Source organism: Endozoicomonas ascidiicola (assembly GCF_001646945.1).
Taxonomy (GTDB): domain Bacteria; phylum Pseudomonadota; class Gammaproteobacteria; order Pseudomonadales; family Endozoicomonadaceae; genus Endozoicomonas; species Endozoicomonas ascidiicola.
This window is the reverse complement of the sequence record NZ_LUTV01000004.1, coordinates 445,848-503,518: the sequence shown is the minus strand read 5'-3', so window position 1 is coordinate 503,518 and position 57,671 is coordinate 445,848. Positions and strand designations below refer to the sequence as shown.

General features: G+C 47.4%; 50 protein-coding genes and 2 tRNA genes (1 of these 52 only partly in view). 31 read left to right on the top strand and 21 right to left on the bottom strand.

All coding sequences use genetic code 11. The features are described from left to right. From AKL11_RS12880 to AKL11_RS12870, 3 genes are all read right to left on the bottom strand, one after another. Window positions 1-499, bottom strand: partial view of a cytidine/deoxycytidylate deaminase family protein gene (locus AKL11_RS12880; protein ID WP_157673549.1) — the 5' portion only. Its footprint begins 71 nt before the window's first position; the window shows 499 of its 570 coding nt (coding positions 1-499); it begins with the start codon at window positions 497-499; the stop codon falls past the left edge of the window. An 84-nt stretch (window positions 500-583) separates the two neighbouring features. Further along, entirely contained in the window at window positions 584-1,336 is a 753-nt protein-coding gene (phnP, locus tag AKL11_RS12875; RefSeq protein WP_067518016.1) for a phosphonate metabolism protein PhnP, read from the bottom strand. Between the two features lie 19 nt (window positions 1,337-1,355). After that, on the bottom strand, window positions 1,356-1,637 hold the full coding sequence (locus tag AKL11_RS12870) for an Lrp/AsnC ligand binding domain-containing protein (RefSeq protein ID WP_067518014.1): 282 nt from the start codon (window positions 1,635-1,637) through the stop codon (window positions 1,356-1,358). Between the two features lie 58 nt (window positions 1,638-1,695). On the opposite strand from AKL11_RS12870, the gene AKL11_RS12865 reads away from it, so the two are divergent. Then, window positions 1,696-2,925 (top strand): integrase catalytic domain-containing protein, encoded by a 1,230-nt coding sequence (locus tag AKL11_RS12865; protein WP_216636803.1) that lies wholly within the window; start codon window positions 1,696-1,698, stop codon window positions 2,923-2,925. A gap of 27 nt (window positions 2,926-2,952) precedes the next feature. Here AKL11_RS12865 and AKL11_RS12860 read toward each other — a convergent pair whose 3' ends face one another. Next, window positions 2,953-3,222, bottom strand: coding sequence for an Lrp/AsnC family transcriptional regulator (locus AKL11_RS12860; RefSeq protein ID WP_067518009.1), 270 nt, complete (start codon window positions 3,220-3,222; stop codon window positions 2,953-2,955). Between the two features lie 255 nt (window positions 3,223-3,477). Here AKL11_RS12860 and hppD point away from each other — a divergent pair, with 255 nt between their 5' ends. The 13 genes from hppD to AKL11_RS12795 all read left to right on the top strand — a co-directional run bounded on the left by hppD (window position 3,478) and on the right by AKL11_RS12795 (window position 14,394). Further along, window positions 3,478-4,554, top strand: a complete 1,077-nt coding sequence (gene hppD, locus AKL11_RS12855; protein WP_067518479.1) for a 4-hydroxyphenylpyruvate dioxygenase — start codon at window positions 3,478-3,480, stop codon at window positions 4,552-4,554. A 22-nt stretch (window positions 4,555-4,576) separates the two neighbouring features. Then, window positions 4,577-5,362 (top strand): phenylalanine 4-monooxygenase, encoded by a 786-nt coding sequence (gene phhA, locus AKL11_RS12850; protein ID WP_067518007.1) that lies wholly within the window; start codon window positions 4,577-4,579, stop codon window positions 5,360-5,362. Between the two features lie 146 nt (window positions 5,363-5,508). Then, window positions 5,509-6,366, top strand: a complete 858-nt coding sequence (locus AKL11_RS12845) for an alpha/beta hydrolase (protein ID WP_067518006.1) — start codon at window positions 5,509-5,511, stop codon at window positions 6,364-6,366. A 25-nt stretch (window positions 6,367-6,391) separates the two neighbouring features. After that, window positions 6,392-7,294, top strand: a complete 903-nt coding sequence (locus tag AKL11_RS12840; protein WP_216636802.1) for a DUF4892 domain-containing protein — start codon at window positions 6,392-6,394, stop codon at window positions 7,292-7,294. A 125-nt stretch (window positions 7,295-7,419) separates the two neighbouring features. Further along, on the top strand, window positions 7,420-8,085 hold the full coding sequence (locus tag AKL11_RS12835) for a Bax inhibitor-1/YccA family protein (protein ID WP_067518004.1): 666 nt from the start codon (window positions 7,420-7,422) through the stop codon (window positions 8,083-8,085). A 93-nt stretch (window positions 8,086-8,178) separates the two neighbouring features. Continuing rightward, a complete protein-coding gene (tusD, locus tag AKL11_RS12830) occupies window positions 8,179-8,571 on the top strand; it encodes a sulfurtransferase complex subunit TusD (RefSeq protein WP_067518002.1) in 393 nt (130 codons plus the stop codon). 1 nt (window position 8,572) lies between these two features. After that, on the top strand, window positions 8,573-8,932 hold the full coding sequence (gene tusC / locus AKL11_RS12825) for a sulfurtransferase complex subunit TusC (RefSeq protein ID WP_067518000.1): 360 nt from the start codon (window positions 8,573-8,575) through the stop codon (window positions 8,930-8,932). After that, window positions 8,932-9,213, top strand: a complete 282-nt coding sequence (gene tusB / locus AKL11_RS12820) for a sulfurtransferase complex subunit TusB (protein WP_067517998.1) — start codon at window positions 8,932-8,934, stop codon at window positions 9,211-9,213. Before tusC ends, tusB begins: the two co-directional genes overlap by 1 nt. Before the next feature lie 82 nt (window positions 9,214-9,295). Then, on the top strand, window positions 9,296-11,374 hold the full coding sequence (locus AKL11_RS12815; RefSeq protein WP_157673548.1) for a S9 family peptidase: 2,079 nt from the start codon (window positions 9,296-9,298) through the stop codon (window positions 11,372-11,374). Between the two features lie 90 nt (window positions 11,375-11,464). Then, window positions 11,465-12,385, top strand: coding sequence for an SPFH domain-containing protein (locus AKL11_RS12810; protein WP_067517996.1), 921 nt, complete (start codon window positions 11,465-11,467; stop codon window positions 12,383-12,385). Next, on the top strand, window positions 12,385-12,834 hold the full coding sequence (locus tag AKL11_RS12805; protein WP_067517993.1) for an NfeD family protein: 450 nt from the start codon (window positions 12,385-12,387) through the stop codon (window positions 12,832-12,834). Before AKL11_RS12810 ends, AKL11_RS12805 begins: the two co-directional genes overlap by 1 nt. Before the next feature lie 131 nt (window positions 12,835-12,965). Next, window positions 12,966-14,114 carry a Na/Pi symporter gene (locus tag AKL11_RS12800; RefSeq protein WP_067517991.1) on the top strand — a complete coding sequence of 383 codons (1,149 nt, stop codon included), beginning with the start codon at window positions 12,966-12,968 and terminating at the stop codon, window positions 14,112-14,114. A gap of 10 nt (window positions 14,115-14,124) precedes the next feature. After that, window positions 14,125-14,394 carry a hypothetical protein gene (locus tag AKL11_RS12795; RefSeq protein WP_067517988.1) on the top strand — a complete coding sequence of 90 codons (270 nt, stop codon included), beginning with the start codon at window positions 14,125-14,127 and terminating at the stop codon, window positions 14,392-14,394. Window positions 14,395-14,435: 41 nt separating this feature from the next. On the opposite strand, the gene AKL11_RS12790 is transcribed toward AKL11_RS12795, so the two are convergent. The 3 genes from AKL11_RS12790 to AKL11_RS12780 are packed head-to-tail and all read right to left on the bottom strand — an operon-like array spanning window position 14,436 to window position 16,901. Next, complete coding sequence (locus AKL11_RS12790) at window positions 14,436-14,744, bottom strand: AzlD domain-containing protein (protein WP_067517986.1); 309 nt, start codon at window positions 14,742-14,744, stop codon at window positions 14,436-14,438. Further along, window positions 14,741-15,466 carry an AzlC family ABC transporter permease gene (locus tag AKL11_RS12785; RefSeq protein WP_067517984.1) on the bottom strand — a complete coding sequence of 242 codons (726 nt, stop codon included), beginning with the start codon at window positions 15,464-15,466 and terminating at the stop codon, window positions 14,741-14,743. Before AKL11_RS12785 ends, AKL11_RS12790 begins: the two co-directional genes overlap by 4 nt. A gap of 55 nt (window positions 15,467-15,521) precedes the next feature. Next, complete coding sequence (locus AKL11_RS12780; RefSeq protein WP_067517982.1) at window positions 15,522-16,901, bottom strand: sodium:solute symporter family protein; 1,380 nt, start codon at window positions 16,899-16,901, stop codon at window positions 15,522-15,524. 430 nt (window positions 16,902-17,331) lie between these two features. On the opposite strand from AKL11_RS12780, the gene AKL11_RS12775 reads away from it, so the two are divergent. Next, window positions 17,332-17,715, top strand: coding sequence for a hypothetical protein (locus tag AKL11_RS12775; RefSeq protein WP_067517980.1), 384 nt, complete (start codon window positions 17,332-17,334; stop codon window positions 17,713-17,715). Window position 17,716: 1 nt separating this feature from the next. Here the strand turns inward: AKL11_RS12775 and AKL11_RS12770 are convergent, their stop codons facing one another. The 5 genes from AKL11_RS12770 to AKL11_RS12750 form a co-directional block, all read right to left on the bottom strand. Continuing rightward, on the bottom strand, window positions 17,717-19,042 hold the full coding sequence (locus AKL11_RS12770; protein ID WP_157673547.1) for an MATE family efflux transporter: 1,326 nt from the start codon (window positions 19,040-19,042) through the stop codon (window positions 17,717-17,719). Window positions 19,043-19,171: 129 nt separating this feature from the next. Further along, window positions 19,172-22,879 (bottom strand): methionine synthase, encoded by a 3,708-nt coding sequence (metH, locus tag AKL11_RS12765; protein ID WP_067517975.1) that lies wholly within the window; start codon window positions 22,877-22,879, stop codon window positions 19,172-19,174. 192 nt (window positions 22,880-23,071) lie between these two features. Next, complete coding sequence (locus tag AKL11_RS12760) at window positions 23,072-24,940, bottom strand: hypothetical protein (RefSeq protein WP_067517973.1); 1,869 nt, start codon at window positions 24,938-24,940, stop codon at window positions 23,072-23,074. A gap of 315 nt (window positions 24,941-25,255) precedes the next feature. Continuing rightward, the gene (locus AKL11_RS12755) at window positions 25,256-25,705 is read right to left on the bottom strand and encodes a deaminase (RefSeq protein ID WP_067517971.1); all 450 of its coding nucleotides are present in this window, start codon (window positions 25,703-25,705) and stop codon (window positions 25,256-25,258) included. 82 nt (window positions 25,706-25,787) lie between these two features. Continuing rightward, window positions 25,788-26,999, bottom strand: a complete 1,212-nt coding sequence (locus tag AKL11_RS12750; RefSeq protein ID WP_067517969.1) for a multidrug effflux MFS transporter — start codon at window positions 26,997-26,999, stop codon at window positions 25,788-25,790. A 206-nt stretch (window positions 27,000-27,205) separates the two neighbouring features. On the opposite strand from AKL11_RS12750, the gene AKL11_RS12745 reads away from it, so the two are divergent. From AKL11_RS12745 to torA, 4 genes are all read left to right on the top strand, one after another. Further along, window positions 27,206-28,246, top strand: a complete 1,041-nt coding sequence (locus tag AKL11_RS12745) for an ion channel (protein WP_157673546.1) — start codon at window positions 27,206-27,208, stop codon at window positions 28,244-28,246. 101 nt (window positions 28,247-28,347) lie between these two features. After that, the gene (locus AKL11_RS12740) at window positions 28,348-28,551 is read left to right on the top strand and encodes a periplasmic nitrate reductase, NapE protein (protein WP_366556856.1); all 204 of its coding nucleotides are present in this window, start codon (window positions 28,348-28,350) and stop codon (window positions 28,549-28,551) included. A 33-nt stretch (window positions 28,552-28,584) separates the two neighbouring features. Further along, window positions 28,585-29,874 (top strand): pentaheme c-type cytochrome TorC, encoded by a 1,290-nt coding sequence (gene torC / locus AKL11_RS12735; protein ID WP_216636557.1) that lies wholly within the window; start codon window positions 28,585-28,587, stop codon window positions 29,872-29,874. 20 nt (window positions 29,875-29,894) lie between these two features. After that, window positions 29,895-32,372, top strand: coding sequence for a trimethylamine-N-oxide reductase TorA (gene torA, locus AKL11_RS12730; protein ID WP_067517963.1), 2,478 nt, complete (start codon window positions 29,895-29,897; stop codon window positions 32,370-32,372). 2 nt (window positions 32,373-32,374) lie between these two features. Here torA and AKL11_RS12725 read toward each other — a convergent pair whose 3' ends face one another. From AKL11_RS12725 to ubiG, 4 genes are all read right to left on the bottom strand, one after another. Continuing rightward, window positions 32,375-34,042 (bottom strand): HAD family acid phosphatase, encoded by a 1,668-nt coding sequence (locus tag AKL11_RS12725; protein WP_067517961.1) that lies wholly within the window; start codon window positions 34,040-34,042, stop codon window positions 32,375-32,377. Window positions 34,043-34,205: 163 nt separating this feature from the next. Continuing rightward, the gene (locus AKL11_RS12720; RefSeq protein ID WP_067517959.1) at window positions 34,206-34,952 is read right to left on the bottom strand and encodes a YciK family oxidoreductase; all 747 of its coding nucleotides are present in this window, start codon (window positions 34,950-34,952) and stop codon (window positions 34,206-34,208) included. Between the two features lie 10 nt (window positions 34,953-34,962). Continuing rightward, window positions 34,963-35,655: an HAD family hydrolase gene (locus AKL11_RS12715; protein ID WP_067517957.1), complete on the bottom strand. Its 693-nt coding sequence runs from the start codon at window positions 35,653-35,655 to the stop codon at window positions 34,963-34,965. A 2-nt stretch (window positions 35,656-35,657) separates the two neighbouring features. Then, complete coding sequence (gene ubiG, locus AKL11_RS12710) at window positions 35,658-36,428, bottom strand: bifunctional 2-polyprenyl-6-hydroxyphenol methylase/3-demethylubiquinol 3-O-methyltransferase UbiG (RefSeq protein ID WP_067518473.1); 771 nt, start codon at window positions 36,426-36,428, stop codon at window positions 35,658-35,660. 392 nt (window positions 36,429-36,820) lie between these two features. Between ubiG and gyrA the strand changes: the two genes are divergently transcribed. From gyrA to lapB, 10 genes are all read left to right on the top strand, one after another. Further along, a complete protein-coding gene (gene gyrA, locus AKL11_RS12705; RefSeq protein ID WP_067518471.1) occupies window positions 36,821-39,466 on the top strand; it encodes a DNA gyrase subunit A in 2,646 nt (881 codons plus the stop codon). A 121-nt stretch (window positions 39,467-39,587) separates the two neighbouring features. Next, a complete protein-coding gene (gene serC / locus AKL11_RS12700) occupies window positions 39,588-40,706 on the top strand; it encodes a 3-phosphoserine/phosphohydroxythreonine transaminase (RefSeq protein WP_095210357.1) in 1,119 nt (372 codons plus the stop codon). Continuing rightward, window positions 40,706-41,800 (top strand): prephenate dehydratase, encoded by a 1,095-nt coding sequence (gene pheA, locus AKL11_RS12695; RefSeq protein ID WP_067517955.1) that lies wholly within the window; start codon window positions 40,706-40,708, stop codon window positions 41,798-41,800. Before serC ends, pheA begins: the two co-directional genes overlap by 1 nt. A gap of 277 nt (window positions 41,801-42,077) precedes the next feature. Next, window positions 42,078-43,190 carry a histidinol-phosphate transaminase gene (gene hisC / locus AKL11_RS12690; RefSeq protein WP_067518467.1) on the top strand — a complete coding sequence of 371 codons (1,113 nt, stop codon included), beginning with the start codon at window positions 42,078-42,080 and terminating at the stop codon, window positions 43,188-43,190. 8 nt (window positions 43,191-43,198) lie between these two features. After that, the gene (locus tag AKL11_RS12685; RefSeq protein WP_067517953.1) at window positions 43,199-45,607 is read left to right on the top strand and encodes a bifunctional prephenate dehydrogenase/3-phosphoshikimate 1-carboxyvinyltransferase; all 2,409 of its coding nucleotides are present in this window, start codon (window positions 43,199-43,201) and stop codon (window positions 45,605-45,607) included. A gap of 81 nt (window positions 45,608-45,688) precedes the next feature. Continuing rightward, window positions 45,689-46,381: a (d)CMP kinase gene (gene cmk, locus AKL11_RS12680; protein ID WP_067517951.1), complete on the top strand. Its 693-nt coding sequence runs from the start codon at window positions 45,689-45,691 to the stop codon at window positions 46,379-46,381. A gap of 270 nt (window positions 46,382-46,651) precedes the next feature. Then, a complete protein-coding gene (gene rpsA / locus AKL11_RS12675; RefSeq protein ID WP_067517948.1) occupies window positions 46,652-48,331 on the top strand; it encodes a 30S ribosomal protein S1 in 1,680 nt (559 codons plus the stop codon). Between the two features lie 262 nt (window positions 48,332-48,593). After that, window positions 48,594-48,899, top strand: coding sequence for an integration host factor subunit beta (gene ihfB / locus AKL11_RS12670; RefSeq protein WP_067517946.1), 306 nt, complete (start codon window positions 48,594-48,596; stop codon window positions 48,897-48,899). 103 nt (window positions 48,900-49,002) lie between these two features. Beyond that, window positions 49,003-49,350 carry a lipopolysaccharide assembly protein LapA domain-containing protein gene (locus AKL11_RS12665; protein WP_067517941.1) on the top strand — a complete coding sequence of 116 codons (348 nt, stop codon included), beginning with the start codon at window positions 49,003-49,005 and terminating at the stop codon, window positions 49,348-49,350. Next, window positions 49,343-50,515 (top strand): lipopolysaccharide assembly protein LapB, encoded by a 1,173-nt coding sequence (gene lapB, locus AKL11_RS12660; protein ID WP_067517939.1) that lies wholly within the window; start codon window positions 49,343-49,345, stop codon window positions 50,513-50,515. The genes AKL11_RS12665 and lapB overlap by 8 nt, the downstream gene beginning before the upstream one ends. A 163-nt stretch (window positions 50,516-50,678) precedes the next feature. On the opposite strand, the gene AKL11_RS12655 is transcribed toward lapB, so the two are convergent. Further along, window positions 50,679-50,754, bottom strand: a tRNA-Asn gene (locus tag AKL11_RS12655). A 93-nt stretch (window positions 50,755-50,847) separates the two neighbouring features. Then, complete coding sequence (locus tag AKL11_RS12650) at window positions 50,848-51,996, bottom strand: pyridoxal phosphate-dependent aminotransferase (RefSeq protein WP_067517936.1); 1,149 nt, start codon at window positions 51,994-51,996, stop codon at window positions 50,848-50,850. 285 nt (window positions 51,997-52,281) lie between these two features. On the opposite strand from AKL11_RS12650, the gene uvrB reads away from it, so the two are divergent. Together uvrB and AKL11_RS12640 are read left to right on the top strand one after the other, a co-directional pair. Beyond that, complete coding sequence (gene uvrB / locus AKL11_RS12645) at window positions 52,282-54,294, top strand: excinuclease ABC subunit UvrB (protein ID WP_067517934.1); 2,013 nt, start codon at window positions 52,282-52,284, stop codon at window positions 54,292-54,294. 89 nt (window positions 54,295-54,383) lie between these two features. After that, a tRNA-Val gene (locus AKL11_RS12640) sits at window positions 54,384-54,459 on the top strand. A gap of 94 nt (window positions 54,460-54,553) precedes the next feature. Here the strand turns inward: AKL11_RS12640 and AKL11_RS12635 are convergent. The 3 genes from AKL11_RS12635 to AKL11_RS12620 form a co-directional block, all read right to left on the bottom strand. Beyond that, window positions 54,554-55,690 (bottom strand): tyrosine-type recombinase/integrase, encoded by a 1,137-nt coding sequence (locus AKL11_RS12635; protein WP_067518463.1) that lies wholly within the window; start codon window positions 55,688-55,690, stop codon window positions 54,554-54,556. Between the two features lie 13 nt (window positions 55,691-55,703). Beyond that, window positions 55,704-55,952, bottom strand: a complete 249-nt coding sequence (locus AKL11_RS12630; RefSeq protein ID WP_067517931.1) for a hypothetical protein — start codon at window positions 55,950-55,952, stop codon at window positions 55,704-55,706. 1,334 nt (window positions 55,953-57,286) lie between these two features. After that, window positions 57,287-57,565, bottom strand: coding sequence for a hypothetical protein (locus AKL11_RS12620; protein ID WP_095210355.1), 279 nt, complete (start codon window positions 57,563-57,565; stop codon window positions 57,287-57,289). Between the last annotated feature and the right edge of the window lie 106 nt (window positions 57,566-57,671).

Here is a 57,671-nt window from a genome sequence, read left to right as displayed (position 1 = left end):
TTTTTAGTGGTGCCTCACCTTTATCGGTTAGCATTTTTCCTTCTTCGAACGCATCGAAACACTCATCAGCCAGCTCGCCGCCTTCAATAGACATTGAGCTTCTAAAGCTTTCAGGAAACCGTTTCAAACCTTCCTCAAGACTCTGGCTAGGGTCATCTGGCCACAGCGTTTTCAGTTTTGCACGAGGCACGGCGTAGACGATTTGATTAATGTTGATGCCCTGACGTCTGGCACGATATATGGCCATCAAACTTAAAACATCTGGCTCTGCTGTCGTCAGCAAGGTCAGAGGTTGTTGGTCTCGACAATCAAACTCACTGGCCAGAGAGTGAAGGGCAAGCCCTTCTGCACTATAAAGCGGACTGATGTGGCTGGCGTTACAAGCGGTGACCAGAATTTGGCCGGAGGCATCCAATATGCAAGCGGTAAAAGGCAGCGCCGGATTGGCGCTGGCACCCAGCTCCAGAAGTTCACCCATGAGTTCTGTGTATTCGGACATCTAACGATTACTCTCAATGATTAACAATAGGATTAAGGAATCATCATAGTCGGAGATTGGATGGTTTGCTCTGAAGCGGGTTTTTTAAACCATAATCACCATACCGTCATGGCCGGGCTCAATATTTTCCGGGAGTGTGTTGGTGTTCATCCAGTGATCCATCTCATGGCCTATGTGGGTCAGAATGGTTTTTGTTGGATGAATAGCTTCGTGGAGATGAATGACATCGGTGAGATTGTTATGGGCACCGGGGTAATTTTCCAGATTAGGCGGATAACTGCAATCAATGATCATCACATCGATAGAGTCGCGGGCTAAATAAGTCAATGTATCATCAGGCAACCCAAGGGTGTCTGTTAGGTAGATGACGTTTTTTCTATTTCGTCGAAATTGGTATCCATAGGTTGGACGGGAATGTTTCAGAGGCAACGGTGTGATCTCAATGCCAGCGGACAGAAAGCGGGAAAAAGGTGTTATTGACTGTGTGAAATCCAGAATGCCGGTGTGTTTGATTAACTCAACAGGGGCATCATCACAGTCTGGTCCATAGACCGGAATGTTAAGGGCACTGCCCCATCTCAGGCTGAACAACCCGGCAATATGATCCATATGATAGTGAGTGAGCAGAATCTGTCGTAAAGTACCCGCGGGAAAGCGGTCTTCAAGATCGGTCAGACCGGCGTCAATGAGAATCAACTCGCCTTCGGACTCAAGGGTCGCAGAGGCCGGTCGCCGGGTCAGAAAAGGATTCATCAGCGTATTGATACAGGCAGGGCAGTCACAACCATACACGGGACACCCTTTAACGCTGCCTGTGCCGAGCAGGGTGAACTTCATTGGAAACTCCATAATCTATCTAGATTCCCAGTGGCAACTCTGTTGTTGATTTTATCACTGAAAGCGTCATTGCGGTTTTAAGCTGGCTAACACCGGGTATTTTCATCAGCTCTTCCATCAGGAAGTGCGATAGAGCCTGCTGATTTTTTGCCACGACTTTGAGCAGGTAATCGCCGTCACTGCCGGTGATGGCATGACACTCCAATACCGGCGCGAAATTGATAATAGCCTGTTTAAAATAATTTGCAGTATCGAGTCTCTTCCAATATGAAATGAGCCTGAACGGAGCCCTTGTTTCCAAAATGAAATGAGCCTGTGATTTCTGATCTTTCGTCCAAAATTACTGGATGAAAATCATAATGGACACACGGCTCATCAAATCGCTCCAGCAGGTGGAGGAGCTGCTTCAGGCTACACCGCAGATACAGCCTGGTTGGAAGTCAAAAGACGAGTGTTATCAATGGATTGCAGACACTCTCAATCACTTTCGATACCGCACTCTGAGCAAGCCTGAGAAAGGGTTGATCAAACGCTATCTGATCGTCGCTTCAGGCTATTCCAGGGCGCAAATAACCCGGCTAATTAAAGAATACCTGAATCTGGGGCTTCTCAAGCGCAAACAACGGACAACGAAGGGGTTTGAGACAAAGTATTCCAAGGCTGACATTCGCCTTCTTGCCGAGACTGACCGACTTCATAATGGCCTGAATGGGCCTGCAATAAAGAAGATCTGTGAGCGAGCATATCAACGTGGAGATGGTCGCTATAAGCGACTGGCTGGCATCTCTGTTTCGCACCTCTACAACCTGCGGCAGTCAAAGACTTATCAGACAGTTCGCCTGCATAAAAACGTCACCCGACCTGTAAATCGTGCTATTGGTACTCGACGCAAACCGCGACCCAATGGTCAACCCGGTTATATCAGAATTGATACAGTACATCAGGGTGATAAGGATAAGGTCAAAGGGCTTTACCATATTAATGCGGTGGATGAAGTTACTCAGTTTCAAGTGATCTGCACCGTTGAGCGGATCAACGAGCACTTTCTAATACCGGTACTCGAAGAGCTTTTGGCGACTTTTCCCTTTAAAATACAGGGTTTTCACTCCGATAACGGCTCTGAGTACATCAACTATCCGGTGGCAAGTTTATTGGATAGCCGCTACATAAAATTCACAAAATCCAGATCACGAAAAACAAACGACAATGCACTTGTTGAATCAAAAAACGGAGCCATCATCAGAAAAATGTTGGGCTATGCTCATATACCGCAACATCATGCTGCAGAAGTGAATGCGTTTAACAAAAATTACCTGACACCTTACATCAATTTTCACCGGCCTTGCTTTTTCCCGGAGACGATAACAGATGAAAAAGGCAAAGAGAGAAAACGTTACCTTTACGAAAACATGATGACACCTTATGAAAAACTGAAATCTTTGCCTGACTGGACGCAATATTTGAAGAAAGGAACTCCGCCGCATGCATTGGAGTCAAAGGCTGAATCAATGAGTGATAACGAGGCTGCCCAGCAACTGCAGTCTGCCAGAGAATCACTGTTTCAAGGCATCTTTAAGCGAAAGGCCTGAAATCATGGGTTTATACTCTTTTCAGGCTCATTTTGGGATTGGAAAATACTTATCGGATGAATGATTATTCAGGCGAACGGTAATAAATGCCTCTACATTGAGTCCGACGGCGACCGGATTCAACACCGTCACCTGTTTTTGGATGTAACCATTTTCTTTCAATCGGGCGATCCGTCTTGAGCACTGAGAGGATGATAAATTGATGCGCTCTGCCAGCAGATGGAGCGATAACGAGTGATCCTGTTGAAGTTCAGATAATAGCTTCAGGTCGAAGGCATCCAAAGGGTTTTTGTTCATGTTGCACTCCTTATCCGCCGCTTATGTTTTAAACCACAACAGGGTGGAGTTGTTATTTTAAGTATTGAATGGCCGATCATTAAGGAGAGAATCAGGAGGCTGTTTCTATAATATCCGGGTTAGCGCACATTAAAGTCATTGGCCATCTTCCTGATACAAAACCTTTGTATCATCATGCAAAAGTGGCCTGCAGGACGCAAGGCTTTTGCATTGGGTCAGTCGTATACTTTTTATATAAGAAGGTGAGGGATGGCCATGAATAAGCGAAGAATAATCAGCGATATAAACCCAATGGGCACCGATGGCTTTGAATTTGTGGAGTATTCGGCACCGGATTCAACGGTGCTGGATGAGCTGTTTCAACAGTTAGGTTTTGTCCGTGTTGCAGAACATCGTTCCAAAAAAGTCACTCTTTACCGGCAGGGTGATGTGAATTTTATTGTGAACCGTGAATCGGGTTCTTTTGCAGAGCAGTTTGCTCAGTTGCACGGACCTTGTGCCTGTGCTTTCAGTATTCGGGTGGAAGATGCTGAGTATGCCTATCAGCGAGCATTAAGGTTGGGGTGCAAACCAGGCCCGGCTCACCAGATTGGTGCTGGTGAACTGACTATTCCTTCTATTTTGGGGATAGGTGGCAGTCTAATTTATTTTGTGGACCGCTATGGGGACAAAGGCTCTATTTACGACAATGATTTTGAATTTAATGAGGGTGTTGATCCTGAACCAGAAGGCCTTGGGCTTAGTTATATCGATCATCTGACCCATAATGCCCATCAGGGTAATATGAACAAATGGGCTTCGTTTTACGAAGACCTATTTAATTTTAAAGAAATTCGATATTTCGATATTGAGGGAAAGCTAACGGGCCTGAAATCCAGAGCCATGACCAGCCCTTGCGGCAAGCTGCGGATTCCAATCAATGAGTCATCCGATGATAAAAGCCAGATTGAAGAATACCTGAAGCAATATCATGGGGAAGGTATTCAGCACATTGCTCTCTATTCCAATGATATCTACAAAACAGTGCCGGATATGCGACACAGTGGCACAGATTTTATGCCGGGTCCGCCAGAGACTTACTATGACATGCTGGCTGAACGCCTGCCCTGGCATCATGAAAATGTAGATACACTGAAATCCAATAATATCCTGTTAGATGGTGCGCCTACGGAAGACGGTGGTCTGCTATTGCAGATTTTTACTAAAACGGTCATCGGTCCAATCTTTTTTGAGATTATCCAACGAAAAGGTGATGAGGGTTTTGGTGAAGGGAACTTTAAGGCGCTGTTTGAAAGTATTGAGCGAGATCAAATAGAGCGCGGCGTTTTATAATGCCTGAAAGAGGTGGTCTGCCATGGAAGGAACACAATATAAAGCTCGAATGCCGGATAATTCGGGTTTTATTCATTATTCCGATGAAGAAAATGAAACTTGGAGCTTGCTCTATCAGCGCCAGATAGAGCAGCTGGAAGCACGTGCCTGCGATCAGTATTTCGAAGGCATTGAGGTGTTGTCCATGGCACCGGATCGAATTCCCCAGCTTGATGAAATTAATGGCGTATTGAAAAAACGAACCGGGTGGGGTGTCGCTCGAGTGCCGGCTCTGATTTCTTTTGATCGGTTTTTTAAGTTGCTGGCTAATCGAGAATTTCCGGTCGCTACGTTTATCCGGGTTCGGGAGGAACTGGATTACCTTCAAGAGCCGGATATTTTTCATGAAATATTTGGCCATTGCCCATTATTAACCAACCAGGCGTTTGCGGATTTTACCGAAACCTATGGCCGTTTGGCGCTTTCTGCAACTAAAGAGGAAAGAGCGTATTTAGCCAGGCTGTATTGGATGACCGTTGAGTTTGGTCTTCTCAATACATCAAAAGGCCTGCGAATATACGGCGGTGGTATACTTTCGAGCTTTGGTGAAACTGCTTATGCGTTGGAGAGCTCGATACCGGTTCGTGCGCCTTTTGATATTTTAACGGCTCTGAGAACCCCTTATCGCATTGATATCCTGCAGCCCGTTTACTATGTACTGGAGGACTTAAAGGAAATGACACGCCTTTGTGAATTGGATTTAATGGCGTTGGTTCATCAGGCCATGTCGATGCCTATGCTTGAGCCACTGTTTGAGTCTGATAAATAACGCTTGCGGTCGGAGGCGCCTCTTCTTGGATAGCCCCTGCGTAGATAGCCTCTTCGTGGATAATCCTCTTTATTGTATCTTTCCAGCCTTACTCTTATTATCTTCTTTTCTTTGTTTTTATTGTTTTCGATCATAAGGAATTCTTGATGCAGCCTGAGGCGATCACCATCAGTACACCGCATTTAACCTTTTCAGCGGTACAGTGGGGTGATCCTGAGGGGCATCCGGTGATTGCACTGCATGGCTGGTTGGATAACCTCGCCAGTTTTACACCTATGGCACCTCACCTTCAGGGAATTCGGCTGATTGCTGTGGATCAGGCGGGTCACGGTCATTCTCAACATCGGCCTGCTGGTTTCAGCTACGATGTCTGGCACTATGTTGAAGATCTGTTGTATATCGCAGAAGCCTTGAAGCTGGATAAATTCGGATTGGTTGGTCATTCTCTGGGCGCTGTCGTATGTACCATGGCGGCAGGCTCGGTTTTAAAAGATCGTTTGACCGGGCTGGTGGCCATTGATGGTCTTTTCCCCCGACCTCGCAAGCCTGAAGAGTCTCCTGGTGCATTAACCCGATATATTTTGCAGCGTCAGACACCGACGGAGCAATTACCGAAAACCGTCTACCGTTCAAAACAACAGGCCATTCGAGCCAGAACCCTGAGTGAGTTCAAAGTGTCTTCCGCATCTGCTGAGCTTTTGGTGGATAGATCCATGCGGGAAGTGGATGACGGTTGGGTGTGGACTCACGATGCAAGGCTGAAGCTGGGGTCGCCCACACGATTCACTCTGGAACAAACCCTGGCTTTCCCGAATGACGTGATTTGTCCGGCACATGTTGTGTATGCCAGTAAAGGGATATCAGGGCAAATAGTGAATGAATTTGCCCATCAACTGCCACATTTTGTGTTTCATGCCATGGAAGGTCATCACCATCTGCATATGGACGATCAGGTAGAATCGGTTGCTGCAGTAGTTAACTCTGTGTTCAGCTCTGGGGTATGATGTGATAAGTGACCAAGGGGATGGCATGGTGAATATCGTTTTGCAACCAGCACCAGTTAGACAGAGCGCAGGTTTTCGTTCCCTTGGGGTGAGGCGTTTTATTGCCTGCCTGCTTATCGGGCTACTTCCGTCTATTGGTTACAGCGCCCGTGAGCCTTTGCCTTCTTACCCTAACGGCAAGGTCGAAATATCCATCAAGGAAGCCCGACAAAATCATCCGGTGATCACCAGCCGGATGAAACGGGTCAATGGCGTGGTTACTTCAGACAATGCCCGCTGGCAAAGTGGCATGCTGCATCGAACGTTGTATCAGCTGCCATCAGGGCATGGCAGTGAGCAGGGTTATGACTTCTTTGTTACCAGATTGAAAGAGCTGGGCGTGAAGCCGCTTTTTGAATGTCAGAGCTTTTCCTGTGGTGCCAGTAACTTTTGGGCCAACGACATCTTTAAAATTCCCAGATTGTACGGTCAGGACAAAGCCCAGTCTTACTTTGTTGGTGAACAGGCTGGCGCTGTCTATTTTGTGTATTCCGTCAAACGGGGTAATGGCCGAGTTTACACACTGGTAGATATTTTTGAGCCGGAAGGTGGTATTCAGGCCAGTTCTGATTCTGGCTTTGCAATGATTCTTTCTAATAAGGTGGCGTTGGAAAAGCGGCTCAGCCAATTCACCAGCCAATTGAAAAACGATGAAGGTTCTCAGGCGCTCTTTATCATTCGTGGGGAGCTGCCCGACGGAATCTCCAAGTATGATCAAAGAATCAGCGGAATGAACGAGTGGGCTGCAGAGCTGGAAAACACCCTTAATCAACAGGATTTATCGAAAGAACGGTACAGAATTCACACTTCACTCTGCAAAGGTTGTGGTGGGGCGTCGATAAAGGGTAATAATCAGGACTTGGTTCTGGAAGGCATTTTATGGAATTGATGTTACGCTGTGTGCCACGTAGGATCACGCTAAGGTAATGGTTTGTCAGGAATTGTTAAAACTATAGCCCTAGCAGAACGGTCTGATATAATCAAAATAGACATCCAGATAGAGGAATAACCAAGATGGATCGCAAACCTGCAATGACAGCTTCGGCCAGCATCGGTGCTGGTATCGAGATCAACAAAGTTCTCCGCAACACCTATATGCTGCTGGGCATGACTCTGCTGTTCAGTGCTTTCACTGCTGGCGTTGCCATGGCTCTGCAAATCAGCCAGATGACGGCTCTGGTTCTTTCTCTGGTAGGCTTTGGTCTGCTGTTTGTCGTGAACAAAACGGCGGATTCTGCCAAAGGCATCGTCGCTGTATTTGCCTTTACCGGTGTTCTGGGTGCTGCCCTCGGACCAATGCTGAACCACTATCTGGGAATGGCTAACGGCCCATCTCTAATCATGCAGGCTCTGGGCGGAACCGCTATTGTGTTTTTCTCTCTGTCTGCTTATGTGCTGACTACCCGTAAAGATTTCTCTTTCATGGGTGGCTTCCTGATGGTGGGTCTGATTGTTGCCGTGGTTGCCAGTATCGCTTTGATGTTCTTCAATGTGCCCGCTGCCAGCATGGCACTGTCTGCACTGATTGTGCTGCTGATGTCCGGCTTTATCCTGTTTGATACCAGCCGTATCATTCACGGTGGTGAGACCAACTACATCCGCGCTACCGTTTCTCTGTATCTGGATATCTACAATCTGTTTACTGCACTGCTTCACTTGCTGGGTGCCAGTGACGACTGATTGCTATCTGTTTAAAGAAAAAGCCTCACCGTTTGGTGGGGCTTTTTTGTTTTCTGTTAAGATCATTCGATAGTCATTATAAAGGTTCATTCCATGAAGTTTGCACTGGCCATCTACGGAGCTCCGGCCAACAGTCAGGCACCCTACAGTGCGTTGCAATTTGCCCGGGCAGTGGTGTCTCAGGGGCATGAGATTGTTCGGCTGTTTTTCTATCAAGATGGTGTGAATGTGGCCACTGGTTTGGCTCAGCCGCCTCAGGATGAAATGAATCTTCCTGATGAGTGGCAAACGTTTGTGCAAAAAAACAAACTGGATGCTGTAGTCTGCATTGCAGCCGCTCTGAGAAGAGGAGTGATTGATGGTCGTGAGGCTGAGCGATACAGCCTGCCGGCTCATAATCTGCGTGAAGGTTATGAGTTATCGGGTCTTGGGCAACTCTTGGATGGTGTTGTTTCTTCCGATCGTTTTGTGACCTTTGGAGGCTGATATGAGTCATTCCATCTGTGTGATCTCAACCCGCGCTCCCTATCACGGTCAGTTTGCCCGTGAAGCTCTGGATGTTGCGCTGGTTTCAGCCTCTTATGATCTGGAAACCCATTTGCTGATGATGGGCGACGGTGTTTATCAGTTAGTCAAAGGGCAGGATAGCAACAGCATTGACCGTAAAAACCTGTCTTCCATGTTGCAGGCATTACCACTTTACGGTGTTGATGAAATCCATGTTGATCAAACGTCGTTGGATGAACGTGGCCTGAGCCTTGATGATCTTCAAGAAAGCGTTACGGTACTTTCTGCCGATGAATTGCCACTATTTATTCAGCAGCATTGCAGGGTTGTGAATTTCTGATGAAAACACTGCACACCATCAATAAAACGGGCCAGCCTTTTGAGAACTGCCTGCGAAGTGTCGCTGAGGGCGATACCATCTTACTGATTGAAGACGGAGTATATGGGCTGCTGGTTGGCAAACGACAATTAGAAACTATACGTTCCACCTGCAAGCTAATAGCCATGAATCAGGATCTTAAAGCCCGAGGTATTCATGCCCCTGACGATTGTCTCGCCATAAACTATGAGCAGTTTGTGGAGCAAAGCTTGGAGCATGATAAAGTAATTTCTTGGTTTTAGTTTATATTATCCAATCATATTGGTGGTTGTTTTTATTCTGCAACAACCACCTGCAAAGTTAATCAGTGTTGAGGAATCGCCTTTGAACGCCCCTGTTGCTGCAAAAATACCGGTCACCATCGAACAACACGGACAGACACGTATCGATGAATACCAATGGCTCCGTGATGAAAACTGGCAAAAAATCGTGGCAGGGGATCTGGATTTTAAAAATACGGATATTCTGAAATATCTTGAAGCAGAAGCCACCTATAAAGATGAGCAGATGGCAGATTACCAGCCGGTCCGTGAGTCACTGTACGATGAAATTCTTTCCCGAATTAAAGAAGACTACCAATCCTGGCCAGTGAAGAAAGGTGATTATTTTTACTACTATCGTGAAGAAAAAGGTAAGAACTATCCTATTCTCTGCCGTCGGCACACATCCATGGAAGCTCCCGAAACGGTGTATATGGACGTTAACCAGGAAGCCGAAGGCAAAGAGCTATTTATGTTTGGTCCGTCGGTCACTAATCGGATTAATAGCTTTCTGGCTTATGGCTTTAACTTGACGGGCTCTATGGATCGCACGATTAAAGTGCGCAACCTTGAAACCGGCGAAGATCTGAACTGGTTCTTCCCAAACAGCACCGGTTCTATTCTCTGGGCAGACGATGAACACCTATTAATTGTTGAGCGCGATGAACAGGCCAGAGGACGCGATATCTATCGGGTCAATATTCATAAAGGACCAGACGCGAAAGAGTTGGTTTACTCAAAGCCCGATGAATTCGACAGTATGTTTTTATCCCTGGGAGAAACGACAGATCGAGACTATCTGATGGTTTACCTGAACAGCGGCTCCAGCCAAGTCGTATATGTCTCTCCTCGAAAGGCGTTAGATTTCCAACTGTTTGCCCATGGTAAGGATGATGTAGTCTTTGATATTGATCACTATCGGGGGGATTTCTATATTCTCACGAATCTTCATGAAGCCCATAATTTTCAGCTGTTCAAAACCAGTGTGCAGCAGTGGGGTCAGACAGCGTGGCAGCTAATCCGAAAGGAGAGTGAAACCACCAGTCTTGATGAAATCCATTTTTACAGTCATTACCTGATCATCGAACAGAAAAACAATGAACGGGGGTTGAATGAGCTGATCGTAGTGGATATGGAATCGGGTAAAGAACACTTGGTTTCCATGCCAGATGAAGCTTATGAACTGGATTTTTCCGGCGATTGGGATCATAACGCCACCAAAGTCAGGCTGGATTACTCTTCTCCTATTCGCCCGGCAACGGTGCTTGAACTCGATTTAACAACGGCCTCCACAACGCATTTATACACCCGGGAAACCCCAAATTTTGATCCGGAAAACTATGAAGTTCGTCGTGAATATGTGAAGGCGCGAGATGGCGAGCAGGTTCCTGTGACGATCATTCATCAGAAAGGTCTGACTCTCGATGGTGCCAATCCGTTAATGGTATACGGCTATGGTTCCTATGGTTTTGGTATGACGGCGGGTTTCTCATCCAAACTGTTCAGTCTGGTGAATCGTGGTTTTGTTTACGCTACTGCACATATTCGGGGCGGAGATGAGAAAGGGTATAGCTGGTACCTTGATGGAAAAATGCGACATAAACTGAATACCTTTTACGATTTTATTGATGTGACGGAACACTTGATTGATCAGGGTTATGGTCAAAAAGGGCAGGTTGCCATTAATGGCGGCAGTGCCGGTGGTTTGTTGATGGGGGCTGTGACCAATCTCCGGCCAGATTTGTTTGGTGCTGTGGTTGCTGATGTGCCGTTTGTTGATGTGATTAACACCATCAGTGATGCTTCTCTGCCATTAACGCCACCGGAGTGGGAAGAGTGGGGCAACCCTGTCGAGAACTCCGGTGACTTTGACTATATTATGCAGTACTCGCCTTACGACAATGTTGAGGCAAAAGCGTATCCGCCCATGTTGTTTAACTCGGGTATTTCTGATGAGCAGGTAACCTATTGGGAACCCGCAAAAATGGTTGCCCGACTTCGTGATCGAAAAACAGACGACAACCTGTTGCTACTCAATATTAATATGCATGCTGGTCATGCCGGCGCCAGCAAACGTTATGAGTGGATTGATGAAGAGGCGTTCAATTACGCTTTTATTCTGAAGTGCTTTCGTATGAAGTGATTGCTGTCGTACACTGACTGAACGTTTAAACCGAATAATAATGTGGGAGGTTTTACTCTCCCGCCTCACTCTATAGCGGGAGCTCTCATCATGGGTATGGAAATAACCGCCATTGTCTTCGTCGTACTGATTGGCGTGCTGATCACTACCGGTGTCAGAATCGTATCTCAGGGATACAATTACACTGTCGAACGCTTTGGAAAGTATACGCGCACTCTTACCCCCGGGCTGCATGTCATTGTGCCGGTGGTTGATGCTATCGGTAAGAAAATAAACATGATGGAGCAGGTGCTGGATATTCCGCCCCAGGAAGTGATCAGTTCCGACAACGCCCAGGTCACTACCGATGCCGTGTGTTTTTATCTGGTTCAGGATCCAGTAAGGGCCTCTTACGAGGTCAATGATTTGGATCGCGCCATGAAGAATTTGGTGATGACTAATATTCGTGCGGTACTCGGTTCTATGGAGCTGGATGAAATGCTCTCCAACCGAGACCGGATTAATGAGCGACTACTGACCAAGGTTGATGAAGCCACTGACCCGTGGGGTGTGAAAGTGACGCGTATAGAGTTGCGTGACATCGCACCACCGGCCGATCTGGTTGAATCCATGGGACGCCAGATGAAGGCGGAGCGGGAAAAGCGCGCACAGATTCTCGAAGCAGAAGGCTCACGGGAAGCGGCCATCAAAGTGGCCGAAGGTGCAAAGCAGGCGCAGATTCTTAAGGCAGAAGGTGCATTAGAAGCGGCCAAACGTGAAGCGGAAGCCAGGGAACGTCTGGCAGAAGCCGAAGCAGTGGCCACCAGTCGTGTATCCAAGGCCATTGCAGAAGGTGATCACCGGGCCATTAATTACTTTGTTGCTCAGAAATACGTTGAGGCGCTTAAAGATGTGGCTTCTGCAGACAACAGCAAAATTGTCATGATGCCTTTAGAGGCCGGCAGTTTGATCGGTTCTATTGCCGGTATCAAGGAGCTGGTTGGAGACGTTTCACAACGGAAGGATGGCTGATGGATATAGCAATGTCTTTTGAACCCTGGCACTGGCTTATTCTGTTCTTTGTTTTTCTGGGAGCAGAAGCTTTGGGCGCTGGTGGCTTTTTATTAGGCAGCGCTGTCGCTTCGGCATTAGTCGCGCTGATTCTCTGGATTTCCCCCGATGTGAGTTGGCCTGCTCAGCTGATGTGGTTTGGTATTGGCAGTCTGCTTTTTACGGTGGCTTATTGGAAATTTTTCCGCAAAGTAAACAATAAGAGTGATAGCCCTGAACTGAATAACCGTGCGCTGCAGCTGGTTGGCAGAACGGTTTTGCTGGATCACGACCTTCCGGCAGGTATCACTAAACTCCAGATCGGCGATACGTTCTGGAAGGTTCAATCGGATCGATCAGTTGCACGGGGCCACAATGTGATCGTGACTGGCTGTCAGGGGATGGTACTTTTAGTGATCGAGCAGGGTTGAGACTGAACCCGTGTTTCTTTATCCTATGCGCTCTTCAAAGGCTGTTTGTTTGATATACAGCCAACCTTCTCTCCGGCAGTGTTGATCATGGCTGTCGGGAAGTCCGATTGATCATTTCGCAGGATGTTTAAATGCAACCCAGTTCTGCAGCCATGCCGGCTGACTCTAAAAGTCATGTCGTCCAGTGGCTATTTGTTGTTTTGATGATCTACCTGCTGCTCGCCGCGGTAGGTATGATCGGATCGGGATTCAAGTGGGCGTCTGGTGGAGCAGACGGCGCACGTCAACTGTTTGCTTTTGCGACCAATCCAATCATGGGGTTGGTGACCGGTGCCCTTGCGACTGCCGTCGTGCAATCATCCAGTACAGTAACGTCCGTTATTGTGGGTCTTGTGGCCGGTGGTTTGCCCGTCGAAATGGCCATTCCCATGATTATGGGGGCAAACATTGGTACAACCGTGACCAATACTCTGGTGAGTATGGGCCATGTTGGCAAGAAAAAAGAGTTCCGTCGTGCGTTTTCAGCGGCAACGGTTCACGACTTTTTTAATTTAATGGCAGTGATGATTTTCCTGCCACTGGAAATAATGACTGGCTTTCTCGCCAAAGCGTCTGATTTCCTGGCGTCACTCCTTATGGGCGGCGGCACCTACAGCATGAAAGGGCTGGATTTCGTCAAAGTACTCACCTCACCAGTGGTTGATCTATTTAAAGGTCTGTTCGGGTCGTTGCCTGATCTCTGGGGTGGCGTCAGTCTTGCGCTGACCGGGCTTGTTTGTATCTTTATCTCCATTATTTTTCTGGGTAAGTTGCTTAAGCACTTGATGGTTGGCAAAGCCAAGCAGATTTTGCACAAAGCCATTGGCCGTGGTCCGGGAACGGGTATTTTCTCCGGTATGATGATGACCATTGCCGTACAATCGTCTTCTACTTGCACGAGTCTTATTGTGCCGTTGGCGGGTAATGGCATATTCAAACTCAAAGAGATTTATCCATTTACTCTGGGTTCGAATATCGGTACGACCATTACGGCGTTGTTAGCCGCAACCGCCGTTCAGGGGGCAATGGGCTTCTTTGCTCTGCAGATTGCCTTGGTGCACTTATTATTTAATGTGTCTGCTGTCGTGCTTATTTACGGTATTCCGTTCCTGAGAAAAATACCACCGACAATCGCACGACGATTTGCCCAGAAAGCCAGCCGGAATAAGTGGATGGTTTTGGCCTATGTTATCGGCGTATTCTTTATTCTGCCCGCTATTTTGATCGCGTTTACTGCTTGAGGAGACAATCATGCCAACACTCAAGGAATACAAGGCACATCGCAAAGAGTTGAAAGCTCAGATTAAAGAAGTAAAGGCGACACTAAAACGGCTGGAGAAGGAGCTGGAATCGGAACGTCTGGATATGCAGCATGAAGAAATCGATCATCTTGATGAGTATTTCGATCAGGCAGAGCCGCATCTGATGGATGTGAAAAAGCTGGGCGTATCTGCCATTGATGATTTTAAAAAATCCGTTGCCAAATTGATGGGATCCATCACTGGTTCTGGTAAAAAGTAATCATAAAAAGAGGGGAACTTAGTTCCCCTTTTGTCAGCTTTCTATTGGTGCAACAACGCAAAACACAGCATTCCCAGTACGACAGTAATGAGTGTGTTTTTCGTCAGTTTTGCCAACAACACGACGATGACGCTCGCTACCAAATAATGGTTATCAATACTGATGCTCAGTTGCTTTTCAGGAAAGAAGACAATGGGTGTTGCAATGGCGGTGAGTACGGCAGGTGCAGAAAAGGTCAAGAGTTGTTGTACGTTTTGAGATAAGCGCAGCGGTAACCATGGCTCCATCAATAGAAACCGACTTCCGTATACTAATACCGCAACGCATAACAGAATGGACCATGTGTTCATTCGTTACTCCCCTCAAAAGAACGCGCATACAGAAAACCAACCAACATGGCCACGGGCACTGCAATCAAAAGGCTGGGTTGAAAGTGAAGGTATTCGCTGATAATTGATACCACCGTGGCCGTGAGCACGCAAAGCAGTACAGAACCCTTTTTTATCATGGGTATTACTAATGCAATGAATGTGGCGGCGATGGCGAAATCAAGCCCAAGGCTATCAAGGTCGTCTATCTGTTCGCCGGCGATAATGCCGACCAGAGTGGCGATGTTCCAGCCCAAATAGAAAAACAAACCACCTCCCAAGGCATACCAGCGATCAAACTTAGGATGCTGTCCGGGGTTGGCGATGGCAAACAACTCATCGGTCAATAGAAAGCCCAGAGAAAGTCGCCAGCGAAGGGGGAGCGAACTGATCTGGCTTCGCATTACCATAGAGTAAAGAAAGTGCCGTGAAGTAATAAACAGCACCGAAATAAGAATACTGGCGATCCCCGCTCCGGCTTGAATCATGCCCATGATCGCCAATTGCACCGCACCGGCAAAAACGATGGCAGAAAAACCCTGACTTTGCAGTGGATCAAGGCCTGATTCAATGGCCAAAGAACCGGTTAAAATCCCCCAGGGGATAACGGCAACAATAAGCGGTAGTATGGCGATAGCCCCTTTTATAAAGGCTTTTACCTTGTCATTGCCGCAGGAATATTGAACGTATTCAGCCTGATTCATGGCTGGTTATTACCTTTAGGAATGATGGAATCCAATAAATACGAGAGATTAGACATCAGTGAGTGGAATTGGTTTTATTATTGGTGAATTTGAGCAGCGCCATTGTACAAAATAAGTTTCCGGCAAGGCCAGCAATTAACCCACCGGCGGTATTGATATGCTCAGGCGCCCATTGTTTCCATAAGATAAGACTGATCAGGCCGGCCAAGCAGGGAAGATAAAAGTGACGCTTTGGCAGTTGATGAATGAATAGGGCTACAAAAAGAGGGGGGAGAATGGTGGGCGCCCAGATTTCGAACGTCCCTAACAGCACATCCAGAATATCATTAGTATTGATTGCTATCATGAACGCCATACTGCCGATGACCAGTGTTGCTGCTCGGCCAAGGAATAACTGACGTTTCTCCGTTAAATTTTGTTTGAATGCGGGCATAATATCATTAGCAAACGCGATGGCAGCGGTGTTCAGATAACTGTCGCAGGAAGACATAACCGCAGCCAGTAAACCGGCTATTGCCAGCAGTTTTAACCAGAAAGGCATCGCCTCTATAAGGATGCTGAAGGTTTTGTTTCCGATCTGATCTGGCTCCATAGTGAAAGCAGTGAACCCGAGAAGTGCTGACAGGGCGACAACGAGAACAACGACGAAGGCGGTCAGGACTAATGCTCTTTGAGATTGCTGATAACTTCGAGACATAGTGACCCGTTGAATGGTAATTGGAATCAGAGCATCACCAAAAATAAACCCCAGAAAAATGAGAGGAATTGAACTGAAGGCCTCTGAACGAGTTCTTTGGATGACGGTGTTTGGTGCTGAAATAAACCAGTCTGGATTGGTTGTATTGAGGTGGTAAACGCCCCAGGCACCCAGAGCGGTTAATGCCATTAATAAAACTAACGATTGGATAACATCGGTATACACCACCGAATATACGCCACCCAAACAACTATAAATAATCACGCTGGCGGTCAGAACCAGCGCAGCTTCGAACTGCCAGGTTGGAATGATCATGGCAACCACCCGCTCCACAGCGAGCACTTGAGCGGTGACGATACCGGTACAAAACAATATCCAGATAAAACCACTGATCAATCGTACGTCACTGCCTGAATACGTTTTACCTAATATTTCCCCCGTGGAGAGACAATGTCGCCATTGGTAGATCCTCGGCGCGAGACAAGCAACAACCAGCAGCTGAACGGCAAACCCCAGACATCCCAAAGGGTATTCCCAGGCGCCAACATAGGATTTTTCTGCATTGCCGAGAATGACACCGGCGCCCACACCACTGGCAAGCATGGTGCAATACATACCAAAGGTGCCAAATGAATTCTGGCTAAGGGCAAAGCTTTTGAAACTTTGCACAGTTTTTATTTGTTTAACGCTGATAAGGATAAACAGTATGGGGATGGCAAAAATTATGATGGTGATCATTGATTATTCTTTGGTTGCATCTACTTGGTCACGGGGCATTTCATGGTTTCAATAATAAAAAGTAGATGTTTTAACTCGTTTATTTATTTTTTTATTTCACGATGAGAATGGCGAGATGTAACTGTCTGTAAGATTTGTGACCGACTTTGATGTTGATTGTTATTTAAACTGTTAGTATTCGTGACGGTTTCAGCGTTCTGCTAAGTAAGGATATTAGCCCAAGGATAAGTACCCAACCATATGAAATCATATTTTCTGACTCATTGATCAGGCTCTCTGACTGCGTTGCAACTCTGGTCACATAGCTCGCTATGCTCCCGGCGTTGCGCCTTGCAGAGAACCTGATCAGCAAGCCAGAAATTTCGATTCCATATGGCCGGGTACTTAATGGGCAAAAGAAACCGCTTGGTAAACCGTGAGACATATAATAATGATAAAAAGAATCACCGTTGCTTTTAGTCTGTGTCACTTTCGATTTATTGATTCCTCGTTGCTTCGTTTTGTACTCCCAGGTTTTCTGGCTCTCGTCATGAGCGGTTGTGGGCAGGTTGAGTCCAGCGTTGTTATCGATGAAATTCCGCTACTTTCCGATAATCTTGTGGTACAGAAAGCCTATGAGCGTTGCGTTAATAATACCCATGAAGAGTTGGTACGCAATGCTGGTTTTCAAGACAGTTCCGCAATGACCGATGATGTTCGCGCAATTATGTACTCAGGTGTGGTTCAAACCTGCGAATCAGCGGTGGTCATTACCTGTGATAAATCACTGAATACCGATTCCTGTAATATCATTCTCGATATTTATAAGTCTTGAATCAGATCGAAATCCGGCTCCACTTTCGGGCATTCCATACAGCCATAAAACTGATGGAACTGATTAACCGTTGAATAGTGGTGACTGCCCAAAAGGCGGTCAGTCCCAGCCCCAGCTCTGGCCCAATCAGCCAACAGACGGGCAGTAGTAGTAACCATTGCAATAAGAAACGAATGTATAAAACCACCCGATTAGCACCAGCGCCCAGTAATGCCTGAATAAAAACCAGAGAGGGCGCGTCCAGTATTAATCCGATGCCGGTCAGTTGCAGCGGAATTTTACCAAGTTGAACTAATGCCGGATTATGCAGAAAGAGAGCAAGCACTGTCTCAGGCATCAGCAGTAATGGCAGGCTGAGCAGAAGCAGGCTGGCAGAAGCGGTATACATGGTTTCCTGTCCCCATTGCCATGCTCGTTCAGGTTCTTGAGCGCCAAGACTTTTGCTGACCAGTGTATTAGCAGCCATCCCCAGTCCGAGTCCGGGCAGGATCAATACCAACGAAATATTCATCAATACATGGGCCACCGCCATGGCGGATGTCCCCATTTTGGCAACCATAGCGAACAGCAGCATCATTCCCAAAGCGAATAAGGTTTGCTGCAGTGAGTCGGGGATGATCAGTTGCATCAGTCGTTTAAAGGATGACAGGTTGCCCCATTGCGATAATAAGCCACTGGCTTTTGTTTGTTGCTTTACCTTGATGAAGTTAAGGAGGGCGCAAAGGTACATCGAAATTAGAGTTCCTAATGCGGCCCCTTTAACGCCTAATGCCGGTAAGCCAAACTTTCCGTAGATCAGCAAATAGCTGATCACGACATTGCTGATATGAGTGATCACCAAAAGATAAAGAAATGATCTGGGTTGACCCGCGCCATTCCAGAACCCCCGAAATGACAAGATCATCGCCGCCGCAGGCAGTGACAATACACGTATCTGAAAGTAAGCAATGGCATCGTTGGTGAAGGAAGCGGTGTCGGAGTGATAGATCAGATTCAGTAACCAGGGGGCAGCTAAGGCTAATAGCAGACTCAATGGCAGTGCAAATAACACTGAAAGTAATAATCCATGATTGATCGGGACAATGCATTCTGCTGTTCGCCCGGCGCCATCTCTTCGAGCTACCTGAGCTTGAATCCCGGCAGAAAGGCCAGCCAGTAAGGATAATGCAACAAAATTGGCATAACTGCCGGCACCCACGGCAGCCAGGGAGGCTTCACCAAGGGGACCCACTAACGCCGTATCTGCCAGATTGGTCATGCTTTGAGAGAGCATGGCCAGCATGATGGGCAATCCCAATTTGATGATGGTGGTTAGCCTGTGTTTCAAACTGACTCCGAACTGCTAATAGCTGATAAGCGTTGGTGAAGAGGTTTAGATAAGAAAATGGAGGATTGGTTTCAGTTTGGTCGTCATTCTCTGAAAATAAGCGGGGCAGAGTGCTTGCCCCTGAGGACATTAGTCTGCCAGATTGGGCCGTAACCAGCGAACTGCCTTGTCAACAGACCAGCTTTTACGCTCTGCGTAGGGCTCCAGCTGTGTTTGATCAATCTTTCCCAGACCAAAGTACTTGGCTTCCGGGTGAGAAAAGTACCAACCGCTGACACTGGCTGCAGGCAGCATGGCAAAATGCTCAGTGAGGGAAACGCCGCTGTTTTCTTCCCCTTTCAACAACGTAAAGAGCGTTTCTTTCTCCGTATGATCCGGGCAGGCAGGGTAACCCGGGGCCGGGCGAATACCTGCATACTTCTCTTTGATCAGTTCTTCATTACTCAGTGTTTCATCGGATGCGTAGCCCCAATAGTCTTTCCGGACTTTTTCGTGCATGTATTCAGCAAAGGCTTCGGCAAAACGATCCGCCAGTGCTTTCACCATAATGCTGTTGTAATCGTCACCGGCATCTTCGTACTGCTTAGCCAGTTCATCCGCACCAATACCGGCAGTGACGATAAACCCGCCCACATAATCCTTCAATCCGGTGGATTCCGGTGCAACAAAATCTGCAAGGCTGTAGTTGGGTTTATCTTCAGGCTTTGGAGCCTGCTGACGCAAATGATGTAGATGACACACGACGTCTTCACGGCTCTCATCTTGATAGACGGCAAGGTCATCACGGTTGACCTGGTTTGCTGGCCAGAAACCAATCACCGCTCGAGCACCAATCAGCTTGTCATTAACCAGTTTATCAAGCATCTCCCGGGCATCGTGGTAAAGACTGGTGGCCGCTTCACCCACCACTTCATCCTGGAGGATTTTTGGATATTTGCCCGCAAGATCCCACGTCATAAAGAAGGGCGTCCAGTCAATGTAGTCCACCAGTTCGGATAGAGGGAAGTCCTCGAAGGTTTTTACACCGGTAAAAGCAGGCACTGGTGGTACATAGTTTTTCCAGTTAGGCGTAAAGGCATTATCCAGTGCCTCTTCATAACTGAGCAGTGCTCTTTTATTGTTCCGCTTTGCGTAGCGGATGCGAATTTTTTCGTATTCACTGCGGGTTTCAGTGACTAGCTCTGTCTTGAGAGTGTCGCTCATCAATCGGGTCGAAATGCCAACACTGCGGGAAGCATCGGTTACGTAAATGGCAAGGTCATTCTGAAACTGAGGCTCAATTTTTACAGCGGTATGAGCTCGTGACGTAGTTGCACCGCCAATCATTAATGGAATTTCGATATTCAAGCGCTGCATTTCGCTGGCCACATGAACCATTTCATCAAGGGATGGAGTGATCAATCCGCTCAACCCGATGATATCAACGTTCTCTTCTATGGCGGTTTTTAAAATAGTGTCACAGGACACCATAACCCCAAGGTCCACCACCTCAAAGTTGTTACAGGCCAGCACGACACCGACAATATTTTTACCAATGTCGTGTACATCGCCTTTTACGGTGGCCATTAAAATCTTGCCATTTGAACGACTGATGCCGCCTTTTTCCTCTTCAATAAATGGAATCAGGTGCGCCACTGCCTGCTTCATGACGCGGGCGCTTTTAACCACCTGAGGCAGGAACATTTTACCGGCGCCAAATAGATCGCCTACTACGTTCATGCCGTCCATTAACGGCCCTTCAATCACTTCGATTGGGCGGTTGGCTTCCAATCGAGCAGCTTCAGTATCGTCAAGAATATAGGAGGTAATACCTTTAACCAGAGAATGTTCCAGTCGTTTGCTGACAGGCCATTCACGCCATGCAAGATCTTCTTCTTTTTTAACGGAAGAACCGCCTTCACGATATTGATCTGCAATAGCTAGCAGTGCTTCGGTGCCTTCGTCAGAACGGTTTAGAATGACGTCCTCTACCTTGTCACGAAGCTCACGGGGAATCTCTTCGTAAATCTCCAGCTGGCCGGCATTCACGATGCCCATGGTCAGGCCGGCTTTAATAGCGTGATAAAGGAAAACCGCATGAATGGCTTCACGAACGGGGTTATTGCCTCTAAAGGAAAAGGAAACGTTACTGACGCCACCGGAACTTAAAGCGTGGGGCAGGTTATCCCGGATATACGTCGAGGCATTAATAAAATCCACGGCGTAGTTATTATGTTCATCAATACCAGTGGCAACGGCAAAGATGTTTGGATCAAAAATAATATCCTGAGGTGGAAAACCAATGTCGTTAACCAGAATGTCATAGGAGCGCTGGCAAATTTCAATTTTTCGAGCTTCGGTATCCGCCTGACCGGTTTCATCAAAGGCCATAACCACCACCGCCGCACCGTAATTCCGGCAAAGGCGGGCGTGCTGACGAAAGGCGTCTTCGCCTTCTTTCATGCTGATGGAATTAACAATGCCTTTGCCTTGAATGCATTGCAGACCTGCTTCAATCACATCCCACTTGGAGGAATCCACCATGATGGGGACTCTGGAAATATCCGGTTCAGAAGCAATCAGATTCAAAAAGGTGACCATGGCCTTTTTGGCATCGAGCATCCCTTCATCCATATTGATGTCGATGACCTGAGCGCCGTTTTCCACCTGATTCAGGGCGACTTCCAGAGCCGTGTCGTAATCTTCTTCGATGACCAGTCGTTTGAAGCGGGCGGAGCCGGTGACATTACAACGCTCACCTACGTTGACGAACAATGAGTTTTGATCAATGTTAAAGGGCTCGAGGCCACTTAAACGACAGGCAACAGGGATTTCAGGAACTTTACGACCAGCAATGGTCGCCATTTTGTCTGCAATGGCTTTGATATGTGCAGGGGACGTACCACAGCAGCCACCAATAATATTAACCAGTCCGGATTCCGCAAACTCACCGACAATCTCTGCCATTTCGTCCGGCGTCTGATCGTATTCACCAAAGGCATTGGGCAGGCCGGCATTGGGGTGGGCGCTGACAAAGGTATTTGCGCAGTTTGAGAGGTCTTCCAGATGTGGACGCAGTTCGGAAGCCCCGAGCGCACAGTTTAAGCCGACGGAAATTGGCTGTGCATGTTCTATGGAGTTCCAGAAGGCTTCCGTTGTTTGACCTGATAATGTACGACCAGAGGCGTCTGTAATGGTGCCGGAAATCATAATCGGTAAGCTAAAACCCAGCCGATCAAAAAGATCTCGCACCGCAAAGATAGCGGCTTTGGCGTTTAAGGTATCAAAAATGGTTTCAATCAACAGAATGTCTATACCGCCTTCAATCAGTGCGATAGTTGCTTCCTGATAGGCTGTAACCAGTTCATTGAAGTTGGTGTTGCGGTATCCCGGATTGTTCACGTCCGGTGAAATAGAGGCTGTTCTGTTGGTTGGGCCAAGAACACCGGCAACAAAGCGGGGGTGATCTGGATTATTGCGAGTAAATTCATCCGCCACTTCCCGGGCAAGTCGTGCGGCTTCACGGTTGATTTCCGGCACCAGAGATTCCATCTGGTAATCCGCCATGGCAATGGTGGTGGAGTTAAACGTGTTGGTTTCAAGAATATCTGCGCCGGCTTCTAAGTATTCCCGGTGAATCTGCTGAATAATGTCAGGCTGCGTTAATACCAGCAGGTCGTTATTACCTTTGACATCGCAGGGGTGATTGGTAAAACGTTTGCCCCGGTAGTCTTCTTCGCTGAGCTTGTAGCCTTGGATCATGGTTCCCATGGCGCCATCAAGAATCAGAATGCGGTTTTCCAGCTGCTGTTTTAAGTTCGATAAAGCTGTTTTCTGTGTTGGGGTTGCTTGAAGCATCGATAGCGAACCAATAGTTATTGTTGGTACGCTATGGTATCAGAAGGGGTGAAAGAGCACTAATTCAGTACCCATGGTTACTGGTGGTTATGGACAAAAGCCCCGGGGAATTAATCTATTTCAAAGGTTCAAAACTAGGCTGGCTATAACCTTGTAGTCGCCTCTTCTTCCTCAGAGATTGAATTTTTTGTGTCAGTCAGTTGTTTGTTTGATACTACTGACTACTTCACCATCCTCAATTGGTCTTATATTGGCTTCAGACAGACAGCAACTGGAGGTGGGAATTCGATCTGCAATTGTCCCTATTCCGCGAATAGCCCCTCTGAACAGTACTGAAACTAGCATGAGGATAACAAGGATATCGGATGTCTGAAAGTCGGAGGGAAGAAATTGCGTATCAATCCCGTGCTCTGCTTCGAGTTCGCGCACTTCCATCAGAGTACCGGTTGTTCCGCTTGCAATGTAACCGTAGCAGCCAACACCAACGGCGGCCAACAAAATACTGACTGCCGTCTTTGTTCGATCTTTTTCGGGTATAAGAGATTTAGGATCGTGCAGGCAGTTAATAATCAGATTCAGTATTGATTCACCAAATTCATACATATATAACGAAAGAGCAACACCTTGAGCCGTATAGGAGCCGATATCAACAAAATTATCCAATGCAGGGTAGGGAGTAAGTGTAAAATTATTGGCATTCATAGTGCCATTGACGGAAGAAATATTGAGTTGTGATAATTGTTCTTCATAGAAATTCATTTTTTGGCTGGCCGAAAATACACTGCCGAATACCCACATACATAGAAATGTGCCTGTAAGTTGTACGGACACTTTGGCCAATGCAATACTTCTTACCTTTAATGTGTTTGTTCTAGTGTTGTCAACGGTGTCACCACTAATGAGTTTTACCAGATCACTGGCTAGATTATTTGAATTACCTGCAATAGCTCGAAAGGTCGATTTAAGCTTATGTCTTTCTGATCGTGGCATGCTTTCAATACTTTCAGTGAGAATATCCTCAAGTTGTTCAGGGGTGATGGATCTGTTCAAAGTTTCAGAGATTTGCCAGCTTATATTCTGAAGCTGTTTATCGCTGTGATTACGTCCATGCAAAAGGGTCAGTGTTGGAGCGGTAAGGCTTCTAAAGAGCTCTGGCATAACAATTAACGGCATCATGCCTTCCACGAGACCATTGCCGACACCGACAGCCGTGCCAAATTTATCAAGAGCTTCAGGCGATAAATTGGTGTTTTTTAAAATACCCTCTATACCAGATTTTGCATTTTTCGCATCAAGTACTGTGGTTAGAGCTGCAAATGCCATTGAAGGAAATATGACGCATTTCTTAAGAAAGGTTTTGAGAGGCATATTACGAAAATTCTTAACTCCTTCTCTTAATGTTTCCAGGCAGTTTTTATTATTACTGTCCTTTTTTTCAGCAAGCCAGTTTTCGAATCTTTTATAAATTTCAATTGCACTACCAGTATACATGGCCCCAGGTGCGATTGCTGCCGGAAGTGCTGCGAGTTTGCTCAGTGCCAGACCTGGATCACTAAAATCAGCGTCTTTCGTGATTCCAAGTAAATTGATGGTTGCAAGCACGGCCATGCTTGAAAATAAAATGATTTCTAAAGCAAGTTTTCCTGTTCCTAAAGAGGTGCCCGGGCAGGTATTTTCGGCTTTATCAAAGGCTGCAATTTCATTAAGCGCGACTTTGGCTAAATTCTGCAAGGCTTCTTGTTTGTCTTTCTTGCTGCCATCGATGGAATTAAGTAAATCGCGAAGTACACTTATATCATGTTGAGTTGGTAGTTGAATATCCTCTAGATTATTGGCAGAGTTATAAGGCAATAGTTTTTTTAGCTCGTGTCCGCAGTCTGATATGTTAATTTTGTTAGTATTATCAAGCAAAGGGCTACTGCTGTTGCTATCTACTTTGTTGTCAGAGCTGGTTGAAACACTACGATTTGTAGCAGTCTCTTTTTTGAGGGATTGAGGTGTAGTGGGTGACGTGTTGCTATAAGATTGATGTTGGATTGTTATGTTATTTTGTAGATTCATTAATGCTAATCCAGAGTCTGTTGGTTATGTTCATTCTTAGGGTAGACATTAAGGAAGGATTTACCCACTATTTCCAAGGGCTACAGATATTTCAATCTGCAAGAGGCTGCCAACTTAAAGACAAATGTGGGGCGAAAGCTACGTCTTATATCTGGTGAGCCAACTGATTCCGATATCGGGAAACCTCTGAAATGCATGCGACACAAGGAAACTTCCTTAATGTCTACCCTAAGTATGTTCATTAAAGTTAATAGACTCTGGAATAATGAAAAAGAATATTAACCAATTAATTAAAAATATTGAGTAATGAAAATGTTATAAGGAATCATCCGGGTTTTTAGCAACTATTGACACCTGCTCTATGGCCACACCATTCTCCCTGCAGAATTGAGAAAGCTCTTCCTGAGGATTTCGGTCATATTGAATATCGTAAACAATGCGCTTTATGCCCGCGGCCAGAAGGTTTTTAGTACACTGGTCGCAGGGGCTATGGGTCACATAAGCCGTTGCCCCTTCAATGGGGGTTCCCAGCCTGGCAGCCCAAATAACTGCGTTTAATTCAGCATGAATTTCATGGCGCAAAGACCAGGTGTGGTGTTCTTCATACTCTGCATCATTACAGTTGACGTATCCGGAAGGCGTACCATTCACTCCGGTGGAGAGAACACGGCCACCCTTCACCAGCAGACAACCCACCTGCAGGCGAACACATTTCGACAGTTTGGCCAGAGAGTGGGCCATTTCCATGTACACGCTATCGCTCATTGATTTTGCTACCCGAATGCAAGTATAAAAAAAAGCGGGCACATTATATTCATAAGCGTGCCCACTTTTGATGGTAACAGAATCAGGCGGCTTGTGGAGTAGCGGTCGTCGCTCCGGTTCTCATAAGGCATAGGCCAGAAACGGCAACCGCAATTAATGTGATGGCAGAGAGTGATAGTGTGCCTGCTTCTGGTAGAAAACCAATCAAGGCGCTGATTAACGTAGCCAGTAACATTTCGATAAAGAAAATCATGCCCGCAGCGGTGCCCATATTTTCAGTCATGTGTTCAGTAGAACGTGCCTGGCACAACGGCATAAATAGCCCAAGACCTAACTCATAAATGGCAATCCCGGCGACGTATCCAGAAACGGATTGACCGTCTGTTAATAGACCACTGGCCAAAGACACCATTGCTCCCACAATCAGAAGGCTGCCGGCAAATAATGTACTTTGGCTGCGACTCATTTTGGCGGTTATTTTTGGGCCAAAAGAAGCACTGATCAAATAACTGGCAATCGCAATGGCAAACAAATAGCCGTAAGTCGCAGGTGATACGCCCAGCTGACCGATGATGACGAATGAGCCACCGGCAACAAACACAAATGCGCCGGCAAATGCAGCGCCAGCGGCGATGGTAAAGCGCATGTAGCGAACATCGGTCAGGACTGCTTTATAGGCTGTCAGTACAGATTGCTTTGGTTGGTCATGGTTTGTTGCGACTTTGAACTGTTCAGGTAACAGTGTTAATGCGGCAATGGCGATGATAGCCATACCTGCCATGGCATAAAAGCTGTATTGCCAGCCTGCAAATTCTTGGAGATAACCACCGGCAATCGGTGCGGCCATTGGGGCAATGGTTAGACAGGCACCAATATAGGCAAGCATCTTCACTTCCATTTGATCATGGTAATAATCTCTGGCCATCATTCGCGCCACTGCGGTTCCGAAGCAGCCAAAAACCGCCTGGGCAAAACGTGCGGCGATGAACAGGTAAATACTGTCGGTCCAAAGGGTCACTGCGGTGGCGACAAGATACAGGGAGTAACCAAATAACAGGGTGTTCTTTCTGCCAAAACGGTCTGCCAGTGGGCCAACGATCAGCATAGACACTGAAAAGCCCAGCATGAATAGGCCAACACTCCACTGAGCGATGGTGGAAGTGGTGCCAAAATGTTCTGTGATGGCTGGCAGTGAGGGCGTAAAAATATCAATGGACACAGGCCCGACGATCGCGAACAGCGTCAGCAAAATCAGGACAAAGGTCGGATGTTTTTCAGGAGTCAGGTGTCGCATGGCTTTCCAGTGGCAGATCAATTAATGGCGCAGGATGGAGTATAGGTGCGATCTGAACAATCCGTGTTTATGCCAATCTTACATAGCTCTATTTCGTTTTTATGAGTAATGATATATAAACATCGCAATAGTCATAAAACTGTGTGATAGCATGATCCCGATATTTTCATGACAAGGTCGTTCATGGAGAGAGAAGATTGAATTATTTGAAAACAACACTGCGTTTCTTTCAAAGTCAGTTCCTGAAAGTCAGCTGGATTGCGCTTTTGCTGGCTTTTTTTCTGCATTTCCTTATTTCCTGGTGGTTGATGTGGCTGGCGGACGAAGCGACGTTACTGTCCATTGATCAATGGTTTTATTTCTATGTGACCACAACCACAACCGTGGGCTACGGTGATCTGAGCCCACAAACCTCACTTGGTCGTGTATTGGCAGCCTTTTTTCTGCTGCCCGGTGGGGTTGTGATTGCTGCTGCCATTCTTGGGAAGTTGTCGTCTTATTTTATTGCTGTCTGGAGAAAAAAAATGCAGGGCAGGGGAGATTATTCAAACCTCGAGAACCATATTGTTATTTTTGGCTGGCATTCCCGCCACACCAAACGAATGATTGAATTGATCTACGGTGACAATAAGCGAGAAGACCGGAAAGTGTTGTTGTGCGCGACGGAGGAAATGGATAACCCCTACCCGGAGAAAGTGTTGTTCATCCGTGGCGAAAGCTTGAATGAACAGTCATTGATACAGCGTACGGGCGTGGATAACGCAGCTCGTGTGGTTGTGTTTCGAAATACGGATGATCAGACGTTGGCAACGTGCCTAACGTTAGCCGCATTAAAAACCAATGCGCACATCGTTGCCTGGTTTGAAAACGATGAAATGATAACGTTACTAAAATCCCACTGTCCTGAAATCGAGTGCCATAGCAATATTTCCATGGAGTTATTGGTTCGTTCTGCTCAGGATCCCGGGTCATCACGTATCCAGCAACAGTTGTTGTCTACCTTGGTGGGGCCTACCCAGTACAGCGTAAGAGTTCCTGACGACTTTAATGGAACTACCTTTGGCCGTTTGCTGGAATTCCTAAAACTGAATCATGAGGCCATTGCCCTGGGCGTTGCGGATTCGGCGACGGGGAATGATCTACGATTAAACCCTTCCAGTGGTGCAGAGGTCACGGCGGGGCAGGTTGTTTATTATATGTCGGCTCAGAGAATTCATTGCGGTGAAATTGACTGGTCCCTGTTGTAAATAGAATGTTGTGAGTTGAATGTTGTAGCTAGAAACCATTTTCTGACAATCCAGGCGTCATAGTCCGCATTCCTGTCCTATACTGCTTTCCTCAGCAATGTATGAAAATACAGTATGAAAATATGGTTTCTGATGTTGAGGATGCGGTTGTGGACAGCCCCACTACTGAACGACGTAAAGAGTATAAAGCGCTCTTTATCGTTGTCGTTCTACTTTTCCCCATAGTGACAATTTCCTTGATCAGCGGGTACGGTTTTCTCGTCTGGTTTTCGCAGATGATCTTTGGTCCTCCAGGACACGGTTGATTTCTTTACCTTCTTCCCGCGGACTAAATGGTTATGCAGCTGATACGTAAGGCTATCTGCTGGTTGTTGGATATATGGAAAACATTATCCAAGCCGGCAAAATATCTGAGTTTGGGCACCATCGCGATAGCGTCGTTTTTGATGGGTATTATTTTCTGGGGTGGTTTCAATACGGTATTGGAGCTAACGAATACCGAAGCATTTTGTATTTCCTGTCACAGTATGCGCGATACGGTCTACCCGGAATTGCAGGAAACCGTGCACTGGAGTAATCACTCGGGTGTTCGGGCGACCTGTCCTGATTGTCATGTACCTCATAACTGGACTCATAAGATTGCCCGGAAGATGCAGGCGTCAAAAGAAGTGTGGGGCGCCATATTCGGCACTATTGATACACCAGAAAAATTTGAAGCGAAAAGGATTGAACTGGCATCACACGAGTGGGCTCGTCTATCGGCCAATAAATCTCTGGAGTGTAAAAATTGCCACAGTTACGCGAGTATGAAGTGGGAAGATATGTCGCCACTGGCGCAGAAACAAATGAAAGCGGCAGCTGAACGGGATCAGAGTTGCATCGATTGCCACAAAGGAATAGCTCATCACCTGCCAGTCACTGACGGACGATCTCACCTTTTATTGTCTGCAGTCAGTATCACTATTCCAGAGGTTGGCAAAAACTATTACGCAGTGCTTCAAAAACCCTTGTTTATGGATGCCACCAGTAAAGAGGAAGCCGGTGTATTAAATGTGGCTACTGAAATCACCGTTACGGATAAAGAGAAAGATCGGGTTAAATTTCGGTTGGAAGGTTGGCGTAAACGCATAGGTACTGGCCGGATCATTAACGAAGATTTCGGTATAAATATTCGAGAGGCTGAGTTAATCAAAGAGGCTGCTCAATCGGACAGTGTCGTGCAAGTGCTGGAAGAGAAAGTGGATGATGTGACGGGCTTGACCTGGCAGAAAGTCATTGTTGATATTTGGACTGGCAGCGGTGAATTGACGGATAACGTGGCCGGTATGTGGGATTTTGCCAGTACCACTTATCGAGAATCCTGCAGCCAGTGTCACAGCCAGCCCGAGGTGGCTCATTTTGACGCAAATACCTGGCCTGGCATGTTTAACGGCATGATTGCCTTTGTGAATATGGATGATGACACACAGCATCTTGTGTTGAAGTACTTGCAGCTTCATTCATCTACCTATGCTGACCCTCATCATGCCAGTCGATCAGAACAAAAAGCAGAACAAAAAGAGTCAGCAGATTCAGCCGCACGATCCATGTTGCCATCTGAGTCTGTCCAGCCAGTAGCAAACCGTTAAATAGGAATTGGTGATTGATTATGACCCTTAAGCGTCGTCGTTTTTTACAAGGCGCACTGGCCGCGTCAACATCAGGCCTGCTGCCTTTTTCTGCACTGGCAAAGGAACAGAAAAATCAAGATCCGGCAGACAGTTTGCTGGACGACGGCTGGCGGGTAACCGGTTCGCATTTTGGTGCATTTCGAGCTTATCGTAAAAACGGGATTGTTACGGATATCAGACCTTTTGAAATGGATCAAAATCCCACAGACATGCTTAACGGTATTGCCGGGTCGATTTATAGTCCTTCACGCATTCGTTACCCCATGGTCAGGGAGGCTTTTTTAAAATATGGGCATAAGGCAGAACGAAAAACTCTGGGTGATAATCGATATGTGCGGGTGACCTGGCAGCAGGCTTATAACTTATTAATTCGAGAGTTGAATCGTATCCAAACCGACTACGGTCCGTGGGCACTGTATGCCGGACAAACGGGCTGGAGAGCAACCGGTCAGTTCCACTCTTCAACAAACCATATGCAAAGAGCGATCGCCTTGCATGGGAATTTCATCCGAAAAATTGGAGATTACTCGACAGGTGCCGCGCAAGTTATCTTGCCTTATGTGCTTGGGTCAACGGAAGTCTATTCTCAGGGTACCTCATGGCCGTTGATACTGGATAATTCGGATCTTATCGTCATTTGGGCCAATGACCTTCTGAAAAATTTGCAGGTTGGGTGGAACTGCGAAACCCACAGCGGCATCGGGTATCTCAAACAGCTGAAAGAGCGGATTAAGGACAAGAAAATCCGAGTGATCAGTATTGATCCGACGGTATCGAAAACTGCTGACTTTTTGGGCATTGAAACGGTCTATGTCAACCCGCAGACCGATGTGCCGCTGATGCTGGCTATTGCCCATGAGATGATTATCAATAAACGATACGATGCAGAGTTTATTCGTGGCTACACATTAGGCTTTAAAGAGTTCAAAGCCTATGTCAAAGGTGAAACGGACGGTACGCCGAAATCCCCTGCGTGGGCGGAACCCATTTGTGGTGTCAGCGTCAGCAAAATAAAAGAGCTGGCGGGTATAATGACCGCAGGGCGAGTTCAGATTTTGATGGGCTGGTGTATCCAGCGACAACAACACGGGGAGCAGCCTTATTGGATGGCGGCAGTACTGGCGTCAATGATTGGGCAGATTGGCTTGCCCGGTGGCGGTATCAGTTATGGTCACCATTATTCATCCATTGGTACACCGTCGTCTGGTGGCTCTGGGCCTAACTCCTTTCCGCTGAATCCTCCTGAAGACGTACCGCCCATTTTTGATAATGATGACTATAACGGCTACTCCAGAGTGATACCCGTGGCACGCTGGATTGATGCGATCCACGAGCCGGGTAAAGTGATCCAATATAACGGCAGCGAGGTGACGCTACCGGATATTAAAATGATTGTGATTTCTGGCAATAACCCCTGGCATCACCATCAAGATAAAAACCGGATGAAGTCCGCTTTCAGGAAACTGGAGTGTGTGGTCACTGTGGATTATGCCTGGAACGCCACCTGTCGTTTTTCGGATATTGTATTTCCCGCCTGTACTCAGTTTGAGCGGCATGATTTGGATTTATACGGTTCATACGCACAGCGGGGTGTGCTGGCTATGCAAAAACTGGTGGAACCATTATTTGAATCCCGCTCAGACTGGAACATCTGGCGTGAATTCAGTAGCCGAATTGGACGACACCAGGAGTACACCATGGGGCGGGATGAGTTTACCTGGTTGAATTTCTTATACGATGGCTGTCGCAGTAAAAATAAAGGCAAATTCGATATGCCGGATTTTAAAACCTTCTGGCAGGAAGGGTATTACGATTTTGGCGCTGGAATCCCTTGGGTAAGGCATGCAGAATTCCGTGATGACCCAGAAATACACCCATTAGGAACGCCCTCTGGACTGATTGAAATCTATAGTCGAAAAATTGCCAGATACAATTATGACAACTGTAAAGGGCATCCTTCATGGATGGAAAAAGCCGAGCGAAGTCACGGAGGTCCGGGATCTGATCGTTTTCCCATAGCGCTGCAATCCTGTCACCCTGATAAACGGCTGCACTCTCAGCTTTGTGACTCCACTGACTTTCGGGAAACTTATTCGGTTCAGGGCAGAGAGCCTGTTTATATGAATAAACAGGATGCAAAGAAAAGAGGGATTAAGGATGGTGATCTTGTTCGAGTCTTTAATGATCGTGGAGAATTGATTGCGGGTGCTGTCATTACTGAACGATATGCTCCCGGTGTCGCCAGAATTCAAGAAGGTGCATGGTATGCACCTGTCAATGCAGAAATCGGCTCCGTTGATACCTATGGTGATCCAAACACGGTAACGCTTGATATCGGCACATCGGAGTTAGCCCAGTCATGCTCCGCTTTTACCTGTATTGTTGAAATTGAGAAGTGGAAAGGGGCTATGCCAAAAGTGACTGCTTTTGGCGGGCCTAAAGTGGTTGAAGTCTAATGTCATTCGTTAATGGTTTCATGATTTGGTTTTAAATAGTCGTGCTTACCTTCCCAGTCTAAAAGGAGATTGACACGAAGTTCGGCACGCTCCTGCTCACTGAGCAGGCAAATATCTGTTCCTGCGATCTTGGAGTAAAACTGCCGCATCCAAGTTTTATTGACGGGGTTGGGGATCAGGAAATATTCTCGACCATAAAGGTGTTTTGTTTTTTCCAGTGATGACTTTTCTATTGGTGATAAACCTTGTTCCGCAAGGCTGATGTCATTTAAAAGGTCACCAATATAGAGAGCGATTTCGTATTTTTTATTATTGATTTTACCATTTTGTATTGCTTTTCGCTGAAAGTGTTTACCGCATGAGGACATATTTTCAGGACAGAATCTTGAACTATTCAGCAGGTTTTTTGGTTGAGCGTTAGGGAAATTGTTTTTATTTAACTGGGCTAATGTCAAAGAGGCGATATCTCCTTCATAGCCTTGTAGCCCTGACGAATGTGCTCTCGATGTTACATAGAAAATCTCGTAACCGAGCCGATATGCACTATCTAGAAATTCTTTGGCTCCCGGAACCGGAGGTGAGTCAAACTGGCTGATGTAATTATTGAACTTATCTTTAGGGCTATCAAACTGTTGACATAAAGGTGGAGATAAGTGGATCGTAGGGTAATGAATAATGGTTCCATCTATATCAACGACAATTGCTTTATTTTGCCTGGATAGATTTTCTGGAGCAGACAAAGCATCAGTGGCGGCTGAATAGGTTTGCAAAGCATTTACGGTGAAATCAGCTGAGTGCTGTATCCATAGGTCAGCAAGGGCAATGTGCTGGTAATACGAGTCAGGCATTCTCAGCCTTGTATTCTGAGTAATCTGGGAAAGATATTTTCTAGCCCGGTGGATTTCAAGTGGTGCATGACGAGGGTATTTTTCGGAAATTTTTTCTTCCCATTGCCCATAGACGACATTAGGAAAGATGAACCACGAGTCGCCAAAAAAAGTCTGATGGTTCAGAACCCAGTGATTACGGTCAGGTAGCGCTAGATGGCTGGTGTCTTCAAAATCACTAAGTTGATCACCTAATAGCATAATGGGGAAATATCCCATTTCTATCACTAAACGACGGTTGTCATTCTTGCTCAGGGTTTTGTTGTTTGGTTCCTGTAGCAGGACGTGTTCTTCACTTTTCACCGGGAAGCCAAGATTACGTAAATGGCTAATCGTAATGCCTTTAACAGAATGATAACGCCCGCTGATGTAAAAAATGTCGATGCCCATGTCGTTGGCTTTTTGCAAGAAGTTTACGGCACCGGGAAGCGCCTTGGGATCTTCCTGTTGCCAGTAGCTTAATGAGCGTTCTGTATTTCTCCGATCTTCAGTGCCCACAAGACTGCTGAAATAGCGGGTATTCGATAGCAGTGTGTCGTCGATATCCGTGATGATGGCCGGTTTTTTTCCGGCCGGCGTTTTGCTGATGGCGTTACTAAGGCGGTCGCTGGCAATGTTATATACTTGATAAAAATAGGCTTCATATTCTGCTGAGTGCTGTTGCCAGTTGGCTGCGATCACTATTTCATTATTTAAATCTTTTTGATCATAACTTTGTACTTGCGCTGAAAACAAAGCTACATATGTCGTTAATATCAGCAAGAAAGAAAGTCTATTTGGCATGAAGTACACGGCTCGTCATTTTAGTCTGTGTGAAGCATGAGCATAGACAAATAAATATGGGTGATTAGGAGATTTACACAGAATTGGAACTCGACCCGGTTGATTATTCTACCGGGTGAGATTGCTTAGGGTCAGTTAATGCGCAGATTTGCAGAATTTAGCATTATCCTTGCTGGGCATGAAAGGCTCTACCACTGGTAGATTGGCTCTCATCTCCCATTAAATAGAGATAAACAGGCATGATCTCTTCTGCCGTTGGCAGGTTTTCAGGGTTCTCGCCTGGAAAGGCCGATGCTCTCATGGCGGTACGGGTGCCGCCAGGATTAATACTATTAAACCGAATGCTGCTGACGCCGTCTTCTTCATCGGCCAGTACTTGCATTAAACCCTCAGTAGCGAACTTGGAAACACTGTAGGCGCCCCAGTTGGCACGACCTTTATGGCCAACACCGGAAGAGGTAAAAATAACCGATGCCGTCTTGGATTGGCGCAGTAAGGGTAGCATTTCACGGGTTAGCATAAAGCCAGCGGTGAGGTTGACCTGAAGAATGCGATTCCAGGTTTCTGTCGGATACTGGCCAATGGGTTTTAATTCCCCCAGAAGACTGGCGTTGTGTAGTACGCCGTCAAGATGACCAAATTCATTCTCAATGGTTTCAGCCAGATTGGCGTAATCGTGATCCGTTGCTGTTTCAAGATTTAATGGAAAGATGGCTGGCATCGGCCATTGGTTGCTTTCAATCTCGTCATACACCGATTCGAGTTTCTTGATATCTCTGCCCAGCAAAATAACGGTGGCGCCGTGACGGGCGAAGGTCAGGGCCGCTGCTTTGCCGATACCGCTACCTGCGCCGGTGATTAATATCACTTCATCGTTGAGGAGTGCATTGGGTGCGTCGTACTTAAACATATTCTATTCCTCAGGCGGGGACTTCCCAGTTTATTCGGTCAAGCCAGAGTTCCAGCTCTCCAGCATTGGCAATGTTGACGTCGGCTTGCCAGTCGAATGGGTTTTCGTCCGGTAGAATGTAACCATAATGCGCCGCAGTCGTAATCATCCCTGCTTTCTTTCCGGCGATGATGTCTCTGTCATGGTCGCCAATGTAGACACTTCTTTCCGGTGAGCAACCCGCTTGTTGGCAAGCCAGTAACAATGACTCTGGGTCTGGTTTGGGGGTGCTGACATCTTCAGGGCAAACAAAGGCATGGCATCGATCCCTTAAGCCTGCCTGCGCCATCAGGGAATGTGCATAGGCCTTCGGTTTATTGGTGACGATACCCCAGGCCAGATTTCTGTCTTCTATGGCGTTTACTAATGGCACGATACCAGGGTAAGGGCTTGCGGATGTGGGGCGGCTGTCGTTTTGAATGTGCTGATCGTAGTAACGCAGAAAGTGTTCCCGCTTGGCTTCCAGTTCGTCCCCATGGGGTAATTTAAAGGCCAGCTTCATCAATGCCCGCGAGCCTGCAGACACATGCTGACGAATCAGTTGCTCATCCATGGGTGGATAGTTATGTTCATCCAGCAGGCGGTTCACGATGATGATAAAATCATCAGCGGTGTCCAGAAAGGTGCCATCCAGATCGAAAAAAATGCCTTCAATGGCGCTCATAGTCAGGGCTCGTTTTTATTCTGTGACTGATTCTGTGATTGCTTCTGTGATTGCTCTGTGCTTTTTGAACCATGAATCAGATAGTTGACTGAGACATCCTTAGGGTTAAGCCGGTAAACACCGGTCAAAGGGTTGTACGTCATGCCGGTCATGTCATGGACATTAAGGTCAACTTTGCGCATATCGCTGCACAGTTCGCTGGGCTTGATGAACTTGCTGTGTTCGTGAGTGCCTTTCGGTAGCATTTTTAAAATGTATTCTGCTCCGACAATGGCGAACAAAAAGGATTTTGGATTCCGATTGAGTGTCGCGAAAAAGACCTGTCCACCGGGCTTCAGGAGTTTGCAGCAGGCTTTAATCACCGAAGCCGGGTCTGGAACGTGTTCCAGCATTTCCAGACAGGTAACCACATCAAATTCGCCCGGCATTTCTTCGGCGAGTTCTTCGGCTGTAATCTGGCGATAATTTACATCAACACCACTTTCCAGAGCGTGAAGTCGGGCAACGGATAATGGCGCTTCACCCATATCGACGCCGGTTACGTCGGCGCCACGACGAGCCATGGACTCACTCAAGATGCCGCCACCACAACCAATATCAACCACTTTTTTACCCGCAAGACCAACCCGCTCGTCAATATAGTTAAGACGCAGTGGGTTGATGGCGTGCAGTGGTTTGAACTCGCTGTCAGGATCCCACCAGCGGCTGGCCAGTTCTTCGAACTTGGCAATTTCTCCGGGGTCTACATTTTGTGCGGAGCGCATATCGGGCATTTTGATCCGTTCCATCGAGGAGAAGAGAGGCTATATATTCGGGGATTATACCTGTAAAACTGTGTATCACCGCAAGCGTGGGCTGATTTTGCGGGCAAAAAAAACGACGGCCTTCGAGACGTGCATTTATCCTCCAGATCACTCGCGATCAGGGGATAGACTGTGGTATTCTTACTCTTTTGATGATGGGGTACCACAATATGCTTAGCCGCAATGCTTTGCTACAAGGGTGCCCCCCTGAATGGTGATGCCTTACTGAGAGCCCTCTTCTTCCTCTGGTGTTCTACCTGATGAATTAAGAGACCGTTCCTTATCGGTATCCGGGTCTACAGAACCGGAATGGATGCTGATTGCAATCTGTTGGCCTAAAGCAAAAGGATGACTGGGTTTCCATGACTGACATTGCTAAAGAGATTCTCCCGGTAAATATTGAAGATGAGCTCAAGCAGTCCTATCTGGACTATGCCATGAGCGTCATCGTGGGTCGTGCCCTGCCGGACGTACGCGACGGGCTCAAACCAGTGCACCGACGTGTGCTGTTTGCCATGAGCGAACTGGGTAACGACTGGAACAAGCCTTACAAAAAATCGGCTCGTGTGGTTGGTGACGTAATTGGTAAATATCACCCTCATGGTGACTCCGCTGTTTACGACACTATCGTTCGAATGGCGCAGCCCTTCTCGCTTCGTTATATGCTGGTGGATGGTCAGGGGAACTTTGGTTCCATTGACGGTGACTCCGCCGCGGCCATGCGTTATACCGAAATCCGCATGGACAAGATGGCTCACCAGTTGTTGGCCGATCTTGAAAAAGAAACCGTGGATTATGTGCCGAACTACGATGGCACCGAACAAATTCCTGCGGTAATGCCTACCCGGGTTCCAAACCTGTTGGTGAACGGTTCCGCCGGTATTGCCGTGGGTATGGCCACCAATATTCCGCCACACAACCTGACGGAAGTGGTGTCTGGCTGCCTGGCATTGCTGGCGGATGACTCTCTGACCGTTGATGACCTGATGGAGTACATTCCAGGGCCAGACTTTCCAACGGCAGCCATGATCAATGGCCGTGCGGGTATTTTGCAGGCTTATCGTACCGGTCGTGGTCGTATCTATATTCGCTCAAAAGCGGATATAGAACATGATGAAAAGAAGAATAAAAGCACCATCATTGTTAACGAGATTCCTTATCAGGTGAACAAAGCTCGCCTGATCGAAAAGATCGCCGAGTTGGTGAAAGATCGCAAGATCGAAGGTATCTCCGAGCTTCGCGACGAATCCGATAAAGACGGTCTGCGGGTTGTTATTGAACTGAAGCGCGGCGAAAACGCCGAAGTGGTTCTGAATAACCTGTACGCTCAGACCCAGATGGAAACTGTGTTCGGTATCAATATGGTGGCGCTGCAAGACGGCCAGCCAAAATTGATGAACCTGAAAGACATTCTGGCGGCCTTTATTCGTCATCGCCGTGAAGTCGTCACCCGTCGTACGGTGTTCGAACTGCGTAAAGCTCGTGAACGTGGTCATATTCTGGAAGGTCTGGCGGTTGCGTTGTCCAGCATTGACCCGGTTATTCAGCTGATCAAAGATTCTCCAACGCCAGCAGAAGCGAAAGAAAAGCTGATTGCTCAGGGCTGGAATCCAGGGCATATGATGCAAATGGCGGAGCGTGCCGGTGCTGACGCCTGTCGTCCGGACGAGTTGCCAGAAGAATTTGGTCTGAGGGATGGTCTGTACTATTTGTCTCCGGTTCAGGCTCAGGCGATTCTTGAAATGCGCCTGCATAGATTGACCGGGCTTGAGCATGAAAAGCTGCTGTCTGAATATCGTGAACTGCTGGAAAAAATCGCTGAACTGATGTTGATTCTTTGTAATCCACAACGGTTGAAAGAAGTGATTCAGGAAGAGCTTGAGAAAGTACGTGAAGAGTTTGGTGATGAGCGCAGAACCGAAATTACCAGCTCCCGTCGAGATCTGACGGTTGAAGACCTGATCGATGTAGAAGACATGGTGGTCACCGTTTCCCACGGTGGTTATGCCAAGACAACGACACTGGATACCTATCAGGCTCAGCGCCGTGGTGGTCGTGGTAAGTCTGCCGCGTCGGTCAAAGAAGAAGATTACGTTGAGCACATGCTGGTGGCCAACACCCATACCCAGATCCTTTGCTTCTCCAGCAAGGGTAAAGTGTATTGGTTGAAGGTTTATCAGATTCCCCAGGCGGGCAGAACCTCCCGTGGTCGTCCGGTGGTGAATATTCTTCCTCTGGAAGAGGGCGAGAAGATCACGGCGATGCTGCCGGTGGAAGAGTTTACCGAAGGTTACTTCGTATTCATGGCCACCATGAACGGTACCGTGAAGAAGACGCCGCTGGAACTGTTCAAACGCCCACGGTCTTCTGGTTTGATTGCCCTGGGGCTTGATGAAGGCGATACACTGGTTGGCGCTGAAATTACCTCCGGTGACAAACAGGTGATGCTGTTGTCCAATGGCGGTAAAGCAGTTCGCTTTGAAGAGACCGATGTTCGAGCCATGGGCCGAACCGCTCGGGGTGTTCGTGGCATGAAGCTGCCAGAAGGTCAGCGCATTATCTCCCTGATTATTCCGGAAGATGACACGCAGATTCTGACTGCCAGCGCCAAAGGTTATGGTAAGCGTACTAATGTTGATGAGTTCCGTCTGACCAATCGTGGCGGTCAGGGCGTTATCTCCATGCAGTGCACTGAACGTAACGGCGAAATTGTTGGTGCCGTTCAGGTACTGCCCGCTGAAGAAATTATGCTGATTTCAGATCAGGGTACTCTGGTGAGAACTCGAGTGAGTGAGGTTTCTACTCTCAGCCGGAATACTCAGGGCGTTACACTGATTCGCGTCTCCGAGGGAGAGAAACTGGTCGGTGTTGCCCGGGTTGATGAGCCGGAAACGGTGGCCGGGCTGGGTGAGGGTGTTGAACCGGCTGAAGATGTGACTGAAGTCGATGCCAGTGCTGATGATCAGGGGCCCATTGCCAGTGAAGATGAAGGGGCGAGCGAGTCCTGATCGATTGTCTTAACGCCAGCATTTGCTGGCGTTTTTATGTGCAGAGATCTGGAATCGAAGGCTTATAGTTGAAGTCGAAAGTCATAGTTGAAAAAGCTGCCTTTAGTGGGAGGGAGTGTCGGTGAAACCAAGTGCGAATGATGTGCTGGCCCAATTAGAAAATAGGGTGTTTAATTTTTCAGCCGGTCCTGCGGCCATTCCTTTTGAGGTATTGCAGCAGGCGCGGGATGAACTGATGAACTGGCAGGATCTCGGTGCGTCGGTCATGGAAGTCAGTCATCGCGGCAAAGAATTTGTGAGGGTTGCTTACGAAGCTGAGCAAGACCTTCGCGACCTGATGAAAATTCCGAATAATTATAAGGTTTTGTTTCTTCAGGGTGGGGCTCGTGGTCAATTTTCTGCGATTCCCATGAACTTGAAAGGCAGTCATACCTCTGCGGATTACGTGAACAGTGGTCACTGGGCAGATTCTGCTATTCAGGAGGGCGGTAAATATCTCAATGTTAATGTGGTGGCGGATGGCAGTGCGACTGGGTTTGCGTCCATGCCTCAGCAATCTCAGTGGCAATCCAATGAGGATGCGGCCTATTTGCACTACACCACCAACGAAACCATTGGTGGCCTTGAGTTTCCGTTTATTCCGGATGCAGGTGATGTGCCGCTGGTAGCGGATATGTCTTCCAATATTCTTTCGAGACCTCTGGATGTCAGTAAATTTGGTTTGATCTATGCCGGCGCCCAGAAAAACATCGGCCCCGCTGGTTTGACTCTGGTGATTGTCCGGGAAGATTTGATGGATCGGGTGTCACCACAATGCCCAGCTATTTTTGATTACCGGCTTCAAGCATCCAAAGAGTCCATGTACAACACACCCCCGACATTTGCCTGGTATTTGGCGGGCCTGGTGTTTAAATGGCTGAAGTCATCGGGTGGGCTTGAGGTTATGGAAGAGACTAACCGGCGCAAGGCTGAGAAACTCTATGGTCAGATTGATGGATCTGGATTTTACCAGAACCCGGTAGACCCTAAGTGGCGTTCCAGAATGAATGTGCCGTTCACCCTGGTGAAGCCTGAACTGGATGCAACCTTTATTGCTGAATCAGAACAAGAAGGCTTTCGTTACCTGAAAGGCCATAAGGCAGTGGGCGGAATGCGCGCCAGTATCTATAATGCAGTGCCGGAGCAACATGTGGATGCTCTTATAGAATTTATGAAAGAATTTGAACGGCGGTATGGATAATGGCGAATGATAAAAAAGACGATCTAGGCCATCTAAGGGTTCAGATCGACCAGCTGGATCAGAAAATTCTCGACCTGATCAGTGATCGGGCTCGTTGTGCTCAAGAAGTGGCCAGAGTGAAAACGGCGGCAGACCCTGATGCTGTTTTTTATCGTCCTGAGCGGGAAGCCAAGGTTCTCCGTAAAATCATGGAGAAAAATGTCGGGCCTCTGAACGATGAAGAAATGGCACGGCTGTTTCGTGAAATTATGTCGGCCTGTCTGGCATTGGAAGAGCCTATTAAGGTGGCATTTCTCGGACCGGAAGGTACCTTTACTCAGCAGGCGGCTCTGAAGCATTTTGGTCATTCTGCGGTTTCGGTACCCATGGCGTCCATTGATGATGTTTTCCGGGAAGTGGCTGCTGGTGCCGTTAATTATGGTGTAGTGCCTGTTGAAAACTCCACCGAAGGTGTTGTCAGTCATACTCTGGACAGCTTTATGGATTCTTCCCTGAAAATTTGTGGGGAAGTGGTTCTGCGTATTCACCAGCATATGCTGGTGTCTGAAAATACTCGCCGTGACCAGATTACCCGAATTTATTCCCATGCCCAGTCTCTGGCACAGTGTCGTAAGTGGCTGGATTCTCATTGGCCAATGGCTGAGCGTGTTGCTGTTAGCTCAAATGCTGAAGCGGCTAAACGCATTAAAGGAGAGTGGAATTCTGCAGCCATTGCTGGTGATATGGCAGCGGATATGTACGGTCTGGAAAAAATCGCGGACAAGATTGAAGATCAGCCAGATAACTCAACGCGCTTCCTTATTATCGGTAATGAGGGTGTGCCAGCCAGTGGCGATGATAAAACGTCCATGGTGATCAGTATGCGTAACCAGCCCGGTGCGCTGCACGCGATTCTTGAGCCGTTCCATGTTCACAGCCTTGATCTGACTCGGGTTGAGACCCGTCCATCCCGTTCCGGGGTTTGGAATTATGTGTTCTTTGTGGATTTTGAAGGCCATAAAGATGATCCCGTGGTAAAAAAGGTGTTAGAACGTTTGGCAGAGCGGGCGAATGATTTAAGAGTGCTTGGCTCTTATCCAAAAGGCGTTCTCTAAGAAGCTGTTCATCATCGTTGGCAGCTCGCAGAAAGATTGTTAACAGTTTCTAAAGCACTTTTGACAATAACGATAATATTTTTGCCTGTCTGTACTGTGAAAGAGGCTGTCGCAAAGCTCTGGTTTCCATGCTTTGCGTGGGAACCCATACTTCTAACCCATTGAAAATTCAAGGGTATGCATTCCCACGCAAAGCATGGGAACGAGATGTTTAGAGTTTTGCGACAACCTCGAATGGTTTTCAGTGCGGGCAGCGCTTGTTGCATTGGAGTGGATTATGGCTTGTAATTTTTTGCATCTGGCAGTTGCCGGGGTCAGAGGCATGAGTCCCTATCAACCTGGTAAGCCTATCGATGAGTTGGCCAGAGAGCAGGGGCTTAAGGCAGAAGATATTGTTAAGTTGGCCAGTAATGAAAATCCATTAGGGCCTTCGCCTGTCGCTGTGAAGGCCATGGTTGAGTCGTTGTCCGAGCTGGCGAGATATCCGGATGGCGGTGGGTTTTTGCTGAAAGATGCGCTATCCAAAAAATTGGGTGTAAATCCTGAACAGCTGACGCTAGGCAACGGTTCCAATGATGTGTTGGTGTTGCTTGCTGAAGCGTTTCTTAATCCGGAAGCGTCAGCGGTTTTCTCTGAATACGCCTTTGTCGTTTATCCCCTTGCTGTAAAAGCTACTGGTGCTGAGGCCATTGTTGTTCCTTCGGTGAATTATGGTCATGACCTTGATGCAATGGCATCTGCCATTAAAGACAATACGCGTCTTGTCTTTCTAGCCAACCCCAATAACCCAACGGGTACTGCTTTTAGTCAGCAAGACCTGAAAGGTTTTCTGGATAAAGTGTCTGAAAATGTGGTTGTGGTTCTTGATGAAGCGTATTTCGAATATGCCGCCGGGGGGGAGCTTCCGGATGGTGTAGAGCTTCTGGATCGTTACCCCAATCTGGTGGTTACTCGTACTTTCTCCAAAGCCTATGGCCTTGCTGGTGCCCGGGTGGGTTACGCGGTATCCAATCCTGAGATTGCGGATATTTTGAACCGCCTGCGTCAACCTTTTAACCTGAATCTTCCCGCACAATTTGGTGCTCTGGCAGCACTGAATGATGATGACTATCTTACTGAATCGATTACCCTGAATCAGCAGGGTATGGTGCAGTTGGAAAAAGGGTTTGCTGAGCTTGGGCTGGATTGGATTCCTTCCTCGGGTAACTTTATAACAGTAAATCTGGCTCAAGAGGCGATGCCAATCTATCAGGCCTTATTATCTCATGGTGTGATTGTCAGGCCTGTGGGCAATTATGGTTTGCCTCAACATCTTCGTGTAAGCATTGGTTTGCCAGAAGAAAATCGTCGCTGCCTGGCGGCACTGTCGCAAATTCTTGGTCAGAAGTAGGGTCGTTAATGGTGCAAAAGGCTAATTCTGAAGACGCTTTTCAGCAGAATATTCTGGTCATCGGGCTGGGTCTGATTGGTGGTTCATTTGCCGCGGCGCTGAAGTCGGCAAACGTCGGTTATCGTATTTATGGGTACGATCAGAACGCTGATGCACTTAGCCAAGCGTTACAGCTCGACATTATAGATGAAGGTTGTCAGTCCCTTGCTGATGCGGTGCATAAAGCGGATGTGATTGTTTTATCGGTGCCTATGTTGGCAATGAAGCCGATTTTTCAAGCGCTGTCGGTGTTTGATTTAAGTAAAAAAGTACTCACTGATGTGGGTTCCAGTAAGCGAGCATTGATTGAGGCGGCCAACGCTGTGTTTGGTGAAGTGCCTGCTAACCTGGTGCCGGGTCATCCTATTGCCGGTTCTGAACAAAGTGGCGTAGGTGCAGCTCGTTCCGAGTTGTTTGTTGCTCATGATGTGATTCTTTTGCCGTTGCAGAATACCGATCCCGAAGCGTTGAACATTGTCAGCACTCTGTGGGAAGCGGCAGGGGCGGTGGTGTCTCAAATGGATATTGATCATCACGACGAAGTGTTGGCCAAGACCAGTCACTTGCCTCATTTTCTGGCGTTTTCTCTGGTAGATACCATGGCAGGGAATCCGGACAACTATGAGATATTCCGTTTCGCGGCCGGTGGCTTTCGAGACTTTACGCGAATTGCCGGCAGTGATCCGGTGATGTGGCACGATGTGGCATTAGGGAATTCCCATGCGGTGCTGGAAGCGCTGGATGAGTTTGCCGAGGGGTTGGATGCGCTTCGAAATGCAATTGTAGAAAAGGATAGCCAAGCCTTGCTGAATATATTTGGCAGGGCTCGTTTGGCAAGGCGACACTTTGGAACGTTGTTGGAATCCCGGCAACGACGCGTGAAAAAAGCGGGAGCGGATTTTTCTGCCCGTATTATACAAAAAATTGATAATGACAGGCTGGCAACAGCGAACAGGCTGGCAACAGCGAATAAGGTGGTAGATGGTATGAGCACTAATACTCCAGAAGAAAGCATGCAAACATTTATTGCTCATGCCGGTGGCACATTATCTGGCGAGTTTCGCGTACCCGGTGATAAGTCCATTTCTCACCGCTCGATTATGTTGGGTGCATTAGGTGAGGGTGAAACGGTTATTGAAGGGTTTCTTGAAGGCGAGGATGCATTGGCAACCTTGAAAGCGTTTCGCGATATGGGCGTTCAAATTGATGGTCCTCACCAGGGACGTGTGACGATTCAGGGTGTTGGCATGCACGGATTGAAGGCACCAAAAGGTCCTCTATATCTTGGCAACGCCGGAACGGCTATGCGTTTGATGGCGGGCTTGATGTCTGCGCAGTCTTTTTATTCCGTATTGACCGGGGATGAGTCACTGTCTGGTCGTCCTATGAATCGAGTCGTTGATCCTCTCACGGAAATGGGTGCAGAGATTGAAACTTCCGAAGGTGGGCGCCCGCCACTGAAAATCCGTGGCGGATTGTCATTGAAGGGTATTGAATATCATCTGCCAATGGCATCCGCTCAGGTACAATCCTGTCTATTGCTTGCGGGCATGTATGCGGGTGGCGATACGGTGACGGTTGCACCGGGGATTGTTCGTGATCATACCAATCGTATGCTGAGTGGTTTTGGTTACCCTGTTGATGTAGCTGGAGATAATGGCAGTCAGGTAACGATTTCGGGTGGTGGCAAACTGACTGGAACTCGTATTGATGTACCAGGCGATGTATCTTCCGCTGCGTTTTTTATGGTGGCGGCATCCATTGCCAAAGGTTCTGATATTCGTATTTCCCATGTGGGTATGAATCCGACGCGCTCTGGTGTGGTTGAGATATTACAGCTAATGGGTGCGAATATTACCCTTGAAAATGAATCCATCGTGGGTGGTGAGCCGGTGGCCGATATTGTTGTGCGGTATGCGCCCTTGCAAGGTATTGAAATTCCCAAACGATTGGTACCTATTGCGATCGATGAATTTCCTGTGCTCTTTGTTGCCGCGGCCTGCGCGGATGGCCAAACCACATTAACTGGCGCAAAAGAGCTCAGAGTGAAAGAGAGTGATCGAATTCAGGCGATGGCTGATGGTCTGATAGCGCTGGGTGTCGATGCTCAGCCATTGCCGGACGGTATGGTGATCAAAGGTGCTGGCACTAATACCCAATCGGTTTTCGGAAGTGGTATCATAGACAGCCATGGTGATCATCGAATTGCCATGTCATTTTCCGTGGCGGCGTTGCGATCCGGTGGCGATATTCAAATTCGTGACTGCGCTAATGTTGCTACATCATTTCCCGATTTTGCAGGCCTGGCCAAGCGTGTCGGGATGCGAATTAATGTAATTGATGGCGTTAATGATGATGCCTTGCCGGCGGATGCTTGAGCAAGGATTGTAGCTGTCTTTTATAATGCAGGGCTTCATGTTCTGCAGTAGAGCGCTTAATTCCATGGAATATAGGTACCTATGAGCGAGTCTCAGACTTCAGTGGCGGTGGTCACTATTGATGGCCCCAGTGGTTCTGGTAAAGGAACCATTGCGGCTTTACTGGCAAGAGAGCTTGGTTGGGGGCTTCTGGACAGCGGTGCGTTGTATCGTTTGACCGCGCTGGCGGCTTTGAATCACGGTGTGGATTTTTCTGATGAGTCGTCACTGGAAGTGTTGGCGGGTCATTTGGATGTTCAGTTTTTACCGTCAGAGCGTGATGGCTTGGTCATTGTTCTGGAAGGTGAGCAGGTCGGTGCAAGTATGCGAACAGAAGATGTCGGTGCAATGGCTTCTAAAGTAGCAGCGTTGCCTGGTGTTCGTCGTGCCCTGTTGCAACGGCAGCGTGATTTTGCTGAAGCTCCGGGTTTGGTAGCGGACGGTCGAGACATGGGCACTGTCGTATTCCCTGATGCGGTTTTAAAAGTGTTCCTCACCGCCAGTGCAGAAGAACGTGCCAAAAGACGGTTGGAACAGTTGCAACAAAAAGGGATTGATGCTAGTTTTGATCGCCTTTTGGATGATATTACGGCTCGGGATGAGCGAGACAGTCAACGAACTGTAGCGCCACTAAAACCGGCCGATGATGCCATCGTCCTTGACAGTACCCGCATGAGCATTCATGAAGTGTTCAACGAGGTGCTGAAGCAAATGCGTTTGAAAGGGCTTTTATAAGCACCTTTGCTCGTATATTAATGCTTTGATAAAACACTGCTTTTATAGATGTTTCTGTTTAAGTGGTGCTGTAAACGGTGCATTATGCGCCATTTTTTTTGCAGGTTCGTGTCGGTCGACAAGTCAGCACTGCTGATGCGAACCTTATTTAAGTAACCCATACTGGCTGGCGGTATGGATGACAAACAAGCATCGTCGCAAACCCGGTTTTTTATAGCCGGCTGATAAGGCCTTTACCTTGCTGCTGCGTACCATGCTACAGGAAAACACATGATCGAGAGTTTTGCAGATCTCTTTGAAGAGAGCCAAAAAGAAGTTGAAATGAAGCCGGGTGCCATCGTTACTGGTATCGTGGTGGATATCGACAGCGATTGGGTTACTGTTCACGCTGGGCTGAAGTCTGAAGGCGTTATCCCTAAGTCTCAGTTTCTGGATGACAATGGCGAACTGACTATCGCCATCGATGATGAAGTTCAGGTTGCTCTTGAAGCGGTTGAAGATGGTTTCGGTGAAACCCGTCTGTCCCGTGAAAAAGCCAAGCGTATGGAAGCCTGGAAAGAGCTTGAAAAAGCCTTCGAAGCAGAAGACGTGGTTAAAGGTGTTATCAGTGGCAAGGTTAAAGGTGGTTTCACCGTTGACGTTGCAACTATTCGTGCGTTCCTGCCAGGCTCTCTGGTTGATGTTCGTCCTGTTCGCGATACTGCGCACCTGGAAGGCAAAGAACTCGAATTCAAAGTTATCAAGCTGGATCAGAAGCGCAACAACGTGGTTGTATCCCGTCGTAGCGTTCTGGAAGCTGAAAACAGTGCTGAGCGCGAGCAGCTGCTGGGCACCCTGCAGGAAGGCATCGAAGTTAAGGGTATCGTTAAGAACCTGACTGACTACGGCGCATTCGTTGATCTGGGTGGTGTTGACGGCCTGCTGCACATCACTGATATGGCTTGGAAGCGCATCAAGCATCCTGGCGAAATCGTCAACGTTGGTGACGAAATCAACGTTAAAGTCCTGAAGTTCGACCGTGAGCGCAATCGTGTGTCTCTGGGTCTGAAGCAGCTGGGCGAAGATCCATGGGTAGCAATCACCAAGCGCTTCCCAGAAGGTGCTCGTGCCTCTGGCCGCGTAACCAACCTGACTGACTACGGCTGTTTCGTTGAGCTGGAAGAAGGCGTTGAAGGTCTGGTGCACGTGTCTGAAATGGATTGGACCAACAAGAACATCCACCCATCCAAGGTTGTTAACCTGGGTGATGAGGTTGAAGTTCAGGTTCTGGACATCGATGAAGAGCGTCGTCGTATTTCTCTGGGTATCAAACAGTGCAAGGTTAACCCATGGGAAGACTTCTCCGGTTCCTTCAACAAGGGCGACAAGCTGGCTGGTAAGATCAAGTCCATCACTGACTTCGGTATCTTTATCGGTCTGGACGGTGGTATTGATGGTCTGGTACATCTGTCTGACATCTCCTGGAACGAAACTGGCGAAGACGCTGTTCGTTCTTACAAGAAGGGCGATGAAGTTGAAGCGATTATCCTGGCGATCGACGCTGAGCGTGAGCGTATCTCCCTGGGTATCAAGCAGATGTCTGAAGATCCTTTCAATACCTATGCTGCCCTGAATGAAAAAGGCACCATCGTTAAAGGTATCGTTAAGGAAGTCACTGCCAAAGCTGCGGTTGTAGAGCTGGCTGAAGACGTTCTGGCGACCCTGAAGGCTTCTGAAATCAGTGTTGATCGCGTAGAAGACGCTACTAACGTCCTGAAAGAAGGCGAAGAAGTAGAAGCTCGCATCATCAGTGTTGATCGTAAGAACCGCAACATCAGTCTGTCTATCAAAGCGAAAGACCAGGCTGAAGAGAAAGTAGCGATGAAAGAGCTGCGTTCTAAGACTGAAGAAGAGACTTCTGGTCCGACCACTATCGGTGATCTGATCAAAGCTCAGATGGAAAGCAAGTAATTCTATTACTTCTTTTTGCTGACGCTCTTGTTCTGATATTGGGGGCTGACTCAGTTCCTCGATGAATAAAACCGCAGGTATTATGCCTGCGGTTTTTTTTGATTTGGCTTTTTTGATGATGAATCAAAGGGTTGCTTGATTTCTTATTGTGGGTTAGCTAGTGTAGAAATACTTGTCTATAAGTAGATGTAGGTGAGTATGGTGTCTGGCAGGGCAGAGGCTCTGGGACATTCCGGGAATGGCAGGGAAAGGAAAAACGAAGATGACCCGGTCTGAATTGATTGAACGGATTGCCGTATTACAACCGCAACTCTCTATTAAAGACATTGAGTTGGCAGTAAAAGCTATTATTGAACAGATGTCGCATTCGCTGGCGACGGGTGAACGGGTTGAAATCAGAGGTTTTGGTAGCTTTTCCCTTCATTACCGTGCACCGCGTGTGGGAAGAAACCCAAAAACCGGTGAGGCAGTGAATCTGGAAAGTAAGCACGTTCCTCACTTTAAGCCAGGTAAGGAATTGAGAGACCGGGTGAACCTTGGTCTTCAGAGAGAGCTGGATAGAACGTAAGGTGTTCTATTCGGCCTTAAGCCGGTATATTGCTCTACCCACTAACATGAATGTGGTTGCACAGAATCTCGGTGCTGCCTGTTTATCGTAAAAACTGGACTGTATGGCGGACGTGAAGTTGGCTATTTTTACGACCATCCTTGTATGGATCAAGCGCCTCTTAACGCTGGCGCTGTTTGTTGTTCTACTGGTATTTTTTGTTAACTTTACCCTTTCAAATACCGAGCAGGTAGTTCTTGAACTGGGCGGGATGAGCTTGCCTTCCTTCAGTACCTCGACGCTGGTTCTGGTGCCATTTGTGATTGGTGGTCTTGCCGGGCTGGTTATTTCTCTGATTCTGGTTACACGACTCCGGCTTGCTAATGCCAGCTTGAAAAGAAAACTGGAGCGTCGTGATACCGAGCTTCATAAACTTCGTAGCAGTGCCCTGAAAGGGATTACGGATGCCTGATGTAGCTTTACTGGCTCTCGTTCTGGCGGCAATAGTCATTGGTTATTTTCTTGGTTGGCGAGATCAGAAGAAGCGTGCCGCCAAGGGCAGTGGTCGCCTTTCTCAAGAGTACTTCACTGGTCTCAACTATTTGATCAATGAGCAGACGGAAGAAGCGATTGATGTTTTTATCAAGGCCATTGATCTCAACAGTGATACCGTGGAAACCTACCTGGCGCTTGGGAGTCTTTTCAGTAAGCGTGGTGAAGTAGAAAAATCTATTCGAATCCATCAGGATCTTCTGGCTCGTCCCAGTCTTACCTCGACTCAGTCCTTACAGGTTCAGTTGGCGCTTTCTGCCAATTACGCTTATGCCGGTTTGCTGGATAGGGCGGAGGCGATTCTTGTGGATCTTGGATCGCAGGAGCACGCTCTCCAGAGTCAGGCTTTAAAACAGCTGCTGCGGATTTATGAGCAGCAGAATGATTGGTCGAAAGCGGCTGATGTTGCTGAGCGATTACGGCGAGGCCATGGCGAGCAATACGCCGTATTGCTAGCCCATTACTATTGTGAGCAATCTGAGCTTGCGCTTCAGGGAAACGACCGTGTGACCGCTCGTCGTTTAATTCGGCAGGCCTTTAGCCGTGATAAAAATAGCGTAAGAGCCAGCTTGATGTTAGGGCAGCTGGAGTTCGATGAAGGTAGCTATAAAGAATCGATTAAGGTGCTGCAGCGAATATCCTCACAGAATATTCGATTTCTGCCACTTGCTTTGCCCGTCATGCAAAAGGCGTTTGAATACTCCGGTGGCTCGCGCAGCTACACTGCTTTTCTTGGACGATGTCTGAATGAGCGGCCGGCAACGGCGGTCATAATAGCAATGACGCACCAATTGAAGAGTGAGTCTGGAGAAGAGGCTGCCATTCGTTTTCTTTCTGATCAGCTTAATCGTCACCCTACGCTTCGCGGGTTGAATGAGTTGATCTCGTTTCGCAATTCTGATCAAGCAGTGTTTTCAGAAAAGCTTTTGATGCTCATAAAAAACCTCACCAGCCGTTTGGTGGATCTTAAGCCAGTGTATTCCTGTTCATCTTGTGGTTTCTCGGGTAAGCAATTGCACTGGCAGTGCCCGCGTTGCCACCAGTGGGGAACCGTTCAGCCTATTCAAGGGTTTGAAGGCGAATGAATGTCTGAAGATGTTGTCGCAAAAGCTCTGGTTCCCATGCTTTGCGTGGGAATCCATATGTCTATCTCTTTGAAAATTAAGAGGTATGCATTCCCACGCGGAGCATGGGAACGAGGTTTTGTAGATGCCTTAAATGATAATTATTCGACTGAGGGTTGGTGTTTGGCTCCCCGAGCTGGACTCGAACCAGCGACCCAATGATTAACAGTCATTTGCTCTACCAACTGAGCTATCGGGGATCTAGGTGGCTGAATCAATAATACCTTCCTTGTGTTGGCTGTCAAGGGACTGAGCGCTGGAATCAGACGCTCAGCCCATGATCATTTTCTACCTCAGGAAAGCGCGTTTTGAATGCGGTCCAGTGCTTTCTCCAGGGCTTCATCACTGGTTGCAAAGGAGAGTCTCATGCAGCCATTGGAGCCAAAAGCTGAACCCGGAACCAGAGCGACGCCTTTTTCGAGAAGCAGTGCAGCAAGGTCGGTGTCCTTTTCAAATCCTAGTGTTTTCATAGCGCCGCTGAAGTCGGCAAACGCATAAAAAGTGCCGTCCCCTTCAATAGCGCTGACACCAGGTAATTGATTTAAGTGACTCACCACATAGTCATGGCGCTTTTTAAATACGGTCAGCATTTCTTTGATGCAGTCTTGCGAGCCATTCAGTGCTTCAACGGCAGCGGCCTGTGCAATGGAGCAAGGGTTTGAAGTGCTCTGAGACTGGATTTTTTTCATGTTCTTAATCAGCCACTCGGGACCGCCAGCATAGCCAATACGCCATCCTGTCATGGAGTACGCTTTGGAAACGCCATTCAGAACAATGGTGCGATTGTAGAGTTCAGGGCAGGCCATGAGAATGTTGCAGAACGATTCTTCGGTCCAGAGGATGTGCTCATACATATCGTCAGTGGCGATCAGAATATCCGGATGCTTCTTCAAAACCTCTGCCAGAGCTTCCAGTTCCTTGCGGCTGTAAGCTGTTCCGGTTGGATTCGATGGGCTGTTCAGTACCACCAGTTTGGTTTTCTCGGTAATGGCGGCTGCCAGTTGTTCCGGGGTGATTTTGAAACGGTTTTCAAGGCCGGCTTCAACAATGACGGGAACCCCTTCGGCAATCAACACCATATCGGGGTAAGACACCCAATAAGGTGCAGGAATAATAACTTCGTCGCCTTTATTCAGTAGCGCCAGTGCCAGATTGAAAAAGCTCTGTTTGCCGCCACTGGATACCAGAATCTGCGTAGGCGAGTAAGTCAGGTTATTATCGCGTTGGAATTTATCGATAATGGCTTTTTTCAGCTCGGCAGTGCCATCCACTGCGGTGTATTTGGTTTTGCCGTCGGCAATGGCTTTCACCGCTGCCGCTTTGATGTGTTCTGGTGTGTCGAAATCGGGTTCACCGGCGCCCAGGCCAATAATGTCATGTCCGGCAGCTCTCAATTCTGCTGCTTTGGTAGTCACGGCCAGAGTGGGGGATGGTTTTACCATTTGCACACGATGAGATGGACTAGTCACGATTGCCTCGTTATTACCTGATTATGATAGCCGTGGGAAGTTTGTGGATGCCCGTGATTTGTAATTATCAATACAGGCATCAAAGTGCTTGGGAAATTATCTACTGTTCACTGTAGAATGACGGTGTCAGTTAGTTAATAACCGTTATCAGAGCACAGTTGGCATCATACACAATCCGCTGTTCTGTTCCTATCCGTTTATCCGTTACAGTTAGTAAATAGAATTGTGAATAGCACTGGTCTTACTGGAAAAAGTCGTATGAGTCGATTATTCAAAGTGTCATCCCGTTTCAGTCCTGCTGGAGATCAGCCTGTTGCCATTAAACAGTTGGTTTCTGGCATTGAGTCTGGTCTGGCTTGTCAGACGCTGCTGGGGGTAACGGGTTCCGGTAAGACGTTTACCATTGCCAATGTGATTGAAAGCATCCAGCGCCCGACCATCATTATGGCGCACAATAAGACGCTGGCCGCTCAATTATATGGTGAGTTCAAAGAGTTCTTTCCCAATAACTCGGTGGAGTATTTTGTCTCTTACTACGATTACTACCAGCCGGAGGCCTACGTCCCTACATCCGATACATTCATTGAGAAAGATGCATCAATAAACGAGCATATTGAGCAGATGCGGCTTTCTGCGACTAAGGCGCTGATGGAGCGCGAGGATGCCATTATTGTTGCGACAGTGTCTGCTATTTACGGTCTGGGTGATCCGCAATCCTATTTGAAAATGATGATGCATCTGGACCGTGGTGATCGTGTTGATCAGCGAACAATTTTGCGCCGGCTGGCAGAGCTTCAATACACACGTAATGATGCGGATTTTCGCCGCGCCACTTACCGGGTGCGTGGTGATGTAATTGATGTTTTCCCGGCAGAATCGGAAAAAGAAGCCATACGACTGGAGTTGTTTGATGATGAGCTGGAGTCTATCAGCGAGTTTGATCCGCTAACCGGTGAAGTGTTTCGAAAGCTCCCAAGGGCCACCATTTATCCGAAGACGCATTATGTAACGCCTCGGCAAACGATTATTGATGCAACAGAGTCCATCAAGATGGAGTTGAAAGATCGCCTGCAGCAATTGCGAGATAATAACAAGCTGGTTGAAGCGCAACGTTTAGAGCAGCGGACGCAATATGATCTGGAAATGATGATTGAGCTGGGTTACTGCAACGGTATCGAAAACTATTCGCGCTATTTGTCCGGCAATAAACCCGGAGAAGCGCCGCCGACTTTGTTTGATTATATTCCTGATAATGCGCTTCTGGTCATTGATGAATCCCATGTCACGGTGCCGCAAATTGGCGCCATGTACAAAGGTGACCGCTCCCGGAAAGAAACCTTGGTGGAATACGGCTTTCGTCTTCCATCGGCGCTGGATAACCGGCCTATGAAGTTTGAAGAATGGGAAGCAAGACGACCGCAGACGATTTTTGTCTCTGCCACGCCGGGCAAATACGAAGAAGAACATCAGGATCAGGTGGCGGAGCAAGTGGTTCGTCCAACCGGGTTGGTGGATCCGGAAATTGAAGTGCGCTCTGCCACCACCCAGGTGGATGACCTGGTGATGGAAATTAATAAAACGGTGGCGAAAGAAGAGCGGGTGCTGGTGACCGTGATGACCAAGCGAATGGCGGAAGACTTAACAGAGTTTCTCCATGAGCAAGGGATTAGGGTTCGTTATCTGCATTCAGATATTGATACGGTTGAACGAGTGGAAATCATTCGTGATTTGCGCATCGGAACCTTTGATGTGCTTGTGGGTATCAACCTGCTGCGGGAAGGGCTGGATATGCCCGAGGTATCATTGGTCACCATTCTTGATGCCGATAAGGAAGGGTTTCTGCGTTCAGAGCGATCTTTGATTCAGACCATTGGCCGTGCTGCGCGAAACATTAATGGTCGGGCGATTCTTTATGGCGATCGAATCACGGGTTCCATGGAGCGAGCCATCAGTGAAACCGCTCGCCGTCGACAGAAGCAGCTCGACTTCAATAAAGAGCATGGCATCATACCGAAAGGCGTCTTTAAATCCGTTGCGGATATTCTCGAAGGTGCTGTGATTATCGGGCGCAAGAAAGGCGCGAAAGGTAAGCGTTCTGTCGCTGAACCGTTGGCCGAATATCAGGTGCCCATGACGCCGGAAGCGATGACCAAAGCCATCAAAGTTCTGGAAACAAAGATGATGGAGCATTCCCGTAATCTGGAGTTTGAGCAGGCTGCTGCGGTTCGTGATGAAATTGCTGCATTACGTGAGCAGGTGTTAAAGCATTAATCATGCATGAATAAGTAGTTTCCCCATTAGAATTAACCGGCTCGCAGTGTTGCTTTTTTTAGCGGCATTGATAATATACGCAGCACTTCAGTCGGTTAGCTCAGTTGGTAGAGCACCACCTTGACATGGTGGGGGTCGCTGGTTCGAGTCCAGTACCGACTACCATATAAGTCTATGATTTATCAGGGGTTTCAACCGTTTGTCAGCGGTTATTTAAAACCCTTTGTATAAAAATTGTAGAAATTTTGTAGAAATAAAATTATATCTGCAGCCCTTGAAGCTGGAGTCCGGCTTCCACCAGCTGGTATTTTATTTCGTGGCCTTCCTGGTAACCGGTGGTCATTTTTCCGGATGCGTGGCCCATGAGCATCTGGACATAGTTGTGATCGAATCCGGCTCTGTGTTCGTAAACCCATGAGCCAAAAGCACGAAGCTCGTGGAATGTTGGTTGCTCTGGTGCGGTTAGGTCTGGATAGGCCTTCACTTGGTTGCGCACCTTGGCAAATTGTTTCGTCAGGTAGTCTGGCGTGACGCTGGTCCAGTGGTTTTTGTGTTTGATGTTTTCTCTGTGTATCCGTTTCGGTTTGTAGTGAATCAGGTACGGTGACGGAATAGGGGAAGCCAGACATTCTTTCACCACCTGCTTTAACTCTTCGCCCATTCTGATTTTGAGATAAACCGTTTTCTCAAACTGTTCGCCCTCTGTCTTGTTTTGTTTCAAGAATATGAAGTCTCCCTGAACCTGGTCTTTTCTGATTTCCACCAGATCCTCTCGGCGCTGCAGTGTGTAGAGTGCAACTTTTATGGCACGTTGCAGCCATGGTTCGGCACCTTCGATGATGGTTTGTATGCCTTTCCAGCTGTGTCTTTTCCGTACTTTCTTACCAGTGGTTTTTTCCAACGTGGCTGCTGCTGGGTTTTCGCTTTCGTAGAGGCCGCGGGCTTTTGCGTATTTGAAAATATCAATCAATAGGGTGCGGTGTTTTACGTAGGCATCGTTGCTGAAACCATTTTCGAGATATTCTGATAACTGTTTTACGGTGAAGGTGTCGATGGGTTGTTTGCCCAGATCCGCTTTGAATCGGTTGATGATGTAGCGTTTGTTGTCTCGCGTTCCTGGCTTGTTGTTGCTGGTTTCGACCACTTCTGAAAAAAAGCGGTCACAGATGTCGCAGAATAACGCGGTTTGTGAGTTGGTCATTCTTGCGAGCAGTGAGAGTTCGTCGGTTTTCATTAAACGACTGTTGGCTTTTCTTGCCAGTATGTTGGCTTCTGCCAGTGATCGGTTGACGCGGGTTGATTTGCCGGTCACTGGGTTTCGATAGATAAAGCTGTGTTGATCCCGATAAAGATTCGGTTCAAGCCCCTGATTCTTTTTACTGCGTTTGCGCCCCATAAACATATCCGATTCAGACTTCTAATATTTTGTTGAGCAGGGCGTCACCGGTGTTCATTAGCTCTTCGGCTATGTTGACAAAGTAGATACCGCCGCGAACCTCTCCCTGTATGTCGCCTCTGGTGATCCACTTCTTTAGAGTGTTTATGCAGGGGCGCCTTCCTGGATATCTTAGCTGTTTAAATTCACTGACTTCCAGCATCTTGGGCACTCGGACAGTGACTTCGGTGACGGTTCTGGTGGAAGTGGTTGTTTTTGCCATGGTTTTTCCTGTGCTTGCTGGTGGATCTTTTTTTACTATTTGGACGGTTGTTAATGTGAAAAGGTGGATTGGTTGGTTTTTTGCTCAAAATGGCGGGATAGTTGAGCGTTATTCGTACTTGTTGCTGTTATCCCGCGTTTTCCAGTTATTTCAATCTGGTTGGTCTAATAAGGGTTAGCTGCTGTGTTTCTACCAGAGTTGCAAACCTGATAGTTTTTCAGCGTTGGAAGTTTTTTGTTCTGTTCTATCAAAAAGTTCAGAAGAAGTCGGTAGGCTTTTTTTGCAAGCTGGCGTGAGAGTTTGGTCGTATATTCCTTCTTTTATGCCAGCGTTGAAATCGTTGTTTGCTGTTGGTTGTTCCAAAGCTKACAAGCACTAACGTACAAGTTTTCTTTTACAGCGCCAGCAGAAAAATCGGTTTCCTTTCCATCTTTTCTATCGGTCAGTTGGTGGGGTTTTCTCTGATTTTCTGTAGCGTGCAAAGTTTCCGGTTTGTGCTAGGTCAGAAAAAATTAGATTGTCGTAAACTTCAAGTAGTCAAACCTTTTGGTTCAAACTGGTTTGCGGTATTTTGGTTCCGCGTGGTTTGCAGCGGCGTGCAAAATCTCTGGTGGTAAATCTTCTGGTTTTTACTCTGTCGCCAGCCGTACGCGCTTCAGGTTTTCGTCACAGTTCAACCATTTTACGGGCTTACGCAGCTAACAAAAAAATCGTGTTCGTGCTGCGCACCGGACGCCTGCGGCGCCGCACATTTTGGCGTTAGCTGCTGTGTTTCTACCAGAGTTGCAAAACTGATAGTTTATCAGCGTTGGAAGTTTTCTGTTCTGTTCTATCGAAAAGTTCAGAAGAAGTCGGTAGGCTTCGTTTTGCAAGCTGGCGTGAGAGTTTTGTCGTTTATTCCTTCTTTTATGCCAGCGTCAAACTCGTCGTTTGCTGTTTGTTTTTACGAAGCTGGCAGGCGGTAGCGTGCCAGTTTTCTTTTGCCGCGCCAGCGCATAGATCGTTTTCCTTTCCATCTCTTTGGACGTTGAGTTGGTGGGGAAGAGAACAGTTTTTTTGTACTGTGCAAAGTTTCAAGCTTTTTGCAATCCAGGAAGTAACTTCGTCATAAACATCGAGTAGTCAAACCATCTGCTTCAAACTGTTTCGAGGTATTTGGGTTCTGTCTGGTTTTCAGCAGCGTTCAAAATCTCTGGTTATAAAACTTCTGGTTTTTACTTTGTCGTCAGTCGTACTTGCTTCAAGTTTACGCCACAGTATAACCATTTTACGGGCGTGCGCAGCTAACAAAAAATTCCAGCGGACTCCGCTACGCTGCGCCGCTGAATTTGGCGTTATGCGTTTTCGTCAGCTTTAGCGTAAACCTTCACAATCGCTCGTTCCTGCTTAACGTCAACAAAAGCATGAAATAGATTTCCAGTTAGCCCCCCTTTGATCTGAGGGGTGAAGGGGAGCAGGTCTTTTACGATCTGGCTGTATTGATCAAAGCTGATTTCATACTTTTCATACAATGCTTCATCAATATCACCTGCGTTAATGGCTTTCTCCGCTTCCTTCTCGGTCTTGCCCATTGCTCGGTAAGCTAATTCTTCAATATCCCAGTGCATACTCATTTTGTTTTCCTTGTTTCAGGTTCCGCGTTTATCAACGCATAACAATAAAATCGTGTTCGTTCGTGCCTCACCGGATGCCTCCGGCACCGCACATTTTGGGGTTATG

What these genes read in the sequence shown, in the direction of transcription:
- phnP (WP_067518016.1), bottom strand. Translation starts at nt 1,336, where the DNA reads ATGAAGTTCACCCTGCTCGGCACAGGCAGCGTTAAAGGGTGTCCCGTG.
- AKL11_RS12865 (WP_216636803.1), top strand. Translation starts at nt 1,696, where the DNA reads ATGGACACACGGCTCATCAAATCGCTCCAGCAGGTGGAGGAGCTGCTT.
- AKL11_RS12860 (WP_067518009.1), bottom strand. Translation starts at nt 3,222, where the DNA reads ATGAACAAAAACCCTTTGGATGCCTTCGACCTGAAGCTATTATCTGAA.
- hppD (WP_067518479.1), top strand. Translation starts at nt 3,478, where the DNA reads ATGAATAAGCGAAGAATAATCAGCGATATAAACCCAATGGGCACCGAT.
- phhA (WP_067518007.1), top strand. Translation starts at nt 4,577, where the DNA reads ATGGAAGGAACACAATATAAAGCTCGAATGCCGGATAATTCGGGTTTT.
- AKL11_RS12845 (WP_067518006.1), top strand. Translation starts at nt 5,509, where the DNA reads ATGCAGCCTGAGGCGATCACCATCAGTACACCGCATTTAACCTTTTCA.
- AKL11_RS12840 (WP_216636802.1), top strand. Translation starts at nt 6,392, where the DNA reads ATGGTGAATATCGTTTTGCAACCAGCACCAGTTAGACAGAGCGCAGGT.
- AKL11_RS12835 (WP_067518004.1), top strand. Translation starts at nt 7,420, where the DNA reads ATGGATCGCAAACCTGCAATGACAGCTTCGGCCAGCATCGGTGCTGGT.
- tusD (WP_067518002.1), top strand. Translation starts at nt 8,179, where the DNA reads ATGAAGTTTGCACTGGCCATCTACGGAGCTCCGGCCAACAGTCAGGCA.
- tusC (WP_067518000.1), top strand. Translation starts at nt 8,573, where the DNA reads ATGAGTCATTCCATCTGTGTGATCTCAACCCGCGCTCCCTATCACGGT.
- tusB (WP_067517998.1), top strand. Translation starts at nt 8,932, where the DNA reads ATGAAAACACTGCACACCATCAATAAAACGGGCCAGCCTTTTGAGAAC.
- AKL11_RS12810 (WP_067517996.1), top strand. Translation starts at nt 11,465, where the DNA reads ATGGGTATGGAAATAACCGCCATTGTCTTCGTCGTACTGATTGGCGTG.
- AKL11_RS12805 (WP_067517993.1), top strand. Translation starts at nt 12,385, where the DNA reads ATGGATATAGCAATGTCTTTTGAACCCTGGCACTGGCTTATTCTGTTC.
- AKL11_RS12800 (WP_067517991.1), top strand. Translation starts at nt 12,966, where the DNA reads ATGCAACCCAGTTCTGCAGCCATGCCGGCTGACTCTAAAAGTCATGTC.
- AKL11_RS12795 (WP_067517988.1), top strand. Translation starts at nt 14,125, where the DNA reads ATGCCAACACTCAAGGAATACAAGGCACATCGCAAAGAGTTGAAAGCT.
- AKL11_RS12790 (WP_067517986.1), bottom strand. Translation starts at nt 14,744, where the DNA reads ATGAACACATGGTCCATTCTGTTATGCGTTGCGGTATTAGTATACGGA.
- AKL11_RS12785 (WP_067517984.1), bottom strand. Translation starts at nt 15,466, where the DNA reads ATGAATCAGGCTGAATACGTTCAATATTCCTGCGGCAATGACAAGGTA.
- AKL11_RS12780 (WP_067517982.1), bottom strand. Translation starts at nt 16,901, where the DNA reads ATGATCACCATCATAATTTTTGCCATCCCCATACTGTTTATCCTTATC.
- AKL11_RS12775 (WP_067517980.1), top strand. Translation starts at nt 17,332, where the DNA reads ATGATAAAAAGAATCACCGTTGCTTTTAGTCTGTGTCACTTTCGATTT.
- metH (WP_067517975.1), bottom strand. Translation starts at nt 22,879, where the DNA reads ATGCTTCAAGCAACCCCAACACAGAAAACAGCTTTATCGAACTTAAAA.
- AKL11_RS12760 (WP_067517973.1), bottom strand. Translation starts at nt 24,940, where the DNA reads ATGAATCTACAAAATAACATAACAATCCAACATCAATCTTATAGCAAC.
- AKL11_RS12755 (WP_067517971.1), bottom strand. Translation starts at nt 25,705, where the DNA reads ATGAGCGATAGCGTGTACATGGAAATGGCCCACTCTCTGGCCAAACTG.
- AKL11_RS12750 (WP_067517969.1), bottom strand. Translation starts at nt 26,999, where the DNA reads ATGCGACACCTGACTCCTGAAAAACATCCGACCTTTGTCCTGATTTTG.
- AKL11_RS12740 (WP_366556856.1), top strand. Translation starts at nt 28,348, where the DNA reads ATGAAAATACAGTATGAAAATATGGTTTCTGATGTTGAGGATGCGGTT.
- torC (WP_216636557.1), top strand. Translation starts at nt 28,585, where the DNA reads ATGCAGCTGATACGTAAGGCTATCTGCTGGTTGTTGGATATATGGAAA.
- torA (WP_067517963.1), top strand. Translation starts at nt 29,895, where the DNA reads ATGACCCTTAAGCGTCGTCGTTTTTTACAAGGCGCACTGGCCGCGTCA.
- AKL11_RS12725 (WP_067517961.1), bottom strand. Translation starts at nt 34,042, where the DNA reads ATGCCAAATAGACTTTCTTTCTTGCTGATATTAACGACATATGTAGCT.
- AKL11_RS12720 (WP_067517959.1), bottom strand. Translation starts at nt 34,952, where the DNA reads ATGTTTAAGTACGACGCACCCAATGCACTCCTCAACGATGAAGTGATA.
- AKL11_RS12715 (WP_067517957.1), bottom strand. Translation starts at nt 35,655, where the DNA reads ATGAGCGCCATTGAAGGCATTTTTTTCGATCTGGATGGCACCTTTCTG.
- ubiG (WP_067518473.1), bottom strand. Translation starts at nt 36,428, where the DNA reads ATGCCCGATATGCGCTCCGCACAAAATGTAGACCCCGGAGAAATTGCC.
- gyrA (WP_067518471.1), top strand. Translation starts at nt 36,821, where the DNA reads ATGACTGACATTGCTAAAGAGATTCTCCCGGTAAATATTGAAGATGAG.
- pheA (WP_067517955.1), top strand. Translation starts at nt 40,706, where the DNA reads ATGGCGAATGATAAAAAAGACGATCTAGGCCATCTAAGGGTTCAGATC.
- hisC (WP_067518467.1), top strand. Translation starts at nt 42,078, where the DNA reads ATGGCTTGTAATTTTTTGCATCTGGCAGTTGCCGGGGTCAGAGGCATG.
- AKL11_RS12685 (WP_067517953.1), top strand. Translation starts at nt 43,199, where the DNA reads ATGGTGCAAAAGGCTAATTCTGAAGACGCTTTTCAGCAGAATATTCTG.
- cmk (WP_067517951.1), top strand. Translation starts at nt 45,689, where the DNA reads ATGAGCGAGTCTCAGACTTCAGTGGCGGTGGTCACTATTGATGGCCCC.
- rpsA (WP_067517948.1), top strand. Translation starts at nt 46,652, where the DNA reads ATGATCGAGAGTTTTGCAGATCTCTTTGAAGAGAGCCAAAAAGAAGTT.
- ihfB (WP_067517946.1), top strand. Translation starts at nt 48,594, where the DNA reads ATGACCCGGTCTGAATTGATTGAACGGATTGCCGTATTACAACCGCAA.
- AKL11_RS12665 (WP_067517941.1), top strand. Translation starts at nt 49,003, where the DNA reads ATGGCGGACGTGAAGTTGGCTATTTTTACGACCATCCTTGTATGGATC.
- lapB (WP_067517939.1), top strand. Translation starts at nt 49,343, where the DNA reads ATGCCTGATGTAGCTTTACTGGCTCTCGTTCTGGCGGCAATAGTCATT.
- AKL11_RS12650 (WP_067517936.1), bottom strand. Translation starts at nt 51,996, where the DNA reads ATGGTAAAACCATCCCCCACTCTGGCCGTGACTACCAAAGCAGCAGAA.
- uvrB (WP_067517934.1), top strand. Translation starts at nt 52,282, where the DNA reads ATGAGTCGATTATTCAAAGTGTCATCCCGTTTCAGTCCTGCTGGAGAT.
- AKL11_RS12635 (WP_067518463.1), bottom strand. Translation starts at nt 55,690, where the DNA reads ATGGGGCGCAAACGCAGTAAAAAGAATCAGGGGCTTGAACCGAATCTT.
- AKL11_RS12630 (WP_067517931.1), bottom strand. Translation starts at nt 55,952, where the DNA reads ATGGCAAAAACAACCACTTCCACCAGAACCGTCACCGAAGTCACTGTC.
- AKL11_RS12620 (WP_095210355.1), bottom strand. Translation starts at nt 57,565, where the DNA reads ATGAGTATGCACTGGGATATTGAAGAATTAGCTTACCGAGCAATGGGC.